48 protein-coding genes and 1 pseudogene (1 of these 49 running past the window's edge) are annotated in these 57,671 nt (G+C 58.1%); 37 read left to right on the top strand and 12 right to left on the bottom strand.

Annotated features, from left to right (window positions below; translation table 11 throughout):
* The 3 genes in view from QSK43_RS16610 to QSK43_RS16600 are tightly spaced (at most 24 nt apart) and all read right to left on the bottom strand, a layout consistent with a single transcriptional unit that may run on beyond the window.
* A protein-coding gene (locus tag QSK43_RS16610; RefSeq protein ID WP_332304365.1) for a sarcosine oxidase subunit alpha crosses the window boundary here: on the bottom strand, positions 1–1,207 show its 5' portion. The gene continues 1,757 nt to the left of window position 1, outside the view; only the first 1,207 of its 2,964 coding nucleotides appear in the window; the start codon lies at positions 1,205–1,207; its stop codon lies off the left edge, out of view.
* Entirely contained in the window at positions 1,204–1,479 is a 276-nt protein-coding gene (locus QSK43_RS16605) for a sarcosine oxidase subunit delta (RefSeq protein WP_332304364.1), read from the bottom strand. Before QSK43_RS16605 ends, QSK43_RS16610 begins: the two co-directional genes overlap by 4 nt.
* A gap of 24 nt (positions 1,480–1,503) precedes the next feature.
* Positions 1,504–2,754 carry a sarcosine oxidase subunit beta family protein gene (locus QSK43_RS16600; protein ID WP_332304363.1) on the bottom strand — a complete coding sequence of 417 codons (1,251 nt, stop codon included), beginning with the start codon at positions 2,752–2,754 and terminating at the stop codon, positions 1,504–1,506.
* 90 nt (positions 2,755–2,844) lie between these two features.
* On the opposite strand from QSK43_RS16600, the gene QSK43_RS16595 reads away from it, so the two are divergent.
* From QSK43_RS16595 to QSK43_RS16485, 23 genes are all read left to right on the top strand, one after another.
* Complete coding sequence (locus QSK43_RS16595; RefSeq protein WP_332304362.1) at positions 2,845–3,819, top strand: GlxA family transcriptional regulator; 975 nt, start codon at positions 2,845–2,847, stop codon at positions 3,817–3,819.
* A gap of 48 nt (positions 3,820–3,867) precedes the next feature.
* Complete coding sequence (locus QSK43_RS16590) at positions 3,868–4,533, top strand: helix-turn-helix domain-containing protein (protein WP_332304361.1); 666 nt, start codon at positions 3,868–3,870, stop codon at positions 4,531–4,533.
* 94 nt (positions 4,534–4,627) lie between these two features.
* Entirely contained in the window at positions 4,628–5,533 is a 906-nt protein-coding gene (locus QSK43_RS16585) for a class II glutamine amidotransferase (RefSeq protein WP_332304360.1), read from the top strand.
* Between the two features lie 35 nt (positions 5,534–5,568).
* The gene (locus QSK43_RS16580) at positions 5,569–6,255 is read left to right on the top strand and encodes a GXGXG domain-containing protein (RefSeq protein ID WP_332304359.1); all 687 of its coding nucleotides are present in this window, start codon (positions 5,569–5,571) and stop codon (positions 6,253–6,255) included.
* A 16-nt stretch (positions 6,256–6,271) separates the two neighbouring features.
* On the top strand, positions 6,272–7,600 hold the full coding sequence (locus tag QSK43_RS16575; RefSeq protein WP_332304358.1) for an FMN-binding glutamate synthase family protein: 1,329 nt from the start codon (positions 6,272–6,274) through the stop codon (positions 7,598–7,600).
* 84 nt (positions 7,601–7,684) lie between these two features.
* Complete coding sequence (gene glnT, locus QSK43_RS16570; protein ID WP_332304357.1) at positions 7,685–8,992, top strand: type III glutamate--ammonia ligase; 1,308 nt, start codon at positions 7,685–7,687, stop codon at positions 8,990–8,992.
* 90 nt (positions 8,993–9,082) lie between these two features.
* The gene (gene purU / locus QSK43_RS16565) at positions 9,083–9,967 is read left to right on the top strand and encodes a formyltetrahydrofolate deformylase (protein WP_332304356.1); all 885 of its coding nucleotides are present in this window, start codon (positions 9,083–9,085) and stop codon (positions 9,965–9,967) included.
* Positions 9,968–10,111: 144 nt separating this feature from the next.
* Positions 10,112–10,807 carry a GntR family transcriptional regulator gene (locus QSK43_RS16560; protein WP_332304355.1) on the top strand — a complete coding sequence of 232 codons (696 nt, stop codon included), beginning with the start codon at positions 10,112–10,114 and terminating at the stop codon, positions 10,805–10,807.
* A 183-nt stretch (positions 10,808–10,990) separates the two neighbouring features.
* On the top strand, positions 10,991–11,851 hold the full coding sequence (locus QSK43_RS16555; RefSeq protein ID WP_332304354.1) for a transporter substrate-binding domain-containing protein: 861 nt from the start codon (positions 10,991–10,993) through the stop codon (positions 11,849–11,851).
* Positions 11,852–11,927: 76 nt separating this feature from the next.
* On the top strand, positions 11,928–12,617 hold the full coding sequence (locus QSK43_RS16550; protein ID WP_332304353.1) for an amino acid ABC transporter permease: 690 nt from the start codon (positions 11,928–11,930) through the stop codon (positions 12,615–12,617).
* Between the two features lie 29 nt (positions 12,618–12,646).
* A complete protein-coding gene (locus tag QSK43_RS16545; RefSeq protein ID WP_332304561.1) occupies positions 12,647–13,378 on the top strand; it encodes an amino acid ABC transporter ATP-binding protein in 732 nt (243 codons plus the stop codon).
* A gap of 97 nt (positions 13,379–13,475) precedes the next feature.
* Positions 13,476–14,654, top strand: coding sequence for an iron-containing alcohol dehydrogenase (locus tag QSK43_RS16540; protein WP_332304352.1), 1,179 nt, complete (start codon positions 13,476–13,478; stop codon positions 14,652–14,654).
* A gap of 118 nt (positions 14,655–14,772) precedes the next feature.
* Complete coding sequence (locus QSK43_RS16535) at positions 14,773–15,375, top strand: amino acid synthesis family protein (protein ID WP_045020276.1); 603 nt, start codon at positions 14,773–14,775, stop codon at positions 15,373–15,375.
* Between the two features lie 11 nt (positions 15,376–15,386).
* Positions 15,387–16,232: an alpha/beta fold hydrolase gene (locus QSK43_RS16530; protein ID WP_332304351.1), complete on the top strand. Its 846-nt coding sequence runs from the start codon at positions 15,387–15,389 to the stop codon at positions 16,230–16,232.
* Positions 16,229–17,167 (top strand): flavin reductase family protein, encoded by a 939-nt coding sequence (locus tag QSK43_RS16525; RefSeq protein WP_332304350.1) that lies wholly within the window; start codon positions 16,229–16,231, stop codon positions 17,165–17,167. Before QSK43_RS16530 ends, QSK43_RS16525 begins: the two co-directional genes overlap by 4 nt.
* On the top strand, positions 17,164–18,204 hold the full coding sequence (locus tag QSK43_RS16520; protein WP_332304349.1) for an LLM class flavin-dependent oxidoreductase: 1,041 nt from the start codon (positions 17,164–17,166) through the stop codon (positions 18,202–18,204). Before QSK43_RS16525 ends, QSK43_RS16520 begins: the two co-directional genes overlap by 4 nt.
* Positions 18,205–18,208: 4 nt before the next feature.
* Positions 18,209–19,675, top strand: a complete 1,467-nt coding sequence (locus QSK43_RS16515) for an aldehyde dehydrogenase (protein ID WP_332304348.1) — start codon at positions 18,209–18,211, stop codon at positions 19,673–19,675.
* A 4-nt stretch (positions 19,676–19,679) separates the two neighbouring features.
* A complete protein-coding gene (locus QSK43_RS16510; protein ID WP_045020265.1) occupies positions 19,680–19,994 on the top strand; it encodes an NIPSNAP family protein in 315 nt (104 codons plus the stop codon).
* A 55-nt stretch (positions 19,995–20,049) separates the two neighbouring features.
* Positions 20,050–21,060 carry an ABC transporter substrate-binding protein gene (locus QSK43_RS16505; protein ID WP_442967845.1) on the top strand — a complete coding sequence of 337 codons (1,011 nt, stop codon included), beginning with the start codon at positions 20,050–20,052 and terminating at the stop codon, positions 21,058–21,060.
* Positions 21,061–21,169: 109 nt separating this feature from the next.
* A complete protein-coding gene (locus QSK43_RS16500; RefSeq protein ID WP_442967849.1) occupies positions 21,170–21,997 on the top strand; it encodes an ABC transporter permease in 828 nt (275 codons plus the stop codon).
* A gap of 1 nt (position 21,998) precedes the next feature.
* Entirely contained in the window at positions 21,999–22,799 is an 801-nt protein-coding gene (locus tag QSK43_RS16495; protein ID WP_332304346.1) for an ABC transporter permease, read from the top strand.
* A complete protein-coding gene (locus QSK43_RS16490) occupies positions 22,796–23,878 on the top strand; it encodes an ABC transporter ATP-binding protein (protein ID WP_332304345.1) in 1,083 nt (360 codons plus the stop codon). Before QSK43_RS16495 ends, QSK43_RS16490 begins: the two co-directional genes overlap by 4 nt.
* Before the next feature lie 10 nt (positions 23,879–23,888).
* The gene (locus tag QSK43_RS16485; protein ID WP_332304344.1) at positions 23,889–25,343 is read left to right on the top strand and encodes an NAD-dependent succinate-semialdehyde dehydrogenase; all 1,455 of its coding nucleotides are present in this window, start codon (positions 23,889–23,891) and stop codon (positions 25,341–25,343) included.
* 378 nt (positions 25,344–25,721) lie between these two features.
* Here QSK43_RS16485 and QSK43_RS16480 read toward each other — a convergent pair whose 3' ends face one another.
* The gene (locus QSK43_RS16480) at positions 25,722–26,618 is read right to left on the bottom strand and encodes a LysR family transcriptional regulator (RefSeq protein WP_332304343.1); all 897 of its coding nucleotides are present in this window, start codon (positions 26,616–26,618) and stop codon (positions 25,722–25,724) included.
* 132 nt (positions 26,619–26,750) lie between these two features.
* Between QSK43_RS16480 and QSK43_RS16475 the strand changes: the two genes are divergently transcribed.
* The 4 genes from QSK43_RS16475 to QSK43_RS16460 all read left to right on the top strand — a co-directional run bounded on the left by QSK43_RS16475 (position 26,751) and on the right by QSK43_RS16460 (position 31,313).
* Positions 26,751–27,737 (top strand): MBL fold metallo-hydrolase, encoded by a 987-nt coding sequence (locus QSK43_RS16475; protein WP_332304342.1) that lies wholly within the window; start codon positions 26,751–26,753, stop codon positions 27,735–27,737.
* A 119-nt stretch (positions 27,738–27,856) separates the two neighbouring features.
* Entirely contained in the window at positions 27,857–28,480 is a 624-nt protein-coding gene (locus tag QSK43_RS16470; RefSeq protein WP_045020252.1) for a pyridoxamine 5'-phosphate oxidase family protein, read from the top strand.
* A 794-nt stretch (positions 28,481–29,274) separates the two neighbouring features.
* A complete protein-coding gene (locus QSK43_RS16465; protein ID WP_332304341.1) occupies positions 29,275–30,597 on the top strand; it encodes an NAD(P)/FAD-dependent oxidoreductase in 1,323 nt (440 codons plus the stop codon).
* 14 nt (positions 30,598–30,611) lie between these two features.
* On the top strand, positions 30,612–31,313 hold the full coding sequence (locus tag QSK43_RS16460; protein ID WP_332304340.1) for an SDR family NAD(P)-dependent oxidoreductase: 702 nt from the start codon (positions 30,612–30,614) through the stop codon (positions 31,311–31,313).
* Here the strand turns inward: QSK43_RS16460 and QSK43_RS16455 are convergent.
* Positions 31,307–32,077 carry an IclR family transcriptional regulator gene (locus QSK43_RS16455; protein ID WP_332304339.1) on the bottom strand — a complete coding sequence of 257 codons (771 nt, stop codon included), beginning with the start codon at positions 32,075–32,077 and terminating at the stop codon, positions 31,307–31,309. The two genes, QSK43_RS16460 and QSK43_RS16455, sit on opposite strands and share 7 nt — an antisense overlap.
* 174 nt (positions 32,078–32,251) lie before the next feature.
* Here QSK43_RS16455 and QSK43_RS16450 point away from each other — a divergent pair, with 174 nt between their 5' ends.
* The 9 genes from QSK43_RS16450 (at position 32,252) to QSK43_RS16410 (ending at position 43,037) form a co-directional block, all read left to right on the top strand.
* Positions 32,252–33,085, top strand: a complete 834-nt coding sequence (locus tag QSK43_RS16450; RefSeq protein ID WP_332304338.1) for a transporter substrate-binding domain-containing protein — start codon at positions 32,252–32,254, stop codon at positions 33,083–33,085.
* Between the two features lie 18 nt (positions 33,086–33,103).
* Complete coding sequence (locus tag QSK43_RS16445; RefSeq protein WP_332304337.1) at positions 33,104–33,820, top strand: amino acid ABC transporter permease; 717 nt, start codon at positions 33,104–33,106, stop codon at positions 33,818–33,820.
* A gap of 2 nt (positions 33,821–33,822) precedes the next feature.
* A complete protein-coding gene (locus QSK43_RS16440) occupies positions 33,823–34,635 on the top strand; it encodes an amino acid ABC transporter permease (protein ID WP_332304336.1) in 813 nt (270 codons plus the stop codon).
* Positions 34,632–35,378 (top strand): amino acid ABC transporter ATP-binding protein, encoded by a 747-nt coding sequence (locus QSK43_RS16435; RefSeq protein WP_332304335.1) that lies wholly within the window; start codon positions 34,632–34,634, stop codon positions 35,376–35,378. Before QSK43_RS16440 ends, QSK43_RS16435 begins: the two co-directional genes overlap by 4 nt.
* A gap of 44 nt (positions 35,379–35,422) precedes the next feature.
* Positions 35,423–36,739, top strand: coding sequence for an NAD(P)/FAD-dependent oxidoreductase (locus QSK43_RS16430; RefSeq protein WP_332304334.1), 1,317 nt, complete (start codon positions 35,423–35,425; stop codon positions 36,737–36,739).
* A gap of 1 nt (position 36,740) precedes the next feature.
* Positions 36,741–38,201: an aspartate ammonia-lyase gene (locus QSK43_RS16425; RefSeq protein WP_332304333.1), complete on the top strand. Its 1,461-nt coding sequence runs from the start codon at positions 36,741–36,743 to the stop codon at positions 38,199–38,201.
* Between the two features lie 3 nt (positions 38,202–38,204).
* Positions 38,205–39,533, top strand: a complete 1,329-nt coding sequence (locus tag QSK43_RS16420; protein WP_332304332.1) for an NAD(P)/FAD-dependent oxidoreductase — start codon at positions 38,205–38,207, stop codon at positions 39,531–39,533.
* A 460-nt stretch (positions 39,534–39,993) separates the two neighbouring features.
* Positions 39,994–41,199 (top strand): SIR2 family protein, encoded by a 1,206-nt coding sequence (locus QSK43_RS16415; protein ID WP_332304331.1) that lies wholly within the window; start codon positions 39,994–39,996, stop codon positions 41,197–41,199.
* Positions 41,196–43,037: an ATP-binding protein gene (locus QSK43_RS16410; RefSeq protein WP_332304330.1), complete on the top strand. Its 1,842-nt coding sequence runs from the start codon at positions 41,196–41,198 to the stop codon at positions 43,035–43,037. Before QSK43_RS16415 ends, QSK43_RS16410 begins: the two co-directional genes overlap by 4 nt.
* Before the next feature lie 151 nt (positions 43,038–43,188).
* On the opposite strand, the gene QSK43_RS16405 is transcribed toward QSK43_RS16410, so the two are convergent.
* The 6 genes from QSK43_RS16405 to QSK43_RS16380 all read right to left on the bottom strand — a co-directional run bounded on the left by QSK43_RS16405 (position 43,189) and on the right by QSK43_RS16380 (position 56,003).
* Positions 43,189–46,218 carry a type III restriction-modification system endonuclease gene (locus QSK43_RS16405; protein ID WP_332304329.1) on the bottom strand — a complete coding sequence of 1,010 codons (3,030 nt, stop codon included), beginning with the start codon at positions 46,216–46,218 and terminating at the stop codon, positions 43,189–43,191.
* Positions 46,219–46,229: 11 nt separating this feature from the next.
* The gene (locus QSK43_RS16400) at positions 46,230–48,218 is read right to left on the bottom strand and encodes a site-specific DNA-methyltransferase (protein WP_332304328.1); all 1,989 of its coding nucleotides are present in this window, start codon (positions 48,216–48,218) and stop codon (positions 46,230–46,232) included.
* A 35-nt stretch (positions 48,219–48,253) separates the two neighbouring features.
* The gene (locus QSK43_RS16395) at positions 48,254–50,191 is read right to left on the bottom strand and encodes a GmrSD restriction endonuclease domain-containing protein (RefSeq protein WP_332304327.1); all 1,938 of its coding nucleotides are present in this window, start codon (positions 50,189–50,191) and stop codon (positions 48,254–48,256) included.
* The gene (locus QSK43_RS16390) at positions 50,188–50,973 is read right to left on the bottom strand and encodes a DUF4391 domain-containing protein (protein ID WP_332304326.1); all 786 of its coding nucleotides are present in this window, start codon (positions 50,971–50,973) and stop codon (positions 50,188–50,190) included. The genes QSK43_RS16395 and QSK43_RS16390 overlap by 4 nt, the downstream gene beginning before the upstream one ends.
* The gene (locus tag QSK43_RS16385) at positions 50,970–54,179 is read right to left on the bottom strand and encodes a helicase-related protein (RefSeq protein WP_332304325.1); all 3,210 of its coding nucleotides are present in this window, start codon (positions 54,177–54,179) and stop codon (positions 50,970–50,972) included. Before QSK43_RS16385 ends, QSK43_RS16390 begins: the two co-directional genes overlap by 4 nt.
* A gap of 780 nt (positions 54,180–54,959) precedes the next feature.
* On the bottom strand, positions 54,960–56,003 hold the full coding sequence (locus tag QSK43_RS16380; RefSeq protein WP_332304324.1) for an SDR family oxidoreductase: 1,044 nt from the start codon (positions 56,001–56,003) through the stop codon (positions 54,960–54,962).
* Between the two features lie 72 nt (positions 56,004–56,075).
* On the opposite strand from QSK43_RS16380, the gene QSK43_RS16375 reads away from it, so the two are divergent.
* Positions 56,076–56,543, top strand: a complete 468-nt coding sequence (locus QSK43_RS16375) for a MerR family transcriptional regulator (protein WP_332304323.1) — start codon at positions 56,076–56,078, stop codon at positions 56,541–56,543.
* Positions 56,544–57,055: 512 nt separating this feature from the next.
* On the opposite strand, the pseudogene QSK43_RS16370 reads toward QSK43_RS16375, so the two are convergent.
* Positions 57,056–57,671 (bottom strand): annotated as a pseudogene (locus tag QSK43_RS16370) (Ti-type conjugative transfer relaxase TraA); the annotation flags it as partial.

Below are 57,671 nucleotides of genomic sequence, written 5' to 3'. Positions count from 1 at the left end.
CCAGCGCATCGACATCAAGGCTCTCCCTGCGGCCATTCGAATAAACCTCTATGGCGGAAAGCGCCTTGCCACCCCTCGCATTTGAAACGACGGCTCCCGTGATGATACGAGCTTTGCCGTTGTAGCGGAGATTACCCTGTTCACGGCTGTCGATGATGGTGGACAGATTAACGCCCTGCGCTTCCAGATCGCGGGCCAGAGCGTAACCGCTGTCATTGGTGGTGAAGATTGCCGTAGCCTTGCCGGGGCTTATTGCGTAGCGGTTGAGATAGCTGCGCATGGCGCTTGCCATCATCACACCGGGAATATCGTTGCCGCCGAAGACCAGCGGTCGCTCTTCCGCGCCCGTGGCAAGCAGCGCCCGCTTGGCGACGATGCGCCACAGGCGCTCCACCGGCACATGGGTTTTAGGGTCGGGTACGTGTTTCTGCACCCGTTCCACCGCACCAAAGACATTGACGTCATACCAGCCGAAGGCCGTGGTGCGCGTCAGCACTGTCACATTCGGCAGGGCTTCAAGTTCGGCAATGCATTGTGCGGCGAAATCCGCCGCGATCTTGCCTTCGATGGTCGCGGTCTCGGACAAAAGCCCACCGCCCGCGACGGAATGTTCGTCGAGAATGATGACGCGCGCCCCGCTGCGTCCAGCGGCAAGGGCTGCGGCGAGGCCTGCCGCGCCCGAACCGATCACCAGCAGATCGCAGTGCGCCCAGCATTTGTCATAGGCGTCCGGGTCTGCCTCATAGCTTGCCTTGCCGAGGCCGGCCGCCTTGCGGATGAAAGGCTCATAGATCTTTTCCCAGAAGGCGGCGGGCCACATGAAGGTCTTGTAATAAAAACCTGCGCCGAGGAAGGGCGAGAGGAGACCGGTCAGGGCGCCGATATCGAAATTGAGGGATGGCCAGCGGTTCTGGCTTTTCGCCTCCAGTCCGGCATAAAGCTCCTGCATGGTGGCGCGGGTATTCGGCTCCGTGCGGCCGCCGTTGCCGATGGTCATCAAGGCGTTCGGCTCCGCCGCGCCCGCCGTCAATATGCCGCGCGGGCGGTGGTATTTGAAACTGCGGCCGACGAGTTGCTGGCCATTGGCGAGCAGGGCAGAGGCGAGGCTGTCGCCCTCAAAACCCACCATCAGCTTGCCGTCGAAGCTGAAGGAAAGCGGTTGCGAGCGGTCGATCAGTCCGCCGGCTTTCAAACGGTTGGACGTCATGCGCTTGTCACTTCCTTTTTCCCGGCTGCGTCGCGGCATTCGGATGTCTCGTGGGTGACCGTGTCGCGCGTGACGATCAGCCAGCGGCGACAACCGGATGTGTGATGCCAATATTCCTCATAGGCTCCGCGCGGATTGTCGCGCAGATAGACATAATTGAACCATTCCGCGGCATCGGCATCTGCCGTCGGTCGCTGAAGGGCGGCGCCCTTGATGGTGAATTCTTCCCTGGGTCTTGGCCCGCAATGCGGGCAGGGCACGAGACTAGCCATTTCAGATGTCCTTGGTCCGCCGGATTAGTGAAGGTTGGGCTGGGCGCCCTGGCCCTTTTCATCGATGAGATAACCGCGCCGGAAACGGTCGAGCCGGAAGGCCGCTGCTGTTTCCTGCGGCGTGCCGCGCGCGAGAAGATGGGCGAAGCAGAAGCCGGAGGCGGGGGTTGCCTTGAACCCGCCGTAACACCAGCCGGCATTCAGATAGAGATTGTCGATCGGCGTTTTATCGATAATCGGCGAGCCATCCATCGACATGTCCATGATGCCGCCCCAGGAACGCAGAACCCTGACGCGGGAAAGCGCCGGTATCATCGCCTTGCCGGCTTCGGCGACATGTTCGACTGTCGCCAGATTGCCACGTTGGGCATAGGAATTGTAACCGTCAATATCGCCACCAAAGACGAGGCCGCCCTTATCCGATTGCGAGACGTAAAAATGGCCCGCCCCGAAGGTGACGACACCGTTGATGAAGGGCTTCAGCCCTTCCGAAACGAAGGCCTGCAAGACATGGCTTTCGATCGGCAGTTTCAGCCCGGCCATGCCGGCAACCTGTGAAGAATTGCCGGCCGCCGCCAACGCCAGCTTGCCGCAGCCTATGAAGCCCCTGCTGGTTTCGACGCCTACGACCTTGCCGCCTTCGCGGCGAATGCCGGTCACTTCACAGCCCTGGATAATATCGACGCCGCGTTGATCGGCGCCGCGCGCATAACCCCAGGCCACGGCATCGTGACGGACGGTGCCGCCGCGCTTTTGCAGCAGGCCGCCCTGAACGGGAAAACGGGCATTGTCGAAATCGAGAAATGGCAGCATTGCCTTTACCGAGGCACGATCCAGCAATTCGGCATCAACACCGTGCAGCCGCATGGCGTTGCCGCGCCGGGTATAGGCGTCACGCTGCGCATCCGAATGGAAGAGGTTCAACACGCCACGCTGAGAAACCATGGCGTTGAAGTTGAAATCCTGCTCCAGCCCTTCCCACAGCTTCATCGAAAGCTCGTAGAAGGGGTTGTTACCCGGCAGCAGATAGTTGGAGCGGATAATCGTTGTATTGCGGCCGACATTGCCGGAGCCGATATAGTTTTTCTCCAGCACCGCGATATTGGTGACGCCGAATTCCTTGGCGAGGTAATAGGCCGTCGCCAGCCCGTGCCCGCCGCCGCCAACGATGATGATGTCATATTGCGGTTTCGGCGACACATCCCGCCACGCAGGCTTCCATGCCTTATTGCCGAAAAGGCCGTTCATGAAAATGGAAAAAGCGGAATAACGCATCTGGCGTACCTCGAACGATATTGCAGGAGCTTAACTGCGCCGTCCAATAAAGAATTGCAAAAAAGAGACATTTTAATATAGAAAAGGGACATGATTGCTATTGAGCAGAAAAACGTCCAGCGCATCGGTTTTGCCCTTGTTCCGAATTTCGCGCTGATGTCTTACGCCTCGGCAGCAGAACCGCTGCGGGCCGCCAATCTGATCGCCGGAACCGATCTCTACGAGGTCGTTCCCCTGTCCCTCAATGGCGAGGCCGTGGGAAGCTCTTCCGGCGTAACTGTCAACTGCGAGGCACTCGCCGAGGCGGGCGAGCGATGCCATACGATCTTCATCTGCGCGGGCGGCGGACCGCAGGACTGGGCGGTTGCGGAGAGCTCTTTCGGGACGTTGCGACGGTTGGCGCGGCAGGGTGTGAGGATAGGGGGCATTTCCAGCGGCGCGTATGTGCTGGCGGCGGCCGGATTGCTGGACAACCGCGATTTTACCATCCATTGGGAACACGCGCCTGTATTGAGAGAAGCCTTTGGCCATCTCAACCCACGGCAGGCGCGGTTTGTTTTTGATGGCGACCGTATCACCTGCGCCGGCGGCGTGGCGCCGCTGGACATGATGCATGCGATGATTTCGCAAAGGATGGGAACTCATTTCGCAAGACGTGTCAGCGACTGGTATCTGCACACGGCCGTCGGCGAACCCGGCGCGCCGCAACGCGGCTCCACGGCGGAACGCTACGGTATAAATCACCCGGCTTTGCTGACCGTGCTGGAGAAAATGGAAACGACCATCGAAAGCCCGCTCGACCGGCAAACCATGGCGAAACTGGCGGGAACAAGCGCGCGGCATCTCGACCGGCTTTTCGCGACCCATCTCAAAACGTCGTTTCTCGAAACCTACCGTGCCATCCGCCTCGATCACGCGCGCCGCCTGCTCGAGCAGAGTCCACTATCCATCGCGGAAGTTGCCTTCGCCACGGGCTTTTCCAGCGCTGGTCACTTTTCGGGAAGCTTCAAAGCGCGTTTTGGTCACACGCCGAATGCGGTGCGGCAAAAATTTCCTCCGAGTTAGCACAGCTTTCCTGTAAGGAAGAAAAAACACGATGATGCCGGAGGACCCATGGCAAAGGACACCACCAAGGCCGAACAAGCGCAGTTCCTGTCGCAGGACCCGCATGCCGTTCGCGAGCCGAGGGTCAATAATCTGGAAATGGCGATAGGACATGAAGTGCGGGCCTATCGCAAGAAACTCGGCATCACGGTCACCGATCTCGCATCGGCCACCGGCGTTTCCGTTGGCATGCTTTCGAAAATCGAAAACGGCAATATCTCCCCATCACTCACCATGCTGCAGACGCTCTCAAAGGCTTTGGGCGTGCCGATCACAGCCTTCTTTCGCGGCTTCGAGGAGCCGCGCAGCGCAACCTTTGTCAAAGCCGGCCAAGGCGTGAACATCGACCGCAGAGGCACTCGCGCCGGCCATCAATACAGCCTGCTTGGCCATATCGACAACAATACCAGCGGCGTCACCGTCGAGCCCTATCTCATCACCCTGACCAAAGATTCGGATGTATTCCCGACCTTCCAGCACGAGGGAATGGAGTTTCTCTATATGCTGGAAGGCGAGGTGGTTTATCGCCACGGAGAGCAGCTTTTCACCATGCAGACCGGCGACAGCCTGTTTTTCGATGCCGACGCGCCGCATGGGCCGGAAGAACTGGTGAAGCTTCCCGCGCGTTATCTGTCGATCATTTCCTATCCGCAACGGCGGCAGAACAATGATTGAAAGTTGCCTTAGAAGAAAAAAATATTCCTGATAGTTGACGGAGCGGAATTCCATATGCTAGCTCTTCATTCGAAACGAATGGAGGTGCCTGTCGATGTGCGGCATTGTTGGACTATTCCTGAAAGACAAAAGTCTTGAATCGCAGCTGGGTGAGCTGCTTTCGGACATGCTCGTGACCATGACGGATCGTGGACCGGATTCTGCTGGCATCGCGATCTATGGAGGCGCTGCCGATGGCCGGGCAAAAGTGACCATCCAATCGGCCGATCCCACGGCTGATTTTTCCGGCCTCGCCGAAGTGCTGAAGGAAAATGGCGTTGAAGCCTCGGTTGTGATGAAAAGCACCCATGCGGTCTTGGATATTCCATCGGAAAAGCTCACGGAAATTCGCTCGGTCCTTGCTGCCATTCGTCCCAATGTACGGGTGATGGGCTCCGGCGACAGCGTTGAAATCTACAAGGAAACCGGCCTGCCGAAAGATGTCGTCGCCCGTTTTGGCGTGCGCTCCATGGCGGGCAGCCATGGCATCGGCCATACTCGCATGGCAACGGAATCGGCTGTGACGACGCTTGGCGCACACCCCTTTTCCACCGGTGCCGACCAGTGCCTGGTGCACAACGGTTCTCTCTCCAACCACAACAATCTGCGTCGGGAACTGGTGCGCGAGGGCATGACCTTCGAAACCCAGAACGACTCGGAAGTGGCCGCTGCCTATCTCACGGCTGAGATGGCCAAGGGCAAGGATCTGGGCGAGGCGCTGGCCAGTGCGCTCGATGATCTCGACGGGTTCTTCACATTTGTCGTGGGTACCAAATCCGGCTTCGGCGTGGTGCGTGATCCCATCGCCTGCAAGCCGGCGGTGATGGCCGAGACCGATCAATATGTAGCTTTCGGCTCCGAATACCGCGCGCTGGTCAATCTGCCCGGCATTGAAAGTGCCCGCGTCTGGGAGCCGGAGCCGGCGACCGTCTATTTCTGGGACCATGAAAAGGCCGCGTGAAACCGTCATCGGCGCATATTGCGAAAGTCATATCCATGCCAGTTTTCGATCTCTCCCACACACCTTTGCGTGAGCTCAACAGCGCGCTCCACGGCCTTTCCTCGGGCGCAAATGACACCGAATTCGAAGTCGTCAATCCGCGCGGCCACCACGCCGTCGCGGTCGGCATCGACAGCGCCGTCATCGTCGATGTTCGCGGCTCGGTCGGTTATTATTGTGCCGGCATGAATGATGGCGGCACCGTCACCGTCCACGGCTCAGCGGGCCCAGGTGTTGCAGAAAACATGATGTCGGGCACCGTCGTCATCGAGGGTGACGCTTCGCAATATGCAGGTGCCACCGGTCGCGGCGGGCTTCTGGTCATCAAGGGCAATGCCGCTTCCCGTTGCGGCATTTCCATGAAGGGCATCGATATCGTCGTGAAGGGCAATATCGGCCACATGTCCGCTTTTATGGGCCAGTCCGGCCACCTCGTTGTCTGCGGCGATGCGGGGGATGCGCTGGGTGACTCCCTCTATGAAGCCAAGCTTTTCGTGCGCGGCTCGGTCAAAAGCCTGGGTGCCGATTGCATCGAGAAGGAAATGCGGCCCGAACATCTGAAGAAGCTTGCCGAACTTCTTGAAAAAGCCGGCGTCTCCGATGTCAGCCCAAGCGAGTTCAAACGCTACGGTTCGGCCCGCACGCTCTACAATTTCAACATCGACAACGCCGACGCGTATTGAGGCGAGGGATATTCCGATGAGCTATCACAACCCCTTCACCCCGCCGCGTAAATCCGCGACCTTTGATGACCACACGCTGGCGGAAATCCGCCGCGCGGCGGCCACCGGCATCTATGACATTCGCGGTGCGGGCACCAAACGGAAGGTCCCGCATTTTGATGACCTGCTGTTTCTCGGCGCGTCTATCTCGCGTTACCCGCTCGAAGGTTACCGCGAGAAATGCGATACGACCGTGACACTCGGCACGCGCTTCGCCCGGAAGCCGATCACATTGAAAATGCCGATCACCATTGCCGGGATGAGCTTCGGCGCGCTTTCCGGTAATGCCAAGGAGGCGCTTGGCCGTGGCGCGACCATTGCCGGCACATCCACCACGACGGGCGATGGCGGCATGACGGATGAGGAGCGCGGTCACAGCCAGACGCTGGTCTACCAGTATCTGCCATCGCGTTACGGCATGAACCCGAAGGATTTGCGCCGCGCGGATGCCATTGAGGTCGTTGTCGGCCAGGGCGCAAAACCGGGTGGCGGCGGTATGCTGCTCGGCCAGAAGATTTCCGATCGTGTCGCCAATATGCGCAACCTGCCGAAGGGCATCGATCAGCGCTCTGCCTGCCGCCATCCAGACTGGACCGGTCCGGACGATCTCGAGATCAAGATTCTCGAATTGCGCGAAATCACCGACTGGGAAAAGCCTATCTATATCAAGGTCGGCGGTGCACGCCCCTATTACGACACTGCGCTGGCGGTTAAAGCCGGTGCTGACGTGGTCGTGCTGGACGGCATGCAGGGTGGTACGGCGGCGACACAGGATGTCTTCATCGAAAATGTCGGCATGCCCACGCTTGCCTGCATTCGCCCCGCCGTGCAGGCGCTGCAGGATCTCGGCATGCACCGTAAGGTGCAGTTGATCGTCTCCGGCGGCATTCGTTCGGGTGCGGATGTCGCCAAGGCGCTGGCGCTCGGGGCAGATGCGGTCGCCATCGGAACGGCGGCTCTGGTGGCGCTTGGCGACAATGATCCGCATTGGGAAGACGAATACCGAAAGCTCGGCACCACGGCCGGCGCTTATGATGACTGGCATGAGGGCAAAGACCCCGCCGGCATCACAACGCAAGACCCGGAACTTGCCGCGCGTCTCGATCCAGTCGCCGCAGGGCGCCGCCTTGCCAACTATCTCAAGGTCATGACGCTGGAGGCGCAAACCATCGCGCGCGCCTGCGGCAAGAACCATCTCCACAATCTGGAGCCGGAAGATCTGGTTGCGCTGACGATGGAGGCCGCCGCGATGGCGCAAGTTCCGCTGGCGGGAACAAATTGGTTTCCGGGGAAGGGCAGCTTTTAAAACACAAAGAACGGACGGATGCATTTGGGAGGATGTGTCCGTCTTTTTTGATGAAGTGTCTGATACCAAAAAAAGGGGAATTACGTGACACTGGACCTCTCCAAATTTGCTGCCGAAAAAGGCGTCAAATATTTCATGATCAGCTACACCGATCTCTTCGGTGGCCAGCGCGCCAAGCTGGTCCCCGCAGAAGCCATTGCAGATATGCAGAAGGGCGGGGCGGGTTTTGCCGGTTTCGCCACGTGGTTCGATCTGACGCCGGCCCATCCGGATCTTTTCGCCATGCCCGACGCCTCGTCGGTCATCCAGCTTCCGTGGAAAAAGGATGTAGCCTGGGTTGCTGCCGATTGCGTCATGGAAGACCAGCCGGTGGAACAGGCGCCGCGCGTGGTCTTGAAAAAGCTCATTGCGGAAGCGGCCGGAGAAGGGCTGCGGGTCAAAACCGGCGTAGAGCCGGAATTTTTCCTGATTTCGCCAGACGGCGCGAAAATCTCCGATGAATACGACACCTCGGAAAAGCCGTGCTACGACCAGCAGGCGGTCATGCGCCGTTACGATGTGATCGCAGAGATTTGCGATTACATGCTGGAATTGGGCTGGAAGCCCTATCAGAACGACCATGAGGACGCGAACGGCCAGTTTGAGATGAACTGGGAATATGACGATGCGCTTCAGACGGCCGACAAGCATTCTTTCTTCAAGTTCATGGTGAAGTCGGTTGCTGAAAAGCACGGGCTGCGTGCCACCTTCATGCCGAAGCCTTTCAAGGGGCTGACCGGCAACGGCTGCCATGCCCATATTTCGGTCTGGGATCTGGACGGCAAGGTCAACGCCTTTGCCGACAAGGCAATGCCTTTCGGGCTCTCCGCAAAGGGCAAGACGTTTTTAGGCGGCATCATGAAACATGCCTCCGCTCTTGCGGCCGTCACCAATCCGACGGTCAATTCCTACAAGCGTATCAATGCACCGCGGACCATCTCGGGTGCGACCTGGGCGCCGAACACGGTGACCTGGACCGGGAACAACCGCACTCACATGGTGCGCGTGCCAGGACCGGGGCGTTTCGAACTGCGTCTGCCGGATGGCGCCGTGAACCCTTATCTGCTGCAGGCCATCATCATTGCGGCCGGCCTCTCGGGTGTCCGCTCGCAGGCCGATCCCGGTCCGCATCACGATATCGACATGTATCGCGAAGGTCATACCGTGACGAATGCGCCGAAACTGCCGCTCAATCTTCTCGATGCGCTGCGCGAATACGAGAAGGACGAGGAATTGCAGCAGGCATTGGGCATGGAGTTCTCAAAGGCCTATCTGAAGCTCAAACAGGGCGAGTGGAGCGCCTATTGCGCGCAATTCACCGCCTGGGAGCACCAGACCACGCTCGACGTTTGAGTTCGGGTTTCCCCGCCGCCCTCGCGGCTTTTCCCCGCGCTCGTCAGCGGCGCGGGGTTTTTCCAATATCGATGACAGAGAGAGTGCCGGATGACGAACTTCGTCCTGACCGTAACCTGCAAGTCCACCCGCGGCATCGTCGCTGCCCTTTCAGGCTTTCTCGCTGAAAGAGGTTGCAACATCGTCGATAGTTCGCAGTTCGATGACCTCGGTACGGGCCGATTCTTCATGCGCGTGGGCTTTATTTCCGAAGAGGGAGCCAAGCGCGACGAGTTGATAACCGGACTGACTCCGATCTCGCAGAAATTCGGCATGGAAGTGGCGCTGCACGATCAGTCCGAGCGGATGAAGGTCCTGCTGATGGTCTCGCGCTTCGGCCATTGCCTCAACGATCTGCTCTACCGCTGGCGCATCGGGGCCCTGCCGATTGATATTGTCGGCGTTGTCTCCAATCATTTCGACTACCAGAAGGTCGTCGTCAACCATGATATTCCCTTCCACCACGTTCCGGTGACGAAGGAAAACAAGCCGCGGGCTGAAGCCCGGATCATGGATATTGCCGAAAGCACCGGAACCGAACTGATCGTGCTCGCGCGTTATATGCAGGTGCTTTCCGACAGGATGTGCGAGACGATGTCGGGGAAGATCATCAACATCCACCATTCTTTCCTGCCGTCCTTCAAGGGCGCCAACCCTTACAAGCAGGCCTATCAGCGTGGCGTGAAGCTGATCGGTGCGACGGCCCACTATGTCACCGCCGATCTCGACGAAGGTCCGATCATCGAGCAGGATATTGTACGTATTACCCATGCCCAGAGCGCCGAAGATTATGTTTCGCTCGGCCGGGATGTCGAGGCGCAGGTGTTGGCACGCGCCATCCATGCCCATATCCACCACCGTACCTTCATCAACGGTAACCGTACCGTGGTCTTCCCGCCAGGCCCGGGCGCCTACGCATCAGAACGAATGGGGTGACGCGCCCTTGCGACAAGCTGTCCGCGCGCTGTTGCCATAAACATGGTGCGCAGCTAAATAAGTTGGTACGCCATAATATAAAGAGCCAGAACCTGTTTTCACGCACGGCGAGCGGAAGCGGGATGTGCCAAACGAGGTGATACCATGACCGGTGCTTTGCAGGGAAATGCCATTCGCGTTGAGCGTCCGACCAAGACGCTGAGGGAGCTTGCGCTCGACAAGGTGCGCGACGCCATCGTGAACGGTTACTTCCGTCCGGGAGACCGCCTGGTGGAGCGCGATCTCTGCGCCCAGCTGGGCGTTTCCCGCACTATCGTACGCGAAGTCCTGCGGCATCTGGAGTCCGAGGGGCTGGTGGCGAATTTGCCGAACAAGGGGCCGATGGTTGCGCTGCTCGATCTTGCCGAGGCCAAGCAGATCTACGAAATCCGCGGTGCGCTGGAGGGAATGGCGGCGCGCCTTTGTGCCGAACGTCGCGATCCCGCCATTGTCGAGGCGCTTGAGGTTTCGCTCGAGCATATCCGCGAAAGTTACGCCGCCAGGGATATGCCCGGTGTTCTTGCGCATACCTCGTCTTTTTACCAGACGCTGTTCAGCAAGATCGACCGACATGTCGCCTGGGGCGTTGTCAATTTGCTGACAGTGCGGATCAACCATCTTCGCTCCATGACGATCAAGACGAAAAGCCGTGACACCGAAGGCCCCGCGCAGATGAAAAAGATCGTCGATGCGATCCGGAAAGGTGACGGGGACGCCGCCTATAAAGCCGCTCTCGATCATGTCACCAGCGCATGTGCCATCGCCGAAGCCGTTCTCACCGCGCAAAAAACGGCTGATTAACGGTTTTTTGGCGCTCCATATTGTTTGTCTTGCGGTTGCCCAGTTGGCGGCCGCAAGCAGTCGTTTTTTGATTTTATTGTTGCTTTACAATAATTTAGAAAAACAAATAACCGCTTATTGACAGGGCAATCCGTTTGGTGTGATGGTATGCCATAATAAATAATATAAAGAGCGGAGCTTAATATGAACTGGAATCCGATTTCCCGGAAATGCATAGCCGTGCGCGCCAAAACCTCTCTGGCGGGCGTTGCCATCACTCTTCTTGCCGGTGCCGCCGTTGCTCAGGAATGCACGCCGAAAATATCGAACGATCACCTCATCAAGCCCGGCCATCTCGTGATGGCGACCAGCCCGACATTGCCGCCCATGGCCTATGCCGACCAACAGGGTGTACTCAAAGGCCTTCGTATCGAGCTGGGTTACGAAATCGCCAAGCGCCTCTGCCTGAAGCCCGAATATATCAGCACTGAATATGCCACCATGGTGCCGGGCCTGCAGGGCGGCCGCTGGGACATGATCAATGCGGGCCTGTTCGTGACGGCGGAGCGACGCAAGATCCTGTTCATGATCCCCTATGAAAACCTTGCCATCAGCATTTCAACGGCCGTCGGTGCATCCGAGCCCATCACCAAGGTTGACGATCTGGCCGGCAAGGCCGTCAGCACCGATATCGGCGGTTACGCCGAGCGCAAGATCAAGGAGCTGAATGAGGACTTCAAGAAACGCGGTCTGGCGCCGATGACCATCAACCTGTTCGACAATTACGCGACCGTCTATCAGGCGCTGCGGGCAGGCCAGGTTCAGGCGGCAGTCTCCATCGATCCTGTCGCCAAGCAGTACCAGGATCGCGGCGAGTTCACGCACGCACTTTCCGGCATGTACCCTACACCCGGTTCGCTTTCATTTGGGAGCAAGGACGTCGCCAGTGCCGTCTCCGCTGCTCTGAAGGAGATGAGAGCCGATGGTTCGCTTGAAAAGCTGATGGGCGGTTATGGTGTGAGCATCTCGCCCGGTGATCTCGCCGTTCTTGGCCCGGAAGGCTGAAATCCACTCGATCTGAACTGTCAGCGCGGCGGGAGAGTTCTCGCCGCGACCATTCCCGCATGAATTGGAGAAAGACGTGAAGGGTTGGAACTGGGAAGGCTTCTTCGAATACCTGACAAATTATTATCTTTTCGAGGGGGCGATGGTCACGCTCGGCCTCACGGTTTTCGCCATGACGGCGGGCCTTGCGCTGGGTTTCGTCATCGCTGTGATGCGCATGTCGAAATACCGGTTCCTCTCCGGGCCAGCCTATTTCTACACCTGGATCTTTCGCGGCACGCCGCTGCTGGTGCAGCTCATCATCATCTATACCGGACTGCCGCAGCTCGGCATCAAGCTGACGGTTCTGCAGTCCACCCTGATCGGCCTGTCGCTCTGCGAAGCCGCCTATCTGTCGGAAATCGTCCGGGCAGGTATCGCAGCGGTTCCTAAAGGCCAGGTCAATGCGGCGCGCGCCATCGGCATGACCGAGGCGCAGGTAATGCGCTACATCGTTGCACCGCAGGCCTTCCGCATCATCATTCCGCCGCTTGGCAATTCCGTGAATGGGGTGCTGAAGACAACGTCGATCGCCTCCATCATTTCCATGGAGGAACTGCTGCGTCGCACACAGGTCCTCATCCAGGAAAAGTTTCTCGTTCTAGAGCTCTTCATGGTCGCGGCCCTTTATTACCTGGCCATGACGACCGCATGGGAACTCATCCAGCGCCGTATCGAGAAACGGTTCGGCAAGGCCTACGGCCCGATGTCGACCGACGTACACTAAGGAGAAGTCCCATGTCTCAGGCAACCAGCATGATCGAACTTCAATCCGTCAATAAATGGTACGGCCCGACCTTCCAGGTTTTGACCAATTGCAGCCTGAATGTCGCAAAGGGCGAAGTTGTCGTGATCTGCGGGCCGTCCGGTTCGGGCAAATCGACGCTGATCAAATGCGTCAATGCGCTGGAGACGATCGGCAACGGCATCATCACCGTCAACGGGGTTGAGGTGACCAACCCCAAGACCGATATGCCGAAGCTGCGCTCCAAAGTGGGCATGGTGTTCCAGCATTTCGAACTCTTCCCCCATATGACGATTCTCGAAAACCTGTGCATCGGGCAGGAGAAAGTACTCGGCCGCTCGCCGGCGGAGGCGCTGGTCAAAGCCAATGTCCTTCTCGAACGAGTAGGGCTGACCGCGCATGCGAAGAAATACCCGGGCCAACTTTCCGGCGGTCAGCAGCAGCGTGTCGCAATCGCCCGCGCGCTGGTGATGGATCCAGTCGCCATGCTTTTTGACGAGCCGACATCCGCGCTTGATCCGGAAATGATCAACGAGGTGCTCGACGTCATGGTCTCGCTCGCGCAAGAGGGCATGACGATGATGGTGGTGACGCATGAAATGGGGTTTGCCCGCAAGGTGGCGGACCGCATCGTCTTCATGGATGGCGGCGAGATCGTCGAGATCGGCGAGGGTGACAGCTTCTTCACCAATCCGAAGACGGATCGCGCCCGCTCGTTCCTGTCAAAAATCCTGGCTCATTAAGGTCACTGTGACCGTAGCGGGACGACCAAATCCCGCTTCAGATCGTGTGCCTTAGGCCGTTCCGAACAATGCAGAATGATAGTGGCGGAGAACCGCAATGATAAACCGTGTCCTGATGCCTCGCGAAATGCTGATCGGCGGTGGCAGCCGTTTCCGATTGCCTTCGGTACTGAAATCTCTGGGGGTCAAACGCCCTCTGCTCGTCTGCGATCCCGTCATGCAGAAACTTGGCCATGCGGATGCGCTTTTGCAGGCGCTTGGCGGCGAGGGCATCGATGCCGCCATTTTTACGGACGTCGTGGAAGACCCGACGGACATATCCGTCGCCACCTTGGTGAAATGCGTTTCCGATGGCGGTCACGACGGTCTCGTCGCGCTCGGCGGAGGCAGCGCCATGGATACGGCGAAGGCAGGCGCCATCGTTGCAACCAGTGGCGAAGAGCTGCGGGCGCTGAAAGTTCCAAGGATCGTGGATTTCGCCGTCATGCCGGTGATTGCCATACCCACAACCGCCGGAACCGGATCGGAGGTGACGCGCGCCGCCGTCGTGACGGATACGGCTGCCAGCGAAAAAATGCTGATCCTCGGCACCGCCGCTTTGCCCGTTGCGGCCATCATCGACTACGAGCTGACGCTGACCTGCCCTTACCGCGTCACGGTCGATACCGGCATAGATGCGCTGACCCATGCGCTGGAAGCGCTGGTCAACCGCAACGGTAATGCCCATTCCGAGGCGTTGGCGCTTTCCGCGCTGAAACTGATCGGTGCAAATCTCGAAAAAGTGGCGAACGATCCGCAGAACCGCGAAGCGCGTGAAGCAATGATGCTCGGGGCGACCCATGCGGGTCTTGCCGTTTCCAACACATCGACCGCGTTGATCCATGGCCTCAGCCGGCCGATTGGCGCCTTTTTCCATGTTCCGCACGGTATGTCGAATGCGATGGTGCTGCCGCTGGTCACGCAGTTTTCGTTGAATTCCGCTCTGCCGCAGTATGTCGCCGCTGCCCGCGCACTTGGTTGCGCAAGTTCAACGGACAGCGACCAGATTGCTGGCGCAAAGCTGGTTGAAGCTTTCATCGGCCTGAACAGGCGGCTGAAGGTGCCGACCCCGCAGGAATTCGGCATCGATATAACCCGCTATCTCGATCTCCTGCCGGAAATGGTGCGGCAAGGCCTCGCCTCCGGCACGCCGGCAAATAATCCCCGGGTTCCGACGACAGCTGAAATGACACGCCTTTACGAACTGGCCTTTGACGGCCGGACGGAAGAGTTCTGAGCCATAACGCCCTGTAAGAATTGCCATTTTACGTGACTTCAAGCCACAGATTTCCACCACTTGACAGCATAATATTATGGCATACCATAAGACATCATACTTATCGGAGAGAACGCCTATGTCCATCCAGATCCGCAAGACCCTGTTGCAGGTCGAAACGACGTTGATTGAAGGAGGCAAGGCTGCAGCGACACCTTTGAAGCTGTTCACCGCAATTGCGGTCGTGAAAAATCCCTGGGCTGGAAAAGGCTTCGTGGATGATCTCAAACCGGAAATCCATGCCGGGGCGCCGGTGCTGGGCGAATTGCTGACGAAGATGATCCTTGATGCCGTCGGTTCCGGGGAAGCGGTGGAAGCCTATGGCAAGGCGGCGGTCGTCGGGCTGGACGGTGAGATCGAACATGCGTCCGCGCTCATTCACACGCTGCGTTTCGGTAATCACTATCGTCAGGCTGTGGGTGCCAAGTCCTATCTGGCCTTCTGTAATACGCGCGGTCCCGGCAATGCGCCTATCATGATCCCGCTGATGGACAAGAACGATGAAGGCCGCCGTTCGCATTACCTGACCATCCAGACCTCCGTTCCCGATGCCCCGGCTGCCGACGAGATCGTCGTCGCGCTCGGTGCTTCCGTTGGCGGCAGGCCTCATCACCGCATCGGCGACCGGTATCAGGATCTGAAAGATCTCGGTCAGGATGTCGCCAACCCGGCCGGCGTTTGAGGGTGATAGAAATGCAGGAGGCCGCCACCACGTCACGGGTCCATGCTGCAAAGGCAGGTGCTGCCGCGCTCCCTCGCAAGGTGACCGAGGGCCGGACGGCCTATTTCGAGGCAGGCGCGGGTGAAGACCTGATCCTCATCCACGGCGTGGGAATGCGGCTGGAAGCCTGGAAGCCGCAGATCGAAATCTTTTCCACGACGCACCGTGTCATCGCGGTAGATATGCCGGGGCATGGCGGCAGCGCACGTCTGCCGGCGGGCAGCACGCTCAAGGATTTTGTCGGCTGGTTCGGCCGGTTTCTTGACGATATGCGGATCGCGCGTGCCAATGTGGCCGGGCATTCCATGGGTGCGCTGATTTCCGGCGGTGCTGCTGCAACCTTTGGAGATCGAATTGCGCGCGTCGGTTATCTGAACGGCGTTTATCGCCGTGATCCGGCCGCGAAGGCTGCGGTTCTTGCACGCGCGGCTGCCATCCGGACCGCCGGCGTGGACAAGGAAGGCCCTTTGCTACGCTGGTTCGGCGACGATCCAAAGAGCCAGCAGGCGCGGGAGTTGACGCGGGGCTGGCTGGAAATGGTCGATCCCGAAGGTTACGCGGTTGCCTATACCGCATTTGCGGGCGGGGACGAAACCTATGCGGATCGGTGGCCCTCGGTCACCTGTCCAGCTCTTTTCCTGACTGGTTCGGACGACCCCAACTCGACGCCTTTGATGGCCGAGCAGATGGCGGCGATCACACCGCGCGGTTACGCCCGCATCGTTGAGGCGCACCGGCATATGGTCAATCTGACCGCACCTGAAACCGTCAATGCAATGATGGCCGAATGGCTGGCTTTAGAGGAGGAGCCGCAATGACTGTTGCAACCCTTGATCCGCGCGCCTTGCGCGATGCATTCGGCGCTTTCGTGACGGGAGTAACGATCGTGACCACACGGGACGATGCGGGAAAGCCTATCGGTTTTACCGCCAACTCCTTCACCTCTGTTTCGCTCGATCCGCCGTTGCTGCTGATCTGCCTTGCCCGCACCTCGCGTAATTTCGCGACGATGACCGGTACCAAAAACTTTGCTGTCAATATTCTGTCGGAAAGCCAGAAAGACCTTTCCAACACCTTCGCCCGGCCGGTCGAAGACCGTTTCGCCGTCGCCAGCTGGTCGGATGCACCGCAGGGTTCGCCGGTCTTTGCTGATGTCGCGGCCTGGTTTGAATGCACGATGCAGGAGGTTATCGAAGCGGGCGATCATGTCATTCTGCTTGGCCGTATCGAGGCTTTCGACAATAGCGGCCTGAACGGTCTCGGTTATGCACGTGGCGGTTATTTCACGCCGATACTGGCTGGAAAGGCGGTGTCGGCAGCGGCAGAGGGCGATATCGTCGTGGGCGCCGTTCTGGAACGGCGCGGTGAGATTTACCTCGTTGGCGACGACGTGCTGTCGCTTCCCGGCTGTGTCATGGCAAGCGGCGATCCGGTCGCGGCGCTGACATCACGTCTTGAAGAACTGACCGGTCTCTCCGTCAAAACGGGCTTTCTCTATTCGGTTTATGAGAACAAGACGGATGGGCGCCAGCACGTCGTCTATCACGCGCTTGCCGATGGCGATGAAGCGCCGCGCGAGGGCCGTTTTCTGTTGCCCGGCGCGCTGGCTTCGGCAAAATTCGACTCCGGCGCGACGGCGGATATCGTCAATCGTTTCGCGCTGGAAAGCTCGATCGGCAATTTCGGCGTCTATGTCGGCAACGAGACCGCCGGCAAGGTCCATCCAATCTCCATGAAGGGGCCAAACCCATGAAATTTTCCCTCTTCGTTCACATGGAGCGGCTGGACGCTTCGCAGGACCACAAGACGCTCTACGAGGAGTTCGTGACGCTCTGCGAAATCGCTGATCGCGGTGGCATGCATGCCATCTGGACCGGCGAACATCACGGCATGGATTTCACCATAGCGCCCAACCCTTTCGTGACGATCGCCGATCTCGCGCGCCGAACGAAGACGGCACGTCTGGGTACGGGAACGGTGATCGCGCCGTTCTGGCACCCGATCAAGCTTGCCGGTGAAGCGGCGATGACGGATCTGATCTGTGATGGCCGCCTCGATATCGGCATCGCGCGCGGCGCCTATTCGTTCGAATATGAGCGGCTGCTTCCCGGCCTTGATGCCTGGGGCGCCGGCCAGCGGATGCGTGAGCTTATTCCGGCTGTCAAAGGGGTTTGGGCGGGCGACTACGCCCATGACGGCGAATTTTTCAAGTTTCCGGCCACCACCTCGGCTCCTAAACCGCTGCAGCAGCCTTTCCCGCCCATCTGGGTGGCGGCGCGCGATCCGAATTCGCACGAATTCGCTGTCGCCAATGATTGCAACGTTCAGGTGACGCCGTTGTGGCAAGGCGATGACGAGGTGGAAACCCTGATGGGCCGCTTCAATGATGCCTGCGCGAAAAATCCGGATAAACAGCGGCCGAAAATCATGCTGCTGCGCCACACCTATGTCGGCTCCGATGAAGCCGATATTGCCCACGCAGCTCATGAGATGAGCGTCTATTACAACTACTTCTTCGCATGGTTCAAAAACGAAAAGCCTGTTCATCAGGGGCTGATCGAGCGCATTCCGCCGGAGGATATTGCAGCAAACGCCACGCTTTCCGGTGATGTCATGCGCAAGAATAACGTTGTCGGCGATGCCGATGGAGTCATTACCCGGCTTAAGGCCTACGAGGCCATGGGCTATGACGAATATTCCTTCTGGATCGATACCGGCATGAGCTTCGAGCGAAAGAAGGCCTCGCTGGAACGCTTCCTTTCCGATGTCATGCCGGCTTTCAAGGAGTAAGATGATGCGCCGTTTCCAATGTTATATCGACGGGCGCTTCGAGGATGGCGAGGCGAGATTTTCGAGCCTCGACCCGGCAACCGGTGAACCTTGGGCAGAAATGCCGGAAAGCCGCGAAGCGGATATCGGTCGCGCCGTCGAGGCCGCACACCGGGCGCTTTATGACGATGCCGCCTGGTCGAAGCTGACGGCGACGCAACGCGGCAAGCTGCTCTATCGGCTTGCCGATCTGGTTGCCGAAAATGCAAAAACGCTTGCCGAACTTGAAACCCGCGATACCGGCAAGATCATCCGCGAGACCTCGGCCCAGATTGCCTATGTCGCGGACTATTACCGTTATTATGCGGGCTTGGCTGACAAGATCGAGGGCGCTTACCTGCCGATCGACAAGCCGGACATGGATGTCTGGCTGCGACGCGAACCCGTGGGTGTGGTGGCGGCAATCGTCCCGTGGAACAGCCAGCTTTTTCTGGCAGCAGTTAAAATCGGCCCGGCGCTTGCTGCCGGCTGCACCATCGTCATCAAGGCCTCGGAAGACGGACCGGCACCGCTGCTGGAGTTCGCCCGGCTGGTGCAGGAGGCATGTTTTCCTGCCGGCGTCGTCAATATCGTCACCGGGTTTGGCGCGTCCTGTGGCACGGCACTCACCACACACCCGAAGGTGGCCCATATCGCCTTTACCGGCGGGCCGGAGACGGCGCGTCACATCGTCCGCAACTCGGCTGAAAACCTTGCCTCCACGTCGCTCGAACTCGGTGGCAAATCACCGATCCTCGTCTTTGCCGACGCCGATCTCGAAAGCGCCGCCAATGCGCAGGTTGCGGGAATTTTCGCCGCGACCGGTCAAAGCTGTGTTGCCGGATCACGGCTGATTGTCGAGAGAAGCGTGAAGGATCGTTTCCTCGGGATTTTGAAGGCGAAAGCCGAGGCGATCCGCATCGGCTCGCCGCTGGATATGGCGACAGAAGTGGGGCCGCTCGCGACCGAGCGGCAGCGCAAGCACATCGTCTCTCTGGTCTCTGCCTCAGAAGAAGCCGGTGCGAAGGTGGTGACGGGTGGCGTGGCGGTGGATGGCGCTGGTTACTTCTACCAGCCGACCATTCTCGATTGTGACGGCATTCGCTCGCCCTCCATGGAAAAGGAATTGTTCGGACCGGTTCTTTCGGTCGTTTCTTTCGAAACCGAGGCGGAAGCGATCACACTGGCCAACGACACGGTCTATGGCCTCGCCTCGGGCGTCTTCACGCAGAACCTGACACGCGCCCATCGGCTGATGAAGGCGATCCGCGCCGGCGTGGTTTGGGTAAACACCTATCGCGCCGTCTCACCCATTGCGCCCTTCGGAGGCTTTGGCCTGTCGGGCGATGGCCGCGAAGGCGGGCTTGCGGCAGCGCTCGATTATACGCGCACCAAGACCATATGGCTGCGCACCTCCGACGACCCGATCCCCGATCCTTTCGTGATGCGGTGAACCGATGTTTTACGAAATCCGCACCTATCGACTGAAGAACGGAGCTATTCCCGCCTACCTTGGGGTGGTCGAGGAGGAAGGCATCGAAATCCAGAAAAGCCATCTTGGCGAGCTGGTGGGTTACTTCTTTTCTGAGATCGGCCCGATCAACGAGATTGTCCATATCTGGGCCTTTTCCAGTCTGGATGACCGCGAGGAGCGGCGCGCCAAGCTGATGGCCGATCCGCGCTGGTTATCCTTCCTGCCGAAAATCCGCGACCTCATCGAAGTCGCCGAAAACAAGATCATGAAGCCGGCGCGTTTTTCACCACTGAAGTGAAAGTACCGGCCGCGAAGTGCATGCCAACAACAAACTCTAAAACGGAGTAGGGAACATGAGATCGAAACTGGTATTGATGACATGCGCTGCAATTTTTGCCCTAGGCGCATCCGCGCAGGCGAATGATCTGGTTTTTTCCAGCTGGGGAGGAACCACGCAGGACGCGCAGAAGGCGGCCTGGGCCGAAAAATTCATGGTGGCGACCGGCATCAACGTGCTTCAGGACGGCCCGACGGACTATGGCAAGTTGAAAGCCATGGTCGAAGCGAACGGCGTGACATGGGATGTGGTCGACGTCGAGGGTGACTACGCCGCGCAGGCCGGACCGAAGGGCCTGCTGGAGAAGCTTGATTTCGCCGTCATAGACAAAACGAAGCTCGACCCCCGTTTCGTCACGGACTACTCCGTCGGCAGCTTTTATTATTCCTTCGTCATCGGCTGCAATGTCGATTCCGTGGCCGCTTGCCCGAAGAGCTGGGCCGACCTTTTCGACACGGCAAAATTTCCCGGCAAGCGCACCTTTTACAAATGGTCCGCACCGGGTGTGATCGAAGCAGCCCTGCTGGCCGATGGTGTTGCCGCCGACAAGCTGTACCCGCTCGATCTAGATCGCGCCTTCAAGAAGCTGGACACGATCAAATCCGATATCATCTGGTGGTCTGGCGGCGCGCAATCGCAACAGTTGATCGCCTCTGCGGAAGCGCCCTTCGGCAGCGTCTGGAATGGCCGCATGACGGCGCTTGAAAAAAGCGGCGTGAAGGTGGAGACCTCTTGGGAGCAGAACATCACGGCAGCGGATTCCCTCGTCGTTCCCAAGGGGACGAAGAACAGGGACGCGGCAATGAAGTTCATCGCTCTTGCGACCTCCGCTCAGGCGCAGGCGGATATGGCGTCTGCCACCGGTTATGCCCCGGTCAACGTCGAATCCGCAAAGCTGATGGATCCGGAAACGGCAAAGACCCTCCCTGACCAGCAGACGGCAAGCCAGGTCAATGCAGACATGAGCTACTGGGCGCAACATCGTGACGAGATCGGTGAGCGCTGGTACGCCTGGCAGGCCAGGTAAGGCAACCGCGCGGGCAGCCAAAAGCGCCCGCGCAAATTTTCACCTCCGGGGAGGTTTGGGCATGGTCTCGCTTACCGATGAAACAGAAAGCCCGAAGACGAAGGTGCGGATGCCCTTCCGGCCCGGCAATTTTGCCGCCACCCTGCCGGCATTCGTTCTGCTTGCCCTGTTCTTTGTCGTGCCGGTTATCATCCTGCTGTCGCGCAGCGTTACCGAGCCGGTGCCGGGCTTCGGAAATTACGCCGCATTGCTGGGCAGCTCCACCTACCTGAAGATTTTCTTCAATACCTTCGCGGTGTCGGCGCTGGTCACGCTCGTAACGCTGGTCATCGGTTTTCCTGTCGCGTGGGCGCTTGCCATCATGCCGTCGCGGCTTGCCTCCATCGTCTTCGCAATTTTGCTCCTGTCCATGTGGACCAACCTTCTGGCACGCACCTATGCCTGGATGGTGCTGTTGCAGCGGACAGGTGTCGTCAACAAGACGCTGATGGGCCTTGGCATCATCGACAAGCCGCTTGCACTGGTCAACAACCTGACCGGCGTCACGATCGGCATGACCTATATCATGCTGCCATTCATCATCATTCCACTCTATGGCGTCATCCGCAAGATCGATCCGGCCATTCTCCAGGCGGCGGCGCTGTGCGGGGCAACCCGCTTTCAGGCGCTGACCCGTGTTCTCATTCCGCTTGCCGCTCCGGGTATGATCTCCGGCGCGCTGATGGTGTTCGTCATGTCGCTTGGCTATTTCGTCACCCCGGCGCTGCTCGGCGGCACGGCGAACATGATGCTGGCCGAGCTTATCGCGCAATTTGTGCAGTCGCTCGTCAACTGGGGTATGGGCGGGGCAGCGGCACTGGTGCTTCTGGTGGTGACGCTGACGCTTTACGCGGTCCAGCTGAAATTCTTCGGCGCGGCCGGGGCAGGGGGGCGCTGACATGCTTTTGAACTACAACAGCCTTGGCGCATGGAAGTGGCTGCTCCTTTTCATCACCGTGCTGACGGCGGCATTCCTAATCCTGCCGATTGTCTTCATCGCCGCTTTGTCCTTCGGCTCGTCGCAATGGCTGATCTTTCCGCCACCCAGCTGGACGCTGAAATGGTATGCGGATTTCTTCGCTGATCCGAGGTGGCTGGATGCCGCCTGGACAAGCCTGCGCATCGCCGTGATGGTGACAGTTCTGTCGGTGCTGATCGGCCTCGTGGCGTCATTCGGTCTGGTGCGTGGGCGTTTCATCGGGCGCGAGGGCCTGCGGGCGTTGTTCATGACGCCGATGATCCTGCCCGTCGTGGTGCTGGCGGTGGCGCTTTATGCTTTTTTCCTGAAGCTCGGCCTTGCGGGCACCACCACCGGCTTCGTCATCGCCCATCTTGTCGTGGCACTGCCGTTCTCCATTCTGGCGTTGACCAGCGCGCTTGAGGGTTTCGACAAATCCATTGAAGACGCCGCAGTGCTATGCGGCGCGAGCCCGCTGCAGGCGAAAATCCGCATCACGTTGCCGGCCATCAGCCACGGCCTGTTCTCAGCCGCGATTTTTTCTTTCCTCACCTCCTGGGATGAGGTGGTGCTGGCGATCTTCATGGCAAGCCCGACGTTGCAGACGCTGCCGGTGAAAATCTGGGCGACGTTGCGGCAGGATCTGACGCCGGTGATCGCCGCCGCATCGACGCTTCTCATCGCGGTGACCATCATTCTCATGCTGCTTGTCGCGGCTGTGCGAAAAGGACTGAAAACATGACCAGACCGCTCCTGCAAATTCGCGGTATCCGCAAACAATACGGACCGGTGGTCGCCGTTCAGGACGTCAATATCGAGGTGCAGCCGGGCGAGTTCATGACGTTTCTCGGGCCATCCGGGTCTGGCAAGAGCACGACGCTCTACATTCTGGCCGGTTTCGAACAGCCGACGGCGGGCGACATCCTTCTGAACGGCGAAAGCCTGCTCTCCACGCCGTCGCACCAGCGCAATATCGGCATGGTTTTTCAGCGTTACACCCTGTTTCCGCATCTGTCTGTTGGCGAGAATATCGCCTTTCCGCTGAAAGTGCGCCGCAAGAGCAAGGCGGAAATCGATGCGAAGGTGAAGGAGATGCTGAGGCTCGTTCGTCTCGAAGGTTTCGAAGACAGAAAGCCCGCGCAGATGTCGGGCGGTCAGCAGCAGCGCGTGGCGCTTGCGAGGGCGCTCGCCTATGATCCGCCGGTTCTTCTGATGGACGAACCGCTCTCGGCGCTCGACAAGAAGCTCAGGGAAGAAATCCAGTTCGAAATCCGTCGCATCCACCAGCAGACGGAAGTGACGATCCTTTACGTCACCCACGATCAGGAAGAGGCCTTGCGTCTTTCCGACCGGATCGCGGTGTTTTCGAAAGGCGTGATTGACCAGATCGGTACGGGACCGGAGCTTTACGCTCACCCCACTACCCGCTTTGTGGCCGAATTCATTGGTGACAGCGACTTCATCGCGTGCGATCTCCTCGCTGCCTCGGGTGGCAAGGCGACGGTTTCGCTCGGGCAGAATATCGTCTTCGACCATATTCCAGTTCATGGTGAAGCTGCGCCGGGAAAAAAGGCGGCGCTGATGCTGCGTCCGGAACGTTTGCAGCTCAGCCGCAACGGACCCGGCTCTTCCGCCGGTTTTCAGGCCACTGTCAGCGACATCACCTTCCTCGGCAACAACGTCCATGTCGTGGCCCATACAGGTTCGGGAGAGCCCTTTGCCGTGCGCCTGCCATTTGGTCATGAGGCGATTTCGGGCCTCAGCCGTGGCGATCTTGTGCATCTCGCCTTCGATCCCGCGTCGGCGCAGGTTTTCTGTTGAGGGGTGGAATATGAATCTGAATGATCCCACGCTCTTTGGCCAGAAAGTGCCAGCGGCCGGCCGTTGGGTCGATTGCGATGGCCGCGAAACGACGACGATCCGCAATCCGGCTACGGGGGAGATCGTCGGACGGGTTCCCGAACTTGGTGCCGCGGAAGCACAGGAAGCTATTGCCGCAGCCGTGATTGCGCAGAAGGCCTGGGCAAACCGCGTCGCCGTTGAGCGCGCGGACATCCTCAAACACTGGTTCCGGCTCGTCATGGAAAACCGTGACGATCTCGGCATGATCCTGACGCTTGAGCAGGGAAAACCGCTTGCCGAGGCCAAAGGCGAGGTCACTTATGGAGCAAGCTTCATCGAATGGTTTGCCGAAGAGGCGCGCCGCATCAATGGCGAGACGTTACCGGGCCACCAGGCCGACAAACGCATACTCGTTCTTCGCCAGCCGGTCGGTGTCGTCGCGGCCATCACGCCTTGGAACTTCCCCAATGCCATGATTACCCGCAAGGTCGCCCCGGCACTGGCCGCCGGCTGCGCGGTGGTGTTGAAACCCGCACCGCAAACGCCGTTTTCGGCGATCGCGCTTGCCATCCTCGCCGAGCGCGCCGGCCTGCCGCTTGAGCTTTTCAGCATCCTCACTGGCCCCGCCGTGGAAATCGGCGGCGTGCTGACGGCAAGTCCTGATATTCGTCTTCTGACTTTCACCGGCTCGACGCGCACGGGAGAACATCTTTACCGGCAATGCGCGCCGACCATCAAGAAACTGGGGCTGGAACTCGGCGGCAACGCGCCGTTTATCGTCTTTGACGATGCCGATCTCGATGCGGCCGTGGAAGGCGCGCTCCTCGCCAAGTTCCGCAATAATGGCCAGACCTGCGTCTGCGCCAACCGTCTTTATGTGCAGAGCGGCGTCTATGATACCTTTTCTGAAAAATTCGCGCTTGCCGTCTCAAAATTGAAGGTTGGCAACGGGCTTGAGGAGGAAAGTGTTCTCGGGCCCCTCATCGACGGAAACGCCGTTGCGAAAATAGAGGCTCACATTGCCGATGCGCTTTCTAAAGGCGCCGAAATCGCTGCGGGTGGCAAGAGACATACACTCGGTGGGAATTTCTTCGAACCGACGATCCTGCGCAACGTCGATGCCACCATGCAGGTGGCGCGTGAGGAGACCTTTGGGCCGCTCGCCCCGCTTTTCCGCTTTGAGGATGAGGCGGATGTGATCGCGCAGGCCAACAATACCGATTTTGGTCTGGCATCCTATTTTTATGCGGGTAATCTCTCTCGTGTATTCCGGGTTGCCGAAGCGCTTGAGTACGGCATGGTTGGCGTCAATACGGGGGCGATTTCCACTGCTGAAGCGCCGTTCGGCGGCGTCAAGATGTCGGGTCTTGGCCGGGAGGGGTCACGTCACGGTATCGAGGAATATACCGAACTCAAATATGTCTGCATTGGCGGGGTCGGTTGAGAGCGGGTCTGGAGATGCCTGTTGCCCGTGGGATGTTGCCCGTTACGCCAGCACACAGCACATGGAGATGAACCTTGAGAACGCCTGCAGCGATCTAGCAGGTTTCGTGTGGCTGCCCATGGCAAGGTGTCCTTCATCTGCGCTCGGCAGTTCCGGCGGCAACGTGCTGTCATACCGATCATAGAGGCAAATCTTCGGCCCGCCTGCAAGCGGACATCGGCCTGGCCGCCGCGTTTCATCGCCTGTGCGCCAAAGCGGAAGTCAACTCGCCGGTGACAGATGTCCGTTCCAGTCGGCAAGGGCGAACGGTCGTCGATGCAGGACGATCGGCTACCACTGAGCCTCACCGCCATTAAGATGCGTCTGACAGGAGGAACGCTAGGTCGCCATTCGAGCGCGCAGGCGGGGGCTGATCCAGTCAAGGAAGCGCCGGACCTTCAGTGGCAGCGGATCTGCTGGTCCGTAAAGAACATTTACTGGCAGCGGTTCCGGTGCGAACTCCGCCAACAATTCCTGCAGAGCGCCAGAATGCAGATGTTCGTTGATCTGGTAAGAAAGCACGCGAATAATGCCGATACCAGCTAGTGCGGCCTGTATGGCAGCCTCTGTGGTGTTGACCGCGAGTTTGAGGCGCGGCTCGACAGCGAAGGCCACGCCGTCTCGTCGATATCGCGATTCCGGGGCGGTCGCGAACCCTTGGAAGCTTATGCCATCATGCGGGGCGAGATCTTCCGGCTGACGTGGCACTCCTCGGCGGGCGAGATAGTCGGGGCTTGCGCAGATTACGCGGCGGACGGCACCAACCTTTGTCGCGATAATCGCGCTGTCCGGGAGGTGCCCGATCCGTAGGGCAACATCGACGTGCTCATCCGCCAGATTTAGCTGTCGATCAGTCAGGGTCAGCCGCAGATTGATATCGGGTTGCTCCTTGAGGAATTCGAGCGTAACTGGCAGGAGATGGCGCTCGCCGAAGGCAATCGGCGCGGTGACGTGCAGCCCGCCACGCAGCGCTCCATAGTCGCCGCTGGCCTGCCGTTCGGCTGCGTCCAGCTCATCGAGAATTCGACGTGACGCGGCAACGAAGGCGCGCCCTTCCTCGGTCAAGGCCAGGCCGCGACGGGTGCGCACGACCAGGCGAACGCCAAGATGCTTTTCCAGATCCGCCACTTTGCGGCTGACCGTGGCTAGCGGCGCACTCAACCGCCGTGCCCCGGCAGACAGGCTGCCAGCGTCGACTACCGCTAGTAGCACCGTCATCGCGTCAAAACGATCCATCGAAGCCTTCCATAAAACGAGAGGAATGTTTCCATAATACCAAGATACCCTGTTGTTTGTGGATGTCATAGCCTTCGCGTCGTCAAGGGGCTTGCTAAAGCCTCATCGTGCTACTGATCAGAGGAAGATGTCATGCCTCAAATTTCACGTCGCGCCTTTGCCGGCGCCCTGCCTCTCGGCCTCATCGGGGGAAGCCTCCTTGGTGGAGGCCTGCTCGGCGACTCTCTCGCCCGTGCGGCGACGCAGAACGCTGACAGGACGCCTGTTGTAGTGAACCCGTTGGCACAGATCCGCATTGGCCGGTTCACCGTTACGGCGCTGACGGATGGGTATGCAGACATGCCGTATGACTACTTTCCGGGACGCTCGGCACCCGAGGTTGAGATGGCTGCAAGCGCACAGTTGACCGCGCGGCCGAGCGGGGTTCGGTTCCTCTTTAACCAGTACCTCGTCGACGATGGCGAGCGCCGCATCCTGATCGATGCCGGCGCGGCAGGTTCGATCGGGCAGACCGGGCACTTACCACAGGCACTCGCCCTGCTCGGTCTGCAGCCCGACAAGATCGACGCGGTCATTGTAACGCATATGCACCAGGACCACATGGGCGGACTTGTGCTGGGAGGCAAGAACAACTATCCCGATGCCGATCTCTATATAGATCGTCGCGACGTCACTCACTGGACCGATCCAGCCAAGCGTAACGGCGCCCCTGAATATCTGCAGACCAGCTTCAGAATGGCCGAGGAAGTCGTGCGGTTATACCCGAGGCTCCAGGCGATCGATGGAGAGCGCGAGATCATGCGGGGCGTTTCAATCGTCGACCTGACCGGCCATACGCCCGGCCATATCGGGGTGCGGATCGAGGATGGCGGGAAGAGCCTGATCATGGTTTCGGATATGCTTTTTCCCGTCGTGCATCCTGCCGCGACCAATGTGTTCTTTCTGTTTGAGCAGGACCGTGCCGCTGCGAAAGCCATGCGCGATCGCTTCTTTCCGCGTGCCGCTTCGGAGGGCGCGCTCATCGCTGCCACGCATATGCCTTTCCCCGGCCTCGGCCGTATCGTTGCCGATCGTGGGGAGATGCGTTGGCAGGTCGCGGATTGGGCCATGCAGGACTGATGTCCACGCACCGCGATCTGAAGGATAAATTTGCCAAGCACTAGTCGGGCTGAACAAAGATAGATCCGGCTCGCACCGTAAGACAACGATGCGAGCCTGCCCGAACAAGGGGATTATTGATGCCATATCATTTCCTTGAAGTTGCGGTGACGCCGAGCGTCAGAGCCGCTCAGGCGAACATGGGGGTGGAGCAGCTATGGCTGGGGGCTGACAACCGCCCTTCAGATATCCTCACCGAAGGCGAGATCGCCTTCATCGCCTCACGCGACAGCTTCTATATCGCATCGGTTTCCGAAACGGGTTGGCCATACGTTCAACACCGTGGAGGAAAAACGGGCTTCCTTAAGGTCGTTGATCACCGGACACTGGCCTTTGCCGACTACCGGGGCAATCGCCAGTACATCAGCGCCGGCAATTTTGCCGCTAACGATCGGGCCTGCCTTTTCTTGATGGATTATGTGCGACGGGCACGGCTCAAAATTTACGCCTATGTGGAGCGACTGGCGCTTGATGCGGACCAGGAACTCACGGAACTGGTGTCCGACCCGACCTACAAAGGAAGGGCGGAACGGATCTTCAGGCTTCGGCTTGAGGCGTTCGATTGGAATTGTCCACAGCACATCATCCCGCGCTACACCGAACAGCAGGTTGAACAGGCTGTCGCCCCTCTTCGTGAACAATTGCAAAGATTGGAAACCGAGAACGCGACATTGCGCGCACGGTTGGAGAACCCTGAAAGATGACCGAAGCTCAACGACCACCCCTTCCGCCTTTTACGTTCGGAAGCGCAGTCGGCTTCACCGCCGATTCTTCTGAACCATCACCTTAACTGAGAACGGCAGACCGTTGTTACTGCACAATCTTCTAGTGGTTGCAAGGGCTTCGGGAAATAGCTTCATTTAAGGGAAGGTGGCTGGCTTTCGCCCTGCCGCTCTCCCTCTGTCTGCCGCAGGGTTCTGCCTCGATGAGCCTTGCCGTGGCGCGTCGAGGGGTCAGGCTTCTGTACGGACCGCATCGCCTTCCAGGCGTCACGTATGCCGGTCGGCGGGTGAGGGCCTCGAACACCTGGCTGGCAGTGTTGGTTGCCCCAAACGTCAGGAAAGTGCGCTCACCAAGTCGGTCCGATACCGCCTTCGAACCGCACGAGTTCCACTGAGCTCAAAAAATCGCAAATATCAAAACTACACCAGCGGCCTTACACCTTGCCAGCATTGAAGACGTTTGGATCAACAACGCTTTTTCCTGGCGGGATCGACTGGATAATCTGCTGGATTTCAGTCGCTTCCGCAGCGTCTGTTGTTGTCCCAACGATCGAACGGACCGTGCTACCTCGCGTTTAATGGCGGAGAACAGACTCTCACTATATGAAAAATCAATCCTGTACGGCTCGTAATATGAGATTGAGATTGACGATTTGCTCCAAAATCTGGCACGCATATAAAATCGGCAATGCTGATCCGTCATTCCATGTCGAGATATTTTTTCCGGGAACAGCATCGTTTCCCGACTGCCTTCGGCTGCCTTAAGGAGAATGAATTTGGGGAAATTTTCACCTTTTGACCAAACGTTATGGTTTGCGACCGCCGCGCCTGCACCGCAGACTGTGAGGCTTGAAGGCCGTGTCGACGTGGACGTCTGTGTCGTCGGCGCGGGATACACCGGGCTGACTACGGCGCTGGAACTGGTGCGCAGGGGCGTCAAGGTTGCTTTGGTTGAAGCGCAAGAGGCAGGTTTTGGCGGTTCGGGCCGCAATGCCGGCCACTGCACCCCGACCTTCAGCTATTATAGCCTTCCGTCGCTCGGGCGAATTCTTGGCGAGCCCTGGGCAGAGCGCCTTATTCACCGCCAGACGCGGGCCAATGATCGCGTCGTCGAGATGATCTCGACCTACGGAATCGACTGCGAGTGGGTCCAGAATGGTTATGTTATGGGCGCATTGCGTCCTGGCGGCATGTCAACGCTGCAGATGAAGTCCGATGCATATGCCGACGCTGGCGCGCGCTGCCGGGTGATTGGCAGGGACGAGGTCGAAGCGATGACAGGCAGCCCTCGTTTTTACGGCGCTTGGTATCACGAGGAGGGCGGTCATTTGAACCCGCTTTCATACGCACGAGGCCTTGCGCGCGCCGTTATTGGGGAGGGAGGGCAGGTGTTTTCCGCGTCCCCGGTCGTAGATGTCCAGCCAGAGGCGGGGAAATGGTCTGTGCGAACGCCCGGTGGCGCCGTGCTCGCTGAAAAGGTGATCTTCGCGACCGGCGCCTACACCGTCGGTGGCTGGAAAAACCTCGATAAAAGCTTCCGCATCAAAAAAGTCTTTCTCGCTGCCACGCAGCCGCTCGATCCGGAAACGCGAGCAAAAGTCCTGCCCCAGAATACTACCATGCATGATGGACGCGGCGATATCTATGTCTACAAATACAACCGTGAAGGCCGCATTGTGGCCTCCATGTTCCCCATGGGCCAGCGTGGCGCCGATCCTCACTATACCCGTCAGGTGCTGACGGACCGGCTGAAATTTCTGCATCCACAGATTACCGAGGAAATCCGTTGGGAATATTTCTGGTTCGGCGAACTGGACATGCAGATGCGCACTGTCCCGAGGCTCTATGATCTGGCGCCCGGCATCGTTGCCTGTACGGGACTTTCTGGTCGCGGGGTGCCAACCGGTTCCATGCTTGGCGGCGTCTTGTCAGAATGGGCGCTGGGCGTGCCGGACAAGGATCTCTCCCTGAAAATCGAGCCGCTGCACAGGGCGCCGTTGCTGATGTCCTTCGCGCCCGGTTTGCGCCTTCGTTATTTTCGCATGCAGGAAAACCGTGCAACCCGCAAGGAAGGCGCCGCCCTCCTTCCCCATGCCTGAGAAAGGAAACCTATATGACTGACAGGAAAACCGTCCTGATTTCCGGAGGCAATCGCGGTATCGGTGCTGCCACTGGCAGGGCCTTTATGGAGGCTGGCTGGAATGTCTCGCTTGGAATGCGAACGCCGCTACTGCCGGATTGGGCAGATCCAGCGTTAGTCCAGGTGCAGGCTTATGACGCGCTGGCCCCACAATCGCCTGCCGACTGGGCTGCTGCCGTTCTGGCACAGTTCGGGCGTATCGATGCTGTCGTTGCCAATGCCGGCGTCATGGTGCGCAAGACCGTGGTGGAAGCGACTGACGAGGAGTTTGCCTCATTGATGGACGTCAATGTCAATGGGCCGCGGCGCCTGGTGCAGGCCTGCTGGGACCCGCTGGTCGCGTCAGGAGCTGGTCGTGTGGCGATTGTCGCCTCGCTATCGGGCAAAAGGGTCAAGTCGGCGGTGTCTGGCGCCTATTCGGTCTCGAAATTCGCAGCCCTTGGCCTGTCTCACGCAATCCGTCATGCCGGTTTCGACAATGGCGTGAGGGCGACCGCAATATGTCCAGGTTTTGTTGCGACTGATATGGGATTGCCTCTGGCAGGCGCGACGCCATCGGACACCTTGACTCAACCTGAAGATATTGCCAGCTCCATCCTGCATGTCGTCAGTTTGCCGAACCGCGCGAGTGTTTCGGAATTCTGGGTTAATTGCCTGCTGGATGACAGCTATTGATCGACGATCGCCGAGATTTCGTCCTTCAGCAGCATTGCGTATTGCTCCAGCGTGCCGGGTTCCAGCTTGGCGCTTAAAAGCGTGAAGCCGAGGGAAGCGTTTGGCGTTGTACCGTCCGAAAAAATCGGCACCGAGACGCCGGCAATGCCGGGAATAAGCTCGCCGACATCGATTGCATAACCGCGTTCGCGTGTTTCAGCGATCAGTCGGCGTACTTTGTCGGCGGTGAGATCGCGATAGGCGGCATAACGCTCGATATTGGCGCGGATGATGAATTCCTGTTCGTCCTCTTCGAGGAAGGCGAGCATGGCAATTGAACCCGGACCGACGCCAAGGGGGACCGAGCCGCCGATGGACCCGGTCAGCGTCGGCACCACACATTCACCGTCGCGCCTGTCGAGGCAAACGGAATCGTGGTTGAGCCGAGCCATCAGATGGATGGTGTCGCCCGTTCGGCGTCGAATGCGGGTGAGCGCCATTTCGCAGCGGCTGATGATGCCCGGTCCACGTGCGGCGCGCGCGCCGTAAATCGCCATACGCGCGCCCAGCCGGTAACAACGCTTCCTGTCGTCACGCGCGAGCAGCTTGTGGCCGACCAGCGTATTGAGGATGCGGTGGCAGGTGGCCGTGTTGAGGCCGGATCTGGCCGTCAGTTCCTTGAGCGTGACGCCCTGTACGCCGCCGTCTGCAACAAGATCGAGCAAAGCTACCGCGCGATCCAGAAGCTGTGCGCCGCCGGAGGAAGACTGGGTGGATTTGGTCATGGTATCTCACATTATGAAAATAAATTCTCAATAACTTGTATAATGAGAAAACTGCGTATTCAATGACCAAAATTGAGCAGATTAAATAAGTGAATATTTTGTAGGCAGCTTGATTTTGAAAACGACCTGCGGGTTCGCGAACGCTAAGCCCGCTTGAACAAACAGGGGAACAAAATGAAGAAAAAAGCAGCAAACATTCTCGCAACCACCGCCCTGGCAGCCATGGGCATGCTCGCGGCCAGTGCGGCGCTTGCCGGTACGCTTGATGACGTCAAGGCGCGCGACAAGCTGATCGTCGGCGTCAAGAACGATTATCCGCCTTATGGATATCTCAACGACAAGGGCGAGATCATTGGCTTCGAAGTCGAGCTGGCGAAATATGTCGCCAAGGAACTTCTGGGTTCTTCAGACAAGATTGAATTTGTACCGGTCGTCGCCGCCAATCGTATCGAGTTTCTGACTGCCGGTCGTATCGATGCGATTTTCGCGACGCTTGGCGTCACGCCGGAGCGCGACAAGGTCATCGATTTCACCACCGCTTACGTGTCCTCGCCAGGCCCGGCCGTCATGATGGCCAAGGAAGCGACCACCAGCAAGTGGGAGGAACTGAAGGGTAAACCGGTCTGCGGCATTCAGGGATCCTATTACAACAAGAAGATGACCGAGGAATTCGGAATCCAGCTCGTTGCCTTCAAGACCCAACCGGAGGCAATGCGCGCTCTGCGCGACAATCGTTGCGTGGGTTTTGTCTTCGACCAGATGACCCTCGACCTCAAGGTTCAGGACGCGGACTGGAAGGGCTACAAGGTTGCCGTCCCCACCTATGAGTATCTGCCGATGGCAGGTGGTATACGCGAAGGCGACAAGGCGTTCCAGGAGGCCGTGGACAAGGCTATCACCAAGGCGGAAGCCGAAGGCAAGATGATCGGTTGGGAAACCGAGTTCAATATTCCACACGCCGATTACATCGCCGAGCGCGCCAAGGCGGCCAAAGCAAAACTGAACTGATAGGGTCTGGAGCAGCTATTGTTCGGTCTTGATTATTCCTGGCTTACGGATCCAGCCTATCAGCAATGGCTGCTCACTGGGGTCCTCAACACACTCAAGCTTGCGGCACTGTCATCCAGTGCCGCGATCATCATCGGCCTTCTCGGTGCGCTTGCGCTGACTTTGCGGATTTTCTGGCTGGATGCCATCATCGAGCTGTTCGTGGAGGTGTTCCGCAACACGCCGCCACTGCTGCAGATGCTTTTTGCCTATTTCACGCTGTCGACGCTGGGGCTGAAAGTCACCGATCCCTCCACCGGTCTGCAGATGCCGCTTCTGAGTGCATTCGCCTGCGCCTCGATTTCGCTCAGCCTGTTCGGCGGAGCGCTGGCCATCGAGGCTTTCAGGTCCGGCATCGAAACCATGCCGCAGTCGATCATAGAAGCGGCCCGGTCGCTCGGCTACAGCCGGTGGTCGCGCTTCTGGAAAGTTGAGGCGCCGATTGCTGTGCGCATCAGCCTGCCAGCGATTACCAACATTCTCACCAACCTGTTCAAAACCACCTCTCAGGCTTCGGTCATTACGGTGCCGGAACTGATGTACTACGCCGGCCAGATCTACAACGACACGTTTCGCACACTCGAGGTCATGATCCTCGTGCTCGTCATCTATGTGGGGCTCGTATCCATCCTGACATTTGCAATGTCCAGGCTCGAAGCGTGGATGGCTTTCCCCGGTTATGGAAAGGGACACTGACCATGGTCTCCACCATGACCTATGAAAACAAGAAACGCGCCGTCCTCCTTTTCATCGCGCTTGCGGTGGCAATCTGGATTGCCATCGATGCGGTCGCCGGCGGGGCGCAGCACTGGAACCGCGTCGCCGTGCGCCTGCCACTGCTCCTGACAGGCTCCGGCTCCGGCTGGCCGATAAGCGGCGGCTTCGTCCTCAACATCCTGCTGTCGATTGCCTCCATGGCGGTTGCGACGGCCCTTGGCACCGTGATGGGTCTTGCGACACTCGCCAAATCGCCCGTCATTCGCCTGCCGGCATTTTTCGTCATGAATTTCCTGCGAAACTCGCCCTGGCTCGTCCTGCTTTTCGCGATGCTCTACATTCTTCCTTTCGAGATGAAGATATTCGGCCTCGTCATTCCCTTCCCACCTTTCATAAAGGCGGTTATCGGGCTGGCGTTACCGACTGCGGCAAACTTCTCCGAAGTCATTCGCGGGGCGGTGCAGTCAATCCATAGCGGTCAATGGGAGGCATCCCGGTCGCTCGGTTACACGCAGCTGCAGATCTATCGTTACGTCATCCTTCCCCAGGCCCTGCGCCGGATGATACCTGGCTGGATGAATCTCTATGCCCTGCTGATGATTGCAACCGCGCTTGCTACGGTCACAGGTATCCAGGACGTGCTGACGATCCTCAACACCTCGCTGGCGATGGAGAGTGAACGGGCGCTCGTCTATTTTTATCTGACCATCCTCTTCCTGTTTTTTGCCTATTGCTACCCGATCGCGATCTTCGCGCGGCGACTGGAGCATGCGGTTAAAGGAGACAATCTATGAACCGCTCCAACGCCCTGATCGAGATCGATGGCATCCGCAAATCCTTCGGCACATTCGAGGTCCTGAAAGGAATTTCCCTCAGCGTCGGCAAGGGAGAGGCTGTCTGCATCATCGGCCCGTCCGGTTCCGGGAAATCGACCATTTTGCGCTGCATTAACGGCCTGATTCCGGTCAATGAGGGTTTTATCCGGGTGGGAAATCACAAGGTGCACGAGATGCGCACCGAGAAGGCAATGCGGCCATTGCGCCACCAGGTGGCGATGGTGTTCCAGCAGTACAATCTCTTTCCGCATCGCACCGCCCTGGAAAACATCATGATGGCGCCGATCCAGGTGCTCGGCCATGACAAGGCGGAGGTGGCGGATCGCGCCCGGAAGCTTCTCGCCAAGGTGCGCCTGTCGGAAAAGGCCGACAGCTATCCGGGTCAGCTTTCCGGTGGCCAGCAGCAGCGCGTAGCGATTGCCCGCGCGCTTGCCATGCAGCCAGAGGTCATTCTTTTCGACGAGGTGACGGCCGCCCTCGACCCGGAAACAGTCAAGGAAGTGCTCGTTACGATCCGCGAGCTGGTTGAAGAGGGGCTGACGTGCGTTCTCGTCACCCACGAAATGAAATTCGCGCGTGAGGTCTCACAGCGCGTCTGCTTCACTGACCGCGGGCTGATTGTTGAAAGTGCCGCACCCGTCGAGCTGTTCGACCATCCAAAAGATCCGCGCACACGCGAATTTCTTGGCCAGGTTCTTTGATTGCCCAAAACTCCTGAAAGGCGGGCCCAGCGGTCCGGTATGCAATGCGTAAGTTTGAGAATATCTACGCCGCCGACTTCAAGGAAGCTCCCTATTGGTGGGAAGAGGCCGAGCCGGAGACGAATCTCGATCCCGTTCCCGAGTTCGCCGACGTCGTGGTGGTCGGCTCCGGTTATGCCGGTCTTACTGCCGCGACCCACCTTGCGCGTGCCGGGCGCTCCGTCGTCGTGCTGGACAGTGACCGGCTCGGTTCCGGTTGTTCGACGAGGTCCGGCGGCATGGTGTCCAGCGGTCAGAAGCTTGTTGTTGGAGGCGCGATCAAGGGCATTGACCCGGAATTGATCAACCGGCTTATCGGCGAAAGTAACGAGAGCTTCGAATATCTGAAAATGTTGATCGATACGGAGAAGCTTGATGCCGGGCTGAAGCTGACTGGCCGCTTCTTTGGCGCCCACACCGCCACGGACTACCTGACGCTGAAACGCCACGGTGCTCTGCTTGCCGAAAAGACTGGAGTTACGGTCAGCTTCCTTGATCGAGACCAGCAGCGTGCGGCCATCGGTTCTGATTATTATCACGGCGGTATGCTGATAGATAACTATGGCGGGTTGCATCCGGGACTTTACCACAAGGCGCTGCGCGAGCGGGCCAAGGCTGCCGGTGTCATGCTGCGTTCGCATGCCCGTGCCGGCCTCGTTGAGGACGGGCCAAACCGCGACAAGATTGTGCCGACGGCGCGCGGAACGATCCGCACGAAAGATGTCATCGTCGCGACCAATGGCTACACGGCGGCTGATGCTACGCCGGAACTGGCGCGCCGGCTCGTGCCGGTAAAGAGCTATCAGATCGCCACCGAGCCGTTGCCGGCTGATCTGATGGCCGAGCTTATCCCGAAGGGCCGGATGATATCGGACACTCGCCGGGATCTCATCTTCAGCCGGCCGTCGACGGACGGGACACGGCTGCTGTTCGGTTCGCGACCGGGCGTGTTCGAAATGTCGGAAAGGCAAGCCGCAAAGCACATCTACGCCAGGATGCTGGCTGTTTGGCCCCAGCTCGCCGGCGTCAGGATTACCCATTCCTGGGTTGGAAGTGTCGCCATGACGGTCGACAAGCTTGCTCATATCGGCGAGAGAGATGGTGCGAATTTTGCGGTGGGATGCAACGGCAACGGTGTCGCGCTGATGACCTACCTCGGTTATCAGACGGCACGAAAGATCCTTGGTGAGCAAAACGCCAGATCCGCGTTCGACCGGCAAAAATTCACGGCCGTCCCTTTCTATTCCGGCAAGCCATGGTTTCTGCCTGCTTTTACCGGGTGGTATCGCCTGCGCGATTTCCTCGACCGGCCGGGGCGTTGAGATGGACGAAGGGCAAGCGGCAATGCGCCTGGAAGAAGATGCGCTCGGGACACGGCTGATGCCGGCCGCGCTGGCGTATGGCATCCAGACGGCGCGCGCGGTGGAGAATTTCTCGATTTCAGGCCGGACGATCGCTGATATCGAAGGCTTCGTACCGGCGATCATCGCTATAAAGCAGGCTGCCGCTCGGGCCAATTGCAGGGCCGGCGACCTTGATCCGCAGATCGCCGGGGCAATCGAAAAGGCCGCGAGCGAATACGCTATAATGCCGGGCCGGCAGGATTTTCCTGTCGATATCTATCATGGCGGCGGCGGCACGGCGGCCAATATGAATGTCAACGAAGTCCTGGCCAATCGGGCAAGTGAAATTCTGACCGGCAGGAAGGGACAGGATCCCGTTCATGCCAATACCCATGTCAACATGGCGCAATCCACTAACGATGTCATTCCCTCGGCGATGAAGATGGCGGTTGGTGGTGAACTGGTTGGACTTCGCGCAAGTCTGGGCTCTCTGATCGATGCTCTGCGGGTCAAGGAGCAAGCCTTTCGCGATGTGGTCAAGCTTGGCCGAACCTGCTTGCAGGATGCGCTCCCTGTCACTTTCGGTCAGCAGTTTTCAGGCTATTCAGCCGCCTTTGAGCGGCAGATGGCGGGTATGGCTGGTCTGGAAGACGTTTGTCTGCGGCTGCCGCTTGGCGCCACGGCCGTCGGCACTGCCTTTGGCGCCTCGCAAACCTACCGCCGCTTCGTCTTCGAGGAATTGCAGGCACTGACGGGCAAATCTTATCAGGTGGAGGAGAATTTTTTTGACGCGTTGCAGAATGCCGACGATTGGGTGAGGCTTTCAGCCGCATTGAAAGCAATCGCCCTTACCCTGTCGAAATTTGCAGCCGATCTGCGCCTGATGTCATCTGGACCACGGGCGGGGCTTGCCGAGATCACCCTGCCGGCGGTGCAGCCGGGTTCGTCGATCATGCCGGGCAAAGTCAATCCGGTTATGCCTGAAATGATGATGCAGGTCTCCTTCCGCGTGATCGGTAATGATGCCACAGTCACCCGCGCCGCCGAGGGCGAACTTGACCTCAATGTCTGGGAATCGATCATTCTCGAAGCCATCAGCGAAAGTATCCGGTTGATGCGACGCGCGATCCCGCTTTTCGTCTCCCATTGTATCTCGGGTATAAACGTCAATATGGAGCGCGGCCTCAGTGATGCCTCCGGATCGCTCGCCTTATCGACAGCGCTCGTGGCGATTTATGGCTATCCGGCGGCATCTGCCGTCGACAGGCATGCGGCCAGCAACGGCCTGTCCGTCCAGGAGGCTTCCGTGGCTTGCGGACTGATGACGCAGGAGGAGGCCGACCTGCTTTTTTCTGATGTTACAGCATTCGCAGACCCAGACCGGACCGAGCAACGGATCGCCAGCTTCCGCAACCGAACGTCCACTCTCAACAGGCGCTGAAAAATGTCCAGAATAATACCTGATGCCGTCTTGCCGTCGAAGACCCTGCCTGCGCACGTTGATGTCGTGGTTATCGGCGGCGGCATCATCGGTGTATCGACGGCGTTGTCGTTGGTCGAGCGTGGCATCAGCGTTGCCGTCTGTGAAAAGGGGCTGATCGCCGGTGAACAGTCCTCCCGGAACTGGGGCTGGGTGCGCCAGATGGGGCGTGATCCGGCAGAGTTGCCGCTTTCCATGGAAAGCCTGAGGCTCTGGAGAGGCATGAATGAGCGGGTCGGTGGCGAGACCGGGTTGCGCCAGTGCGGCATTGCCTATCTGTGCGAAACGGATGCCGATGTCGCCCTTTACGAGGAGTGGCTCCAACACGCCGCCGCAGTGGGGCTCGACTCGCGTATTGTGCGCGGTGAGGCGATGCATGCGCTGGTGCCGGGCATGGGCAGGCAATTCAAGGCGGTGATGCACACACCGAGCGATTGCAAGGCCGAGCCCTTCATGGCGGTTCCCGCCATGGCGCGCGGTGCCGCCGCGAAGGGAGCCCATATCCTCACAGGCTGTGCGGTTCGGTCAATTGAACGCTCCGCCGGGAAGGTAAGCAGTGTGGTGACGGAACATGGAGAAATCCGCTGTTCTTCCGTGGTGCTGGCCGGTGGTGCCTGGTCAAGGCTTTTTGCAGGCAATATGGGAATTGATATCCCGATTCTTAAAATTCTCGGCAGCGTCGCGCGTCTGTCGGGTGTTGATGGCATGACGGATATGCCGGTGGGCGGTAACGACTTCGCCTTCCGTCGCCGTCATGATGGCGGCTTTACCGTAGCGCAGCGCAATGCCGATATCGCGCCCGTCACTCCAGACAGCTTCCGTCTGTTCGTCGACTATCTGCCGTCGCTCGTTAAAAACTGGCGGGCGTTACGCTTGCGGACAGGCGGGCAGTTCCTGCGGGAAATGGCGATGCCCCGCCAGTGGAAAAGCGACGCTTTGACGCCTTTCGAGCAGATCCGCATTCTCGATCCCGTTCCGTCATCGAAGCTCATTTTCCAAGGTATCGACAAATTGTCGAAGTCCTTTCCGGCATTTGTGAATGCCCGGATCACTGCCACCTGGGGCGGACTTATGGACGTTACGCCAGATGCCGTTCCGGTGATCTCTCCGGCCAGTGTCATTCCAGGCCTTTATCTGGCTGTCGGATTTTCCGGCCATGGATTCGGTATCGGCCCCGGTGCCGGAGCGCTGATGGCTGATCTGGTGACAGGTTCGAAGCCATGCGTCGATCCAGCGCCGTTCCGTCTGGAGCGCTTCGGGCGACTGCACCGCTCGCTGGAGAATTTCCGGTAAGGTGTTTAAAAATCAAGAGGCGGAGCAGGGCGCGTGGTCCTGTTTCTACGAGACGTGATACAGGCGGGCTGATACTTGCCGCGCCGGTCATCCCGCAGTCATGTTAAGGCTCAGGAAACCTCCGGCTTTCCCGTCTCGTCATCCAGGCTGATACGGAAGCGTAGGGCCGGATCAGACCCTAAATGGCATCTCAAGCCTCGACCTATGGTCTCTCAACCATGATGTTGATGGCGCGAGTGCGGCGGTGTCAGCTCACACTTCCTCTGAGGGCTTGCAGCATCATTCCGCAAACGGCGTTCCATACTTCCGAATGTCTTCCCCCCATTACTCTTGATCACGGCGTTTGCGGAAGAATCGAGATAATGTGTCACTGGTGGATGGGTTTCCTTCGGTAAAAAGTTATTTCTTGCTGGAGCTTCAACCACAAGTTATCAAGTTCGGGGGCGTTTTGAGGGGAATTATGAGCAATGATGTAGAAGCCGCGCGTCAGTTGGATCGCCACATCCGCTCGCCACGGCAAGTATGGCTCACCGGCGCTGGTATTAGCTATAGTGCCGGATTGCCTCTTATGTATCCTTTGACTGACCGCGTTTTTAATCTTCTCGAGAAGAATCTTGAGGATTCAGAAGCGTTTGAATTGGTCAAGGCGGTTCGAGATGATCTGCCCGGCAACTTACATATAGAACATGTTCTCAGTCATTTCGGTGATCTGGTGGCGCTTGCAGAGCGTGCAAAAGACGCCTCTGCATTCGTCGATGGTCATCGGGTGCATAAAACGAAACTACAAGCGGCGCATCATACGATTCTACGACACATTAGGGACATCTTGCGTTGGGGATACATTCCTGCATCCGGAACGATAGCCGAGCAGGAAGGCAAGCCTGGCAAACCAATCGTCAAAATCGAGCACCACCGTCGGTTTGTTCGAGCGCTATACAGGGTCAATCGGGCGGGTCTCGATGAGCGCCGAGAAGCGATCCAGTTCATAACAACGAATTACGATACGCTTATTGAAGATGCGCTAGCGCTCGAGCTTGTCCCCTACGCTGATGGGTTTTCAGGCGGCGCAATTGCAGGTTGGGATGAACAGTCTCTCCAATTGGCGGCGGGCGTGTCTATGATCAAAGCCGTGATCACGAAGCTCCACGGTTCGATCGACTGGTACAGAAGTGGTCAGGAGAGCGGACGCGTATTCAGGGTTCGCCATGATGACGCTTACCCTGATCGCTCCGATGCCAACGGCAATGTGGTCATCTATCCGCAGTCCACGAAATATATGGCGTCACGCGAAGACCCGTTTGGCTTCTTGTTTCAACGTTTTCGAGGTCTTCTGTCTGCGGAGCGGCAGCAGGTCCTCTTCGTCTGCGGTTATTCGTTCGGCGACGATCACATTGATGCAATCATTGAGCACCAGTTGCTTCATGTTGACAGCAAAACAACCGTTGTAGCGCTCTCCAAAAGCCGCACTCCCAAGCTGAAAGCCTGGGGAGAGAGCAATGCGGGCGAGAGGGTATTCGTTCTCGCAGAAGACGGCCTCTATCGAGGGAGCGCGGGGCCCTTCTTCCCGCCCACCGCCAGTATCAACCGCGATTGGTGGAGCTTTGAGGGCACCACTTCACTGCTGGAGAATGGCTTGCCTACCGATATTGCAGAGGTGATCGAATGAGCGACTTTGATCTTGACCCGAATCTGCAGATCGGCACCGTTTTTGAAACCTCGGGTACGACCTTGAAGATATCTCTTCGGCGTAGCCTGACTGAACTCGTCCAAACCCACGGCGGAACCGTATACTCTGTCGGGCAGATCGGTAGTCTTATAAAACTGCACATGGGGCGAACCGTCCTCTTCGCCATGGTCCGGCTTTTGCGATTGCAGACTGAGGAGGAGGCTGCAGCGCAAGGGGCAGCAGAAGCCATGGATCGCCGTGTGCTAGAGGCCGACCTCTTTGGAGAAGCGCGCTGGCAAAGGGCCGAAGAGATTCTGTCATTTGATAGAGGTGTCCGTAATTCGCCACTTCCACTGCAAGCAGCCTACCTGGTTACCTCGTCGGAGACACGCCGCCTTTATACAGCGATCGAAAAGCAAGGTGGCGACGGTCCAAGTCGCTTTATCAGCTTTGGTGGTTACGTCGGAGCTGAAGGCGTTGCGTGCCATGCCGACATGGATAAACTCTTCGGGCAGCATTTTGCAGTGCTAGGTTCCACCGGATCGGGTAAGTCCACCGCAGTGGCTGCTATACTTCATGCCGTCCTCGACCACAAAGCTGCTGAGGGTGGCCAAGCTTCTAACCCTAGAGTCATCATCATCGATCCTCATGGGGAGTATGGAGCAGCTTTTGGTGAAAAAGCTATTGTCTATCGTGCTTACGACGATGCCGATGCGGGGGCTGCAGGCACCCGACAGATAAAGTTGCCCTACTGGCTCATGTCCAGTGATGAGTTTCGGCGCATGGTTGTCGGTAAGGGAGAATTCGAAGCAACCTCTCAAGCAAACGTCGTCTACAAAGCCTTGTCGCATGCGCGCATGCATATGCGTGACCTCGTTATTGACGCCAGTGATGCCGTGCGCAAAACAGATGCTGTTGGTCACCCTGATTTGCCCCGGCCAGCCGATGGTATAGACCCCGCGACGGTCGCGGAGTTCGATAGAGATTGGGCAGTCCCATTTGACCTTGAAGAATTCAAACGGCACATCGAAATCTGTCAGAACAATCGAAGACAGAACAATGCTTGGCAGCCTGTAAACGATAGCGATTACCAACAAAAGTTTTCGTCAATACTTGATAAGTTATCCGTGTTGCGCTTGGACGCTAGGATTGACTTCTTGATGCGCAACTATGCTGTTGGCGATCCAAGCCTCGCCGATATCCTTGCACAATTCGTAGGGGCTGACGCAGAAAGGCACGGCGCTCCTATTCGTATCATAGATATTTCTGGGCTTCCGACCGAGGTTGCTGGACCATTGACGGCTGCGATAGCTAGGTTGCTATTCTCCTACAAGCTTGCGCAGACACGAGAAGAACGCGAGAAGGACCCCATTCTTGTCGTATGCGAAGAAGCTCACCGATATGTCCCTGACCGCGGCGAGGCCCAGTATGCCGCTGCCCAGGATGCAATACGCAGGATTGCTCGTGAGGGGCGGAAATACGGCATCGGCTTGATGCTCGTGTCTCAGCGCCCGTCTGACGTCGAGAGCACGGTCCTTTCGCAGTGCAATTCGTGGGTAGTCTTACGTCTGACCAATGGCCGGGACCAAGAGCATGTGAGCCGCTTTCTGCCAGACACAATGGCCGGTCTCATCAAGCTGCTTCCGTCGTTACCGCGACGCGAGGCCCTATTCGTGGGAGAGGCCGCAGCCCTTCCTGCGAGGATTAAATTAACCCACTTGCCACCAGACAAACGGCCAAATTCCAACGACATTTCTTTTGCTGCGGGTTGGGCAGAAGGATTTCCAGACGCGGAAGCGTTGGGTGTCGTTGCTACTCGGATGTCGTCACGATCATAACCGTGAAGAGGAAATTATTTCCGCTTGAGAGTGCTGGTGCCACATGTGCTTCTCGAGCGCGCGCCTGATCAGATGTGACCGTGACATGCGGCTCCCGGCACGCTGAGGGTACCGGGAGCCGCAGTTCTTCATCCCAATCAAGCCACGCCGCTCAGACGTGATCGAACACATCCTCAAGCTTCGTCGCCTGGACGTATTTGGCCGGATTGTTGTCCCGCACCAAAGCTTGGAAATGCGCCTCGCCACAGGCGATCTTCGCCGCCTCCTGATCGCGTAGATCGTCGGTGAAGAGACTGGCCTTCGTTTCAACAACGAAATACAGCCGCTCCCGCCCATCGACCTCAAGCAGCACTGCCCAATCGGGGTTGTAGGTGCCAAGCGGTGTCGGAATATTGAACCAGCCTGGAAGCTTGGCATAGACCTTCACGGCGTCGTTCTTTTCCATCTGCTCGGCGAAAGTCCGTTCCACGCCCGCCGAGTCATGAATGACATGCTCGTACACCGACTTTTTGGTGTTGGTCAGCATGTTCTTCAGATAGCCGGTCAGCTCTTCTCGCTCGAACAGTTCCTGGGCGTAGAAGTCCTGGTCACCGATCCGCTGGTACTTGATGCCATCCACAAGCGCCAAGCGCTTCGTGCGATTGATGATGTCCGCCGCCAATTCGATGAAAGCCTGCGGGTTCCTCTTGAAGTCCGATAGCCGCCCGCTTTCGATCAGGATCGTTACGAGACTGCGCCGCGTTAGCTGTGTCCGATCCTGAAGATCGGTCAACAGGTCGGGAAGGACGATGTCGCCCTCTTCAATGGCGATCGGACCAGAGGTCGACGTCTCCCTGGCGAGCACCCCGCCTTGGCCGATCGCGAGATCGGCCTTCCGGACGGTCACACGAGCCTTCGCGATCGGTGGCCCACTGGCGATATTGCGCGCGCAGTCGGCAATAAGTTTCTCATTGTCGAATTGAACCCGATAGGTCGTCGTATGCTTGATCCGGTCCCACAGCGCCCGAAACTCCTCGCTGTGAAAGACCTCCTTGCGGATTGCCACTGACTTGCGCTCGTCGGCGTTCTTGACTTCAAGGCGGCCTGCGACCTTTCGCAGAATCCCCGTGACGGCCGAAAGGTAGGGTTCAAGACCAGCCGGCAGTGCGAAGGTTCCGGTCTTGATGGCTGTCCTCAGGCTATCCTGAACTTTGCCTTGGCGGTCGATAAGGTCCAAGGCACGCAGGTGGCGATGGATGTCAGAGGAACGTTCATACCCCAACACTTCCGGCACACCCGCGTCGTATGTTACGCCTTCCTCTTCCATCCCCGGTCCCTGCAAGGGGTTGTCGGTGACCATCGGAATATTCGCGAATACATGCTCCTCGACGATCCCGAAGCGGATACCTGTATCGGCCTCGATCTCCTTCTGAAGATTTTCGGCAAAGGACTCGTAGCTCTCGGTGGCGACCACCGTCAGAGTGTTCACCTCAAAACCCCGCAGTCGCTCGCCCTGCTGGTTGACGCAGAGCCGCAGACCGCGTCCGATCGTCTGCCGGCGCTCCCGCTCGGTGCCCATTTCGCGCAGCGCGCAAATCTGGAAGACATTGGGGTTGTCCCAGCCTTCCTTGAGCGCCGAGTGCGAAAAGATGAACTTGAGCTTGGTGTCGAAGCTGAGCAGCTTCTCCTTTTCCTTCATGATCAAGTTATAGGCGCGCTCCGCGCTATCCCGATTAGCCTGGTTGTTTTCAGCCGTATCCGTCCAGCGCTTATTTTTGTCGATGGAGAAGTAGCCGTCATGCACTTCCTGCGCGTCAGAGATGACATCGACCTCCTTGAAGAGGCTCACGAACTCGGGAAGCTTGGCTGCCCGGCGATATTCCTCTTCGAAGATCGTCGCATATTTGCCCTTCACCGCGTTTCCGTCGGCATCGTAGGAACGGTAGTGCTCGACCGTGTCGATGAAGAAAAGGCTGAGAACCTTTATCCCGAGAGGCGCAAGGCGCTTTTCCTTCTCCAGATGCTCCTGAATGGTGCGACGGATCATCAACCGTTTGATCGCGTCGGCATCGACGTCACCGATGGCTTGCCCCGGTTCAAGGAAGGCCTCGGACCCTGCCGTTCTGACCTCGAGAAAGGACGAGCTGCCCGCGAGGCGTATTTCTCCGATACGGCAATCCTTGTAGATGGCGCGGCCGGTTTCCTCTTCCAGATTGTCGCCGTCATGAACCGTGATTTCTTCGCGTTGAACGCGACCGCTCCTTTGAACGTCGACTTCAACTCGAGCGGATATCGTTCCCTTCACATTACGCGCGGACAAGAACCGCAGATAGGCTTTGTTATGGCCCCCCTCGACCTCAAGCGAAGCGACCTCGATCTGCTTGACCAGCTTACGGTCATAGGCGTCGACGGCATCCAGCCGATAGACCATGTGATGCTTGTTCACATGCGTAGCAGAGTAGCGCAGTGTGCAGAGCGGGTTCATGGCGTCGAGAGCCTGCTTGCCACGGCCTTGGAGGCCACCGTCAACGCTCTGGGGCTCATCCACGATAATGATAGGGCGCGTGGCCCGGATCAGGTCGATCGGCGCTTCGCCGCCAGTCTTCTCGCTGTCCTTGTAGAGGTTGTTCACCTCCTGCTTGTTGATCGCCCCAACCGTGACCACCATGATCTGAATGGTCGGACTGGTCGCGAAATTGCGCACCTGGCCAAGCTTGGACGAGTCGTAGAGGAAATAGTCGTAAGGCTGGCCCGAATAGAGTGCCTTAAAATGATCCTCGGTGATTTGGAGGGTCTTGTTGACACCTTCCTTGATGGCGACCGACGGCACGACGATCACGAATTTGGTAAAGCCGAATCGTTTGTTCAGTTCGAAGACCGAGCGGAGATAGACATAGGTCTTGCCCGTGCCGGTTTCCATTTCCACCGTGAAATCGCCTGAGGTCAACGAGCCCGATGGTGGCAGGCCGTTTCGCAACTGGATGTCCTTGAGGTTGGACATGATTTCTTCGTCTAGCAGAGTCAGCCGATTGCCGATGCCGAGTGCATTTTCCACCAGGCCCAACTCACCCTGCACGCCGCCAGATGAGCGTCGCGTCACGGTGAACTCGGTGCGGTTTGTTTCCTGCCCACGAAACAGCTGGCACACCGCCTCAATCGCGGCCTTCTGATAGTCGAGGTCGGATTCAAAATGAAGCTTCATCCCGCGCTCCCTTAAAGACTGCGAACGTCGAGAATGCCGTTCTGGTTGAGGATCGCCGCCATGTTGGTTTTGGCAACGTCGTCAGCAAAGCCGGAGTCCTTGAAGACGACCCGTGTTTCAATGGCCGGGGCAAGGTCTTTCCACCATGCGACAATGCCCGCCGAAAGGCTTTCAACGCCATCCTTCGTCAATCCGTCTGCAAGGCAAACCATCAGTGCGCCACCGCCGATGGTGTGAACAGACTTGCCAGCAATCTGCCGCGTCTCGATGGGAACGCAGAGATCGAGACCGAGCTTGAGGAGGAGTTCATACAAGATATCCTGCTCGGTACGGCCCGGAACGATGTGTTCGGCATTGGCAAGCAGAGTCCCTTCTAGATCGGATGGTACAGGGTGCCAGGTACGGATGTTGGACTGTGCTAGCTTATAGACGCGGAAGCCTAGATCGCCGCCGAGCATCTGCTCATCCTGCTTAATGCGCGTGCTCACTCGCCGCAGTCGTTCCTTCGTCAATTCCGCTATATTTCTCGGTTTCCCAAATTTGTCGCAAAAACTAGCCGCACCTTTTTGTTGTTTATCCTCGACGTCAAGTTCCTCTGGAAGCTGAACCAGAACGAACTTTCGTTTCACACCATCGCGATTGAGTTCCCATATGGCGCGGCCACTCGATGCCGATCCCGCGAAAAAATCAATGACTGTATCCCCGTCCGACTTTAGCAAATATGGGAAGAAAGAATTGAGGAGCCGAACCGGCTTTGGATTAGTGAAAACTTTGACCTCGTCCGGAAAGTCTTCTTTGAGATCATATGCTCCAAGGCGGCCGTCGAGCTCCAGAAGACTGGAGAGCTTTTCTTGGAATTCAGACGCATAGACTTTTAATTCGATAATCTTCGTTTCATCCTCTCCGAACAAGATGCGACCCTGCCTGAGAAGCTCTTCCATTGTTTCCTTCGGAAATCGATACCCCATCAATGGTTGTTTGCAGGGCTTCTTAGTCGCTGGGTGCAAAACGTCGTACCGATAACCCTCTTTGCCGGGGTTGTGAACGCTCTGGCTCCCGGTATAAACGCCGCCCTCATCGATGTATTTGTAACGGTCAAGCGGCCACAATCCTGCTTTGTGTTCCCTAAACCATTTGTCGTACGCCGCGCTGAGCTGCTCTCCCTTCAACCTGCCTGTCAGCTCATCACCGATCTTAACAAGTACTTTTTTTACGTCTGATGCGGCAGATTTCCATTCTTTTTCAATGTCTTCCTTCGATCTTGCTACAAACAGCAGATATTCATGCTCGGTTGCAACGTTGGTCGGGTTGTTATCGGTGGCATTTTTCCAGACCACGACGCCAACCGTGTTCTCTTCGCCGAAAATCTCGTTGCAGAGTGCGCGTAGATTACCGAGTTCGCGGTCATCTATTGAGATGACAATGACACCATTGCGAGCCAACAGAGTGCGTGCCAGCTTGAGCCGCGGATACATCATCGAAAGCCAGTCGGTGTGAAAACGTCCTGAACTTTCCGTATTAGACGTCGCCTTCCGTCCCTCGCGGTCCGTCTGTCCTGTCAGGCTCAGGTAATTCTTTATGCTGTCTTGGAAGTTGTCGGGGTAGATGAAATCTTTGCCCGTGTTGTATGGTGGATCGATATAAATGAGCTTTATTTTACCGGCATAGCTTTTCTGCAGAAGCTTCAGGACCTCGAGGTTGTCGCCCTCGATCATCAAGTTCTGCGTAGTAGTCCAGTCCTCGCTTTCGTCAGGACAGGGCAACAAGGTGCCAGTGGAGGGAGTTAATGCGATCTGCCGGGCCTGGCGCTTGCCATGCCAGTTCAGTCCGTACTTTTCTTCCCGATCATCAACCGCACCACCAAGCAGTTGCTTCAGAACATCGAAATCGACTTTCCCCTCGCGGAAAGCATCTGGAAAGAGGGCCTGCACGGCGCTGAGATTGTCGGAGACAATATCGGCACTCTTAGTTTCGGGAGCGTTCAGTTCAAGCTTCTTCATCGCAAATCCATTTTATTCGGCGTCAAAAAGCTGCCTTACGCCGCCTGTTGTCCGAGCATTTTCTTATTAACGTAGTTCTTGAAAGCCGCGGCGCTGGTGAAGCAGCGGAAGCCTGCCGCACTCGCAAGAGCAATTGTCTCGTCGTTTTCGTTCAGTAACACGGCTACCGGTTCTGACAACTCCTCCTGGAGTCCGTTCGGCCAGACGAGGTCGAAAACGGCGATCTGATCGCCTGTCTCCGGATTGGAATGGTCATAAGCGATGACGCCATCGGTAAAGCCTTGCTCGACCGCCCAATCATTGATCGCCTGCAGCTCTGCCTCTTCATCAGCGCTGGAGATTCCGCCAGCGGCTGCCGTGGTGGAAATCGTTGATACCCGCGCAGGTTCGGAAATCCATCTGTCATCACCATGCAGCAGGGAGGCGAACCGCTTGTTCGCTTCGTCCGCCAGCAGTTCTTTACGGGCTTCCAGAAAGTCGGCATAGCGGTCGATTTTCCACAAAGACTCGTCCATGGGAATCCATTGCGACGCGAGCGCTCCCGGGTGCTTGGACTCGATCTGTGGGAAATAAACCTCAGGCAGCGTGTCGCGGATGCTGAGATTGGTATCCTTTGTCAGGAAGCAGAAATTGGCGAGGGCATTCACTAACGGGCGTGGGACATCTCTTTTGTAGAGCTGCGCCTTTGGAAAAATATGGTGAACTTCAAGCGCGTTCATTTTACCGAGCAGCCCAGACTTCAATTCAATGCCAGTTCCCCAGTCCTTGGAGCCTCCCATCCGTGTTAGCATATAAAGTATAGGGTAAAAACGGGCTCCCACGCTCCATCCGGTGAAGTGGCCTTTCTCGACTCGTAATCCACCATGCCACAGCCGCAATTGCTCCAGGAGTTTATCGAGGCCACCGTCCGGGCCTTCCAGCACCTCCAGGTCCTTGTCCAGGAAGGATTCCGTCGAGCCCGAGTAACGGCCCCACATGCCAGCTTGCGCGAACCAGAACAGAAGCTTGTCGCGCTCGACCTCATCGAGCGCTCCACCCTTTTGGTCTAGGTAGCGTACAATCACTGGAACAGCGAAGCGGCCAAAGAAAACCCGTGAGTGGTCCAGACCAAGCCTGCCGGAAATCAGATTAAGGCAGGCGTCAATGCGCTGGGTCGCGCGCTTGAGGCCGTCCTGAATATCGGTGGCGGACTGATTATGCAGATAGAGGAATTTGGCCTCACCGGTCAGCACGGTGTTTATCGAGCGAAGGAGCCAATCGAGGTTGAAGTCGTATCCCGCTTTGTTCCAGGCCTTCAGCTTGCCCTTCATCTCTGTGCGGGCCTCCGGCCACTCCGCGCAGATTTTGGCTAGCGCCAAATCGCCCTTTGAGAGCTTGGTGCCGCCACTGTTCACCTTGTTGAAGATGTCAACGACCACGTCAAGAGTCTTGTCCGCCCCGGTGACCTCCTCTTCGTGAAGATTGATTTCCAGGATGCCAAGGAGTCGGCTCAGACGGCCATAATACTCCCCAGGCGGTGTCGGCCCGAGCGCGGTCATGATCTTTCCAACTCCGTCATGGCCAGACTTCATGAGCCCCGACACATCGATCCAGAGCGGGTCTCCCGACATTTTCAACGGCTGGAAGAACTCGAACGTCTCCGAGGCGAGGTTGAAATACAGGCCCGTAAAGGCCTTAGCATTGCCGTCGAAGAACGCAGGTGGCTTGCCGCGGACAACACCGTAGAGGGAGGTAACCCGCTGCTGACCATCCAGCAATAGCTTCACGATCCCAGACGCGAGCTGGCCATTACCACGATGATTTGCTGTCACGGATTCCGTTGCCCAGACCAGCAGCCCTCCGACGGGATGACGTCGGTAGAGCGAAGTGAACAAGCCACGCACCTGTTCGGTGTTCCAGACATACCCTCGCTGGAATTCCGGCAGGGCCATGTGCCCACTGTCGATATGGTCCAGAATGGTCGAAATCTTCATGGTTGTTCACCCCCCATTACCTTTTTTGCGTGTTCCATAGCGCGTTCGATAGACTTTATTTTCTGGTTCAGGTCCACACGCTGGCTGATCTGTTTTGCCTTTGCAGCATGAGACCGCAACAGCAAATTTTCTTTGTTCAGTCTTTCATACTCCTCAATGGCCGCGCGGCGGCGCGTGATCTGGCGATCGTCCGTCGAGACCACGAAGGAGCCGCTGAGGTTGGCCGCATTCATCGCCTCAACCCTTGCCATCCATCCGTCATACAATGCGAACAAGTCGCGGTGCGATTGCTTCGAAAGCTCGAGGCTATCAAGGAAGGCCTTTTCGTTCGGCGGCGGCATCGTTGGATCGAATAGGCATGTGATGGCATTTCTGTCGGTAACGACTTTGGCGGCTTCGTTCTGAGCGCGCCGCTTATGGGCCAAAGACACGCCGATTCCTCGATCATCAGCTGTGATCAAGATGACGGGATAGGGTATCGCGCGATGAATGAGTTCGATGAGCCGGTTACTTTTTACGTCAGCTCGAAACGTGCAGCCAATGACGGCTATCTCAACATACTCGCGCACATCGTCCATAAAGGTCGGCACGCCGACAGATGCTGGTTTGCAGGCCGCGAACCACACCAGTTCATCGATACCGTCTTGAATAGCGCGTTTGTCCGACGACGTGTGTGCGCCCTGTTCAATTAGCATTTTCTTCGGGACACGAATGTCAACGCGCGCATTCGCGGGTAACCCGAGAGCGTCAACGACAGCACTGATGCACGTTGCTGCGTTCATTCCGCGCTTGTTTCCGGAAGGATAACGAGGAATGCGACGACCTCGAAATCGTTGATGCCAGCAAACTCCCCTTTGAGCGCATGCGTACCACCTGGAGAGAACAGGCTTGCGACCGCACGCTCCTCGCTCTTTCCCGCGATTGACGCTATGGCCCGAGCCAGGAGCTTTTGATAGGGCTCCATATCACGCCCGAAGCGGGTGGACTTATCGAACCGGCCACAGGCTTGGGCGTCAGGTAGATCGCGTCCGATGGAAACCCTCTTGAGGCGGTCGAGGACCTGCTTCGCTCGGGTGTAGGGCAGTAGCGCCTCTCCCTCGTCGCTAACATGGACAACGAAGTGCGGCTTCAGCGGATAGCCCGGTTCCGCCAATCGTTCCGCAGCTTCGCCGACAGCGCGCAGGCAGAAAACAACCCCTGCCGAGATGACGTTCTCGGCACTGACGAACTCGTCTTCAGGCGGTGAAACCACGGCATAAGTACCAAGCGGCAATGCCTCAAGCTGCTCACGGTGATCGCGCAGATAACCTGCAAGGTCGATCCGAAAATCATTGAGCGTTAGGTCGGCAATGGACACGCCGCTGGATAGGTCTTCGAGATCGATCACGGAGTCCTGCATCTTCTGTAGCTGAGCGCGGCGGTATTCGAGGTCATTCATTTGGTTGCCGGCTTGGAATTCGATGACGTTTTCCTCACCGGTTGCAGAAACATCCAGCAGGACCATGCGTCCACTCACTCTCGATTCCAGGTCGAGGTATTCGTCCAGTTCAATGTTTGGCCAGAAATTGACCAGCTGAATACGTGCATTCGTTGAGCCGATACGGTCAACGCGACCGAAGCGCTGAATGATGCGGACGGGGTTCCAGTGAATGTCATAATTTACCAGGAAATCACAATCCTGAAGGTTCTGGCCTTCTGAAATGCAGTCCGTGCCGATCAGAAGATCAATTTCCCCCTCACCAGCCATTTCTGGAGGCCGTTCCTTAGACCGGGGCGAGAAGGCGCTGAGGATGGAGCTCATGTCCGAGCGAAGGCTCTGAAGCGTGGTCTTGTTTGCGCCAGTACCGGTTATCACGGCCGCATGAATTCCAAGTGTCGCGCGCCCCCATTCCGCGAGCTCGCGGTAGAGGTAGTCAGCAGTGTCCGCGAAGGCAGTGAACAGCAGTATTTTCCGGTTTTCGCCGTTTATCGGTGCCTGCACTTTCTGGGCGATCAGGTCCTTCAGCGCCGATAGCTTGGCGTCGCGATCTGCTGATACGGAGCGTGCCGCCGACAGAAGTGTCGCGAGGCGGTTCCTGTCTTCGATCAGGTCCTGCTGCCAACGAACCCGATCGACGTCCTGCAAAAGAACTTTGACCTTGCGACCGACCAGGAGCGTCTCAAACGCTGGATCATCGATGTCTACATCGTCGATAGCAAGCTCATGGATGGATTCATCATGGGCCTCGATTTTCGCAAGCAACGCATTCACATCATCGAGCTGACGCTTGATGGTGAGAGCAAAAGAGGCCACCGAGCTTTCCATCCGCTTGAGCAGATTGACGCGCATCAGGTGGATAAGGCTTTCCTCGCGGTCGGCCTGACGAAAATAGCTCTCGCCTCCACGAATCTTGGTACTGTATTTCGCGTCGTAGGCCTCTTGCTTGTCCAGCACAACGTAACGAAGCGGTGCATAGGCCCCGAGCGTAAGCCGTCTGATCTCGTTGTTGATTTCGCGGATCGGACGGAATTCGCCAGCCAGATCGACATCTGCTTTCACGTTGATCGGCTGCAGCCGATCGGGGAAGTTGCCTGTCTCAGCTGTGCCATAGTAGCGCTGCACGTGTTTCCTGGATCGGGCAATGGTGAGCATGTCCAGCAGTTTGAAGTAGTCAAAGCCTAGCATGTCCATCAGCCGCGACGCGCGGCGCTCGAGGTCGGGTAGATCAAGCCACTTATTAAACTGACCCTGCGCCTTACGGATGGTCGCCTCGATGCTCGGAATACCATGATCGATCAGGGCAATGTCGCTTCCTTCCGTCATGAAGGCGATCTGGTTTTTCAGGTCCGCTAGCCTGTTGTTTACGGGCGTGGCAGACAGCATCAGGACCTTGGTTTTAACACCCGCCTTGATTACCCGCTTCATCAAGTGATCGTAGCGGGTGTCGCGATCCTTGTGGGTCGCCTTGTTGCGGAAGTTATGGGACTCGTCGATCACCACCAGGTCGTAGTTGCCCCAGTTTACGTGCGAGAGATCGATATCGCCCGAGGTGCCACCATCCCGGGACAAGTCGGTGTGATTGAGGACGTCGTAGTTGAAGCGATCGCTCGCAAGGCTATTTCGGCGATCATTGGCCTTATAGAGCGTCCAGTTATCGCGTAGGCGCTTGGGACAAAGCACCAGGACGCGATCATTGCGTAGCTCGTAGTACTTGATGACCGCTAGCGCCTCGAAGGTCTTACCCAGGCCGACGCTGTCGGCTATGATGCATCCTCCGATGCGCTCAAGTTTGTCGATCGCCCCGACGACGCCGTCCCGTTGGAATTTGAAGAGCTTCTTCCAAACGGTAGTGTTCTTGATGCCAGTAGCGGACTTTACGATGCGGTCCTCATCGAGCTCATCCCCCAAATCCTTAAACATTTCGAACAGGAACTTGAAGTAGATAAGGGATGGCGCGCGTTGAGATGCTGCGTCGGCAAGAACGCATTCGAGGTCATCGGCACCGGGCGTGCCCGGAACCGTATCCCAGGCGTTTTGGAACCATGACGAGAAGGCCGTAGTTTCTTGGTCCGTTGACGTCGCTTGCACCAGCCCCAATCGGCTTCCCGGTGTTATCCCCAATCCCTCCGTTGTTAGGGAACATGCGCCGATCGCCGCCCTGCTCAAGTTCGCATTGCTGATGACGGCCATAGATTGAGGTAGCTTATCCGCATAGCGGACCTGAACTTGCCTTCCAAGCCAGTCAAGAGTCGATTTGGCATGCCATCTGCCCCGGAGTTTGTTTCGGTATCCGATATCAGAAGGGCCACCGAACAATAACGAGATTAGGGCGGCATGGTTCTCTAACAATAGTCGAACTGACTCTGCGCTTTTTAGAAGCTCGCGGACTTCAGCAAAGGCATGTAGCGACAAACTGGGAGACATAATGTCGAGTGACGAGCCTGCTTGCAGCCACTCTTCCAGCTTATCGAGTACTCGCTCGCGGCCAGTATTTTTGATTAAATCCATAGTCGTTCCCGGCTGGCTGGTGCCGCTGGCGGCGCACTTGCTCTCAGATATTTTCGCTCAACTCATTTCATTCATTATCCTCATGATTGTAAATCCGATTCTTCAACTTTTTGATGTTAAACCCCGGCTCTAAGCTTCCGGAGCGCATGGGGATACAGAAGGTAAGGGGTGGTCTTCTCAGAGAGCTAGAAGGTTAGACCTCTTCGACACGACGTCCTCGAGTTCGCTTCGCTGTCGCTAACCTGTCAAAATCCAAGCCGCGATACGGAGTTAGATCGAGGTCGGGGAGAGGCATATACGCGATCTGCCGAGCTTTCGTTTCCGTCAACGGTTTGAAACCGTACAGCTCGTGCTCATCGGCTCCTAGTTCGTGACCTGCCTGCAACTTGCGATCGTGGGCTTCTATACCTTCATCACCAGATGCCGATATCCGCCTGCTGAGGCCGAAGACGAGAGAGACGCGGTCGCAGCTGGAAGCGGACAGGATTGCCGTGTGAGCGACGCCTGCGCAGGCTTTGAGGGCGCGGCAGCGGTCTGTGGCTGCCCGCCATGCAGGTTTGCCATCCCTGACACGGCCGATCAGTCCGACTTTTGGCGCTGGCTGGCCCATGCTTTGACGCCCGAGGTGGCTACGAAACCTGGGCATCAATCAACGCAGCCGCGGTAAGGGTCACTTTCGGGATCGTCGCCAGGGCCTTCTGGCAGCCATCCCGGGGTCTTTCTCCACGTCCGCTTGTTGAGCGACACGCCCGCCTTAGAGAAGGGGACCGGATTACGCGCTCATTCCGGTATGAGTCCATTGGCACGGAACCACGCCACCTCGTCGCGCAGGGTTTGGGCGACCGGCCTGAAACGCAGGCCGAGTTCGCGTTCGCTCTTAGCCGGGTCGTAGCGTGACCGGTCGTTTTCGCCGGCAACAGTGCGCACCATGGCCCAGCTCAGCAGCACCGGGCGTCCCGTCAGTCGTGCGTAGACCTCATAACCGGCGGCAAGCAGGTGCATCGCCCAGAGCGGGATGCGGCGACGCGGTCCCGGCACGCCGGTTTCCTGCGCAATCTGTGGCAGGAGACTGGCCATCGTCATGTGACGTCCGGCCGCGAGATAGCGTTCGCCGCGCCGTCCCCTCTCGTTGGCAAGGATCATCGCCTGTGCAACGTCGCGCGCATCGACGACCGAGAAGGAGCCGGGCGGCACTCCTGGCAACCGCCGCAGCGCGACATCGATGACCGTCTGTCCCGCTGAGGTTGGTCCGATGTCACCCGGCCCATGCATCCAGCCGGGCAGCACCATCGTGGCCCAAAAGTCCGGACGGGCGTTGAGAAAACCGAGCACAACGCGCTCGGACAGGATCTTGCTGCGATAATAATCGTCGGCGTCGCGTGGGTCGCGCAGCATGCTCTCATCGATGACTTCGCCTCGCGCGCCGCGCAGTACGGCAATCGAGCTGGTGTGGACGAAGCGCCGCACACCCGTTTGGTAAGCCTGCTCAAGCAAATGACGCGTGCCTTCGACATTGGCCGCGTAGAGTGCGTCCCAGTGTCGACCGCCCTTGTAGGAATCGCGGAAATAGGCGGCGGTATGGAAGACGGTCTGGACGCCCGCGAGCGCCGGCGCGTAACCCGGCGGGTCGAGTATGTCGCCCGGCACGATCTCCACGTCGAGGCCAGCGAATTGCTGACGTGCCTTGTCCGGGGACCGCACCAGTGCCCGTACGCGCCAGCCGGCCACGATCAATGCGCGCACGAGGTTGTTACCGAGAAGTCCCGTCGCCCCCGTCACAAAAGCGAGGGGTGCGCCTTTCGGCGGTGTCGGATCGTCTGTCATCATTCAACTCCACAATTGAGGGAGCGTGCTCTATAAGGCTGGACCATGGTCCATGGTCAAGGGGTGACAACAATGCTGATTGGAGAATTTGCCGAGCGGGCCGGCCTCAGCCAGGACACTGTGCGCTTTTATGTCCGTAAGGGCCTGCTGGCGCCGTTGTCCGGCACAAAGGGTGGCCGCAACCCCTATCAGATTTTCAGCGAACGGGATGTCTCCACTGCACTGATGATCCGCTTCGCGCAGTCACTGGGCATGCCGCTCAAGGAGATAGCCGCGATCGCCAGCGAACTTCTCAGCGAAGGCCTGTCGGCTGAGCGGGAGATCGGGATCATTGATACGCAGGTGGCGAGACTGGAACAGAAGGCCGCAGACCTTGCGAGGCTGCTTGACTATCTGCATGCCAAGCGCAACTGGATGGCGCGCGGCAAGCCCGGTGACGAACCCCGGTTCTCCAGTGACGACCTTTGTCTGACAGGGATTGCGACGCCGGCTTCCAGCCGTGCGACTGTCACGGCAAGCGGGAAGGATCAAGGTGACTGAGGCATCCCGCCGCGGGTGATCAGCCTTCCGGATATTGTTTCATTCCCGGCAACGGTTTCCCGTGTGCATCCGGCCAGGTGAAGGCACAATGAAGTGGACCGAGCTCGCGTAATCCATACTGGCTGGCGACAGTGTTTTGTCGCACAAGAAGCCGAACACATGTCCGCACCAAACTTCGAAGCCATACAAAAAGATTCTTCTTGCGCGCCCGGAGGCGTCCACACATGTCCTCAAGCCTGTGCTTGGGCCTTTCTGCTTATGCCGACTGTCCGGTCGAAATGGGGGCAGTTCACATGACTAGTGAATGCGGATACCTGAAGTCGAAAATCTGCCTATGCGGCGCGAAGAGATGGTGCGCAGCTGATGAAGCAAGCTCACGACACTCTCTGCAGACTGCCCAGCGCCCGGTTTAATTACTAGGTCGCAGGTTCGTTCCCTCTCAAGAGCGTAGGACTTAGGAGCTAAGTCATCGCGGGAATTCGATCGGGCACAAAGTTATGAGTATTTGCCTGCTATCGGCTCAACCCAAGCCCCTGAGACCGGGCAAGCTGCTGTTTCAGCGCATGGTCATGGCTGAGCTCGGCATGGCGTGTACGATCCACCATGCGGGCGACTGTCTTGATCTGCCCGGCCTGCTTTGCGAGCTCCGGGCGTGCCTCCAGCTCGCTGGCGAACCTGCGAGGATCGGAACTACCAAACCGCCGCGTGAGTGCTTCGGCCAGCAGCTTTGCCTCCTCAAGCGCGGCCTGGCCCTCAGGTGACAATCGCAGCTTCGCAATAAACTGGCTCCGCTTCTCCAACGGCATCTTCTCCACCCTGGCAATGATCTCGGCGCTGCGCGGCGTGAGGGCAGGGACCTCCATCACATCACGTTGTTCGCGCTGCCATTGTTCGCTCTGACGTTCTTCTCCAAGCCGGCGCTCCCATGCCTCGGAGACATAGCCAATATGGGCAGACAGAGACCTGGCATATTGCAGCGCCTCTTTCCGCTCCCTGTTGTTCCCGAACAGACCCGACCTGCCGCGTAGCTCCCCGAACCGCTCGGGCTGCCCGGCCATGGCTTTTGCCATGATCCTCCCGTTGCCTTCCTTCTCGGTCATCGCGGTGCGCAGTCTCGCGGCGACCTCG

Source organism: Rhizobium sp. GR12, assembly GCF_036596185.1.
GTDB classification, from domain to species: Bacteria; Pseudomonadota; Alphaproteobacteria; order Rhizobiales; family Rhizobiaceae; genus Agrobacterium; species Agrobacterium nepotum.
This window is presented reverse-complemented; position numbering and strand designations above follow the sequence as displayed.

Bases quoted from the DNA above. Each gene is read 5' to 3' on its own strand.
- QSK43_RS16605 (WP_332304364.1), bottom strand. From the start codon at position 1,479: ATGGCTAGTCTCGTGCCCTGCCCGCATTGCGGGCCAAGACCCAGGGAA.
- QSK43_RS16600 (WP_332304363.1), bottom strand. From the start codon at position 2,754: ATGCGTTATTCCGCTTTTTCCATTTTCATGAACGGCCTTTTCGGCAAT.
- QSK43_RS16595 (WP_332304362.1), top strand. From the start codon at position 2,845: ATGATTGCTATTGAGCAGAAAAACGTCCAGCGCATCGGTTTTGCCCTT.
- QSK43_RS16590 (WP_332304361.1), top strand. From the start codon at position 3,868: ATGGCAAAGGACACCACCAAGGCCGAACAAGCGCAGTTCCTGTCGCAG.
- QSK43_RS16585 (WP_332304360.1), top strand. From the start codon at position 4,628: ATGTGCGGCATTGTTGGACTATTCCTGAAAGACAAAAGTCTTGAATCG.
- QSK43_RS16580 (WP_332304359.1), top strand. From the start codon at position 5,569: ATGCCAGTTTTCGATCTCTCCCACACACCTTTGCGTGAGCTCAACAGC.
- QSK43_RS16575 (WP_332304358.1), top strand. From the start codon at position 6,272: ATGAGCTATCACAACCCCTTCACCCCGCCGCGTAAATCCGCGACCTTT.
- purU (WP_332304356.1), top strand. From the start codon at position 9,083: ATGACGAACTTCGTCCTGACCGTAACCTGCAAGTCCACCCGCGGCATC.
- QSK43_RS16560 (WP_332304355.1), top strand. From the start codon at position 10,112: ATGACCGGTGCTTTGCAGGGAAATGCCATTCGCGTTGAGCGTCCGACC.
- QSK43_RS16555 (WP_332304354.1), top strand. From the start codon at position 10,991: ATGAACTGGAATCCGATTTCCCGGAAATGCATAGCCGTGCGCGCCAAA.
- QSK43_RS16545 (WP_332304561.1), top strand. From the start codon at position 12,647: ATGATCGAACTTCAATCCGTCAATAAATGGTACGGCCCGACCTTCCAG.
- QSK43_RS16540 (WP_332304352.1), top strand. From the start codon at position 13,476: ATGATAAACCGTGTCCTGATGCCTCGCGAAATGCTGATCGGCGGTGGC.
- QSK43_RS16535 (WP_045020276.1), top strand. From the start codon at position 14,773: ATGTCCATCCAGATCCGCAAGACCCTGTTGCAGGTCGAAACGACGTTG.
- QSK43_RS16530 (WP_332304351.1), top strand. From the start codon at position 15,387: ATGCAGGAGGCCGCCACCACGTCACGGGTCCATGCTGCAAAGGCAGGT.
- QSK43_RS16525 (WP_332304350.1), top strand. From the start codon at position 16,229: ATGACTGTTGCAACCCTTGATCCGCGCGCCTTGCGCGATGCATTCGGC.
- QSK43_RS16520 (WP_332304349.1), top strand. From the start codon at position 17,164: ATGAAATTTTCCCTCTTCGTTCACATGGAGCGGCTGGACGCTTCGCAG.
- QSK43_RS16515 (WP_332304348.1), top strand. From the start codon at position 18,209: ATGCGCCGTTTCCAATGTTATATCGACGGGCGCTTCGAGGATGGCGAG.
- QSK43_RS16510 (WP_045020265.1), top strand. From the start codon at position 19,680: ATGTTTTACGAAATCCGCACCTATCGACTGAAGAACGGAGCTATTCCC.
- QSK43_RS16505 (WP_442967845.1), top strand. From the start codon at position 20,050: ATGAGATCGAAACTGGTATTGATGACATGCGCTGCAATTTTTGCCCTA.
- QSK43_RS16500 (WP_442967849.1), top strand. From the start codon at position 21,170: ATGCCCTTCCGGCCCGGCAATTTTGCCGCCACCCTGCCGGCATTCGTT.
- QSK43_RS16495 (WP_332304346.1), top strand. From the start codon at position 21,999: ATGCTTTTGAACTACAACAGCCTTGGCGCATGGAAGTGGCTGCTCCTT.
- QSK43_RS16490 (WP_332304345.1), top strand. From the start codon at position 22,796: ATGACCAGACCGCTCCTGCAAATTCGCGGTATCCGCAAACAATACGGA.
- QSK43_RS16485 (WP_332304344.1), top strand. From the start codon at position 23,889: ATGAATCTGAATGATCCCACGCTCTTTGGCCAGAAAGTGCCAGCGGCC.
- QSK43_RS16480 (WP_332304343.1), bottom strand. From the start codon at position 26,618: ATGGATCGTTTTGACGCGATGACGGTGCTACTAGCGGTAGTCGACGCT.
- QSK43_RS16475 (WP_332304342.1), top strand. From the start codon at position 26,751: ATGCCTCAAATTTCACGTCGCGCCTTTGCCGGCGCCCTGCCTCTCGGC.
- QSK43_RS16470 (WP_045020252.1), top strand. From the start codon at position 27,857: ATGCCATATCATTTCCTTGAAGTTGCGGTGACGCCGAGCGTCAGAGCC.
- QSK43_RS16460 (WP_332304340.1), top strand. From the start codon at position 30,612: ATGACTGACAGGAAAACCGTCCTGATTTCCGGAGGCAATCGCGGTATC.
- QSK43_RS16455 (WP_332304339.1), bottom strand. From the start codon at position 32,077: ATGACCAAATCCACCCAGTCTTCCTCCGGCGGCGCACAGCTTCTGGAT.
- QSK43_RS16450 (WP_332304338.1), top strand. From the start codon at position 32,252: ATGAAGAAAAAAGCAGCAAACATTCTCGCAACCACCGCCCTGGCAGCC.
- QSK43_RS16440 (WP_332304336.1), top strand. From the start codon at position 33,823: ATGGTCTCCACCATGACCTATGAAAACAAGAAACGCGCCGTCCTCCTT.
- QSK43_RS16435 (WP_332304335.1), top strand. From the start codon at position 34,632: ATGAACCGCTCCAACGCCCTGATCGAGATCGATGGCATCCGCAAATCC.
- QSK43_RS16430 (WP_332304334.1), top strand. From the start codon at position 35,423: ATGCGTAAGTTTGAGAATATCTACGCCGCCGACTTCAAGGAAGCTCCC.
- QSK43_RS16425 (WP_332304333.1), top strand. From the start codon at position 36,741: ATGGACGAAGGGCAAGCGGCAATGCGCCTGGAAGAAGATGCGCTCGGG.
- QSK43_RS16420 (WP_332304332.1), top strand. From the start codon at position 38,205: ATGTCCAGAATAATACCTGATGCCGTCTTGCCGTCGAAGACCCTGCCT.
- QSK43_RS16415 (WP_332304331.1), top strand. From the start codon at position 39,994: ATGAGCAATGATGTAGAAGCCGCGCGTCAGTTGGATCGCCACATCCGC.
- QSK43_RS16410 (WP_332304330.1), top strand. From the start codon at position 41,196: ATGAGCGACTTTGATCTTGACCCGAATCTGCAGATCGGCACCGTTTTT.
- QSK43_RS16405 (WP_332304329.1), bottom strand. From the start codon at position 46,218: ATGAAGCTTCATTTTGAATCCGACCTCGACTATCAGAAGGCCGCGATT.
- QSK43_RS16400 (WP_332304328.1), bottom strand. From the start codon at position 48,218: ATGAAGAAGCTTGAACTGAACGCTCCCGAAACTAAGAGTGCCGATATT.
- QSK43_RS16395 (WP_332304327.1), bottom strand. From the start codon at position 50,191: ATGAAGATTTCGACCATTCTGGACCATATCGACAGTGGGCACATGGCC.
- QSK43_RS16390 (WP_332304326.1), bottom strand. From the start codon at position 50,973: ATGAACGCAGCAACGTGCATCAGTGCTGTCGTTGACGCTCTCGGGTTA.
- QSK43_RS16385 (WP_332304325.1), bottom strand. From the start codon at position 54,179: ATGGATTTAATCAAAAATACTGGCCGCGAGCGAGTACTCGATAAGCTG.
- QSK43_RS16380 (WP_332304324.1), bottom strand. From the start codon at position 56,003: ATGACAGACGATCCGACACCGCCGAAAGGCGCACCCCTCGCTTTTGTG.
- QSK43_RS16375 (WP_332304323.1), top strand. From the start codon at position 56,076: ATGCTGATTGGAGAATTTGCCGAGCGGGCCGGCCTCAGCCAGGACACT.